General features: G+C 66.7%; 43 protein-coding genes and 1 tRNA gene (2 of these 44 cut by a window edge). 28 read left to right on the top strand and 16 right to left on the bottom strand.

The genetic code is table 11. The annotated features are described in order from the left end of the window. Window positions 1-74, bottom strand: partial view of a S1 family peptidase gene (locus V7778_RS00780; protein WP_335551457.1) — the 5' portion only. The gene continues 712 nt to the left of window position 1, outside the view; only the first 74 of its 786 coding nucleotides appear in the window; its start codon is at window positions 72-74; the stop codon falls past the left edge of the window. 398 nt (window positions 75-472) lie between these two features. On the opposite strand from V7778_RS00780, the gene V7778_RS00775 reads away from it, so the two are divergent. The 18 genes from V7778_RS00775 to V7778_RS00690 all read left to right on the top strand — a co-directional run bounded on the left by V7778_RS00775 (window position 473) and on the right by V7778_RS00690 (window position 23,572). Then, on the top strand, window positions 473-2,005 hold the full coding sequence (locus V7778_RS00775) for an XrtA system polysaccharide chain length determinant (protein ID WP_335551456.1): 1,533 nt from the start codon (window positions 473-475) through the stop codon (window positions 2,003-2,005). Between the two features lie 21 nt (window positions 2,006-2,026). Beyond that, complete coding sequence (locus V7778_RS00770; protein ID WP_335551455.1) at window positions 2,027-2,965, top strand: XrtA-associated tyrosine autokinase; 939 nt, start codon at window positions 2,027-2,029, stop codon at window positions 2,963-2,965. Next, the gene (locus V7778_RS00765) at window positions 2,946-4,532 is read left to right on the top strand and encodes a TIGR03016 family PEP-CTERM system-associated outer membrane protein (RefSeq protein ID WP_335551454.1); all 1,587 of its coding nucleotides are present in this window, start codon (window positions 2,946-2,948) and stop codon (window positions 4,530-4,532) included. The genes V7778_RS00770 and V7778_RS00765 overlap by 20 nt, the downstream gene beginning before the upstream one ends. A gap of 14 nt (window positions 4,533-4,546) precedes the next feature. Further along, window positions 4,547-5,578, top strand: a complete 1,032-nt coding sequence (locus tag V7778_RS00760; RefSeq protein ID WP_335551453.1) for an XrtA/PEP-CTERM system-associated ATPase — start codon at window positions 4,547-4,549, stop codon at window positions 5,576-5,578. Then, complete coding sequence (locus V7778_RS00755) at window positions 5,575-6,459, top strand: XrtA system polysaccharide deacetylase (protein WP_335551452.1); 885 nt, start codon at window positions 5,575-5,577, stop codon at window positions 6,457-6,459. The genes V7778_RS00760 and V7778_RS00755 overlap by 4 nt, the downstream gene beginning before the upstream one ends. A gap of 18 nt (window positions 6,460-6,477) precedes the next feature. After that, window positions 6,478-7,575 carry a FemAB family XrtA/PEP-CTERM system-associated protein gene (locus V7778_RS00750; protein ID WP_335551451.1) on the top strand — a complete coding sequence of 366 codons (1,098 nt, stop codon included), beginning with the start codon at window positions 6,478-6,480 and terminating at the stop codon, window positions 7,573-7,575. A gap of 4 nt (window positions 7,576-7,579) precedes the next feature. Beyond that, on the top strand, window positions 7,580-8,773 hold the full coding sequence (locus tag V7778_RS00745) for a TIGR03087 family PEP-CTERM/XrtA system glycosyltransferase (RefSeq protein ID WP_335551450.1): 1,194 nt from the start codon (window positions 7,580-7,582) through the stop codon (window positions 8,771-8,773). After that, a complete protein-coding gene (gene xrtA / locus V7778_RS00740; RefSeq protein WP_335551449.1) occupies window positions 8,764-10,320 on the top strand; it encodes an exosortase A in 1,557 nt (518 codons plus the stop codon). The genes V7778_RS00745 and xrtA overlap by 10 nt, the downstream gene beginning before the upstream one ends. A gap of 2 nt (window positions 10,321-10,322) precedes the next feature. After that, the gene (locus V7778_RS00735) at window positions 10,323-11,519 is read left to right on the top strand and encodes a TIGR03088 family PEP-CTERM/XrtA system glycosyltransferase (RefSeq protein ID WP_335551448.1); all 1,197 of its coding nucleotides are present in this window, start codon (window positions 10,323-10,325) and stop codon (window positions 11,517-11,519) included. After that, entirely contained in the window at window positions 11,507-13,411 is a 1,905-nt protein-coding gene (locus V7778_RS00730) for an XrtA/PEP-CTERM system amidotransferase (RefSeq protein ID WP_335551447.1), read from the top strand. Before V7778_RS00735 ends, V7778_RS00730 begins: the two co-directional genes overlap by 13 nt. 36 nt (window positions 13,412-13,447) lie before the next feature. Further along, window positions 13,448-14,662: a TIGR04063 family PEP-CTERM/XrtA system glycosyltransferase gene (locus tag V7778_RS00725; protein WP_335551446.1), complete on the top strand. Its 1,215-nt coding sequence runs from the start codon at window positions 13,448-13,450 to the stop codon at window positions 14,660-14,662. 135 nt (window positions 14,663-14,797) lie between these two features. After that, the gene (locus V7778_RS00720) at window positions 14,798-16,156 is read left to right on the top strand and encodes a putative O-glycosylation ligase, exosortase A system-associated (protein ID WP_335551445.1); all 1,359 of its coding nucleotides are present in this window, start codon (window positions 14,798-14,800) and stop codon (window positions 16,154-16,156) included. An 81-nt stretch (window positions 16,157-16,237) separates the two neighbouring features. Then, window positions 16,238-17,191: a polysaccharide deacetylase family protein gene (locus V7778_RS00715; protein WP_335551444.1), complete on the top strand. Its 954-nt coding sequence runs from the start codon at window positions 16,238-16,240 to the stop codon at window positions 17,189-17,191. Window positions 17,192-17,273: 82 nt separating this feature from the next. Then, on the top strand, window positions 17,274-18,539 hold the full coding sequence (locus V7778_RS00710) for a glycosyltransferase (protein ID WP_335551443.1): 1,266 nt from the start codon (window positions 17,274-17,276) through the stop codon (window positions 18,537-18,539). Further along, on the top strand, window positions 18,536-20,038 hold the full coding sequence (locus V7778_RS00705) for a lipopolysaccharide biosynthesis protein (protein WP_335551442.1): 1,503 nt from the start codon (window positions 18,536-18,538) through the stop codon (window positions 20,036-20,038). Before V7778_RS00710 ends, V7778_RS00705 begins: the two co-directional genes overlap by 4 nt. A gap of 9 nt (window positions 20,039-20,047) precedes the next feature. After that, a complete protein-coding gene (locus V7778_RS00700; protein WP_335551441.1) occupies window positions 20,048-21,217 on the top strand; it encodes a carboxylate--amine ligase in 1,170 nt (389 codons plus the stop codon). Beyond that, window positions 21,214-22,455, top strand: coding sequence for a DegT/DnrJ/EryC1/StrS family aminotransferase (locus V7778_RS00695; protein WP_335551440.1), 1,242 nt, complete (start codon window positions 21,214-21,216; stop codon window positions 22,453-22,455). The genes V7778_RS00700 and V7778_RS00695 overlap by 4 nt, the downstream gene beginning before the upstream one ends. Next, a complete protein-coding gene (locus tag V7778_RS00690) occupies window positions 22,424-23,572 on the top strand; it encodes a hypothetical protein (protein ID WP_335551439.1) in 1,149 nt (382 codons plus the stop codon). Before V7778_RS00695 ends, V7778_RS00690 begins: the two co-directional genes overlap by 32 nt. Before the next feature lie 12 nt (window positions 23,573-23,584). Here the strand turns inward: V7778_RS00690 and V7778_RS00685 are convergent, their stop codons facing one another. Together V7778_RS00685 and V7778_RS00680 are read right to left on the bottom strand one after the other, a co-directional pair. Beyond that, window positions 23,585-24,814: a pyridoxal-dependent decarboxylase, exosortase A system-associated gene (locus V7778_RS00685; protein ID WP_335551438.1), complete on the bottom strand. Its 1,230-nt coding sequence runs from the start codon at window positions 24,812-24,814 to the stop codon at window positions 23,585-23,587. Then, entirely contained in the window at window positions 24,811-26,400 is a 1,590-nt protein-coding gene (locus V7778_RS00680) for an acyl-CoA ligase (AMP-forming), exosortase A system-associated (protein ID WP_335551437.1), read from the bottom strand. The genes V7778_RS00685 and V7778_RS00680 overlap by 4 nt, the downstream gene beginning before the upstream one ends. A 136-nt stretch (window positions 26,401-26,536) precedes the next feature. Here V7778_RS00680 and V7778_RS00675 point away from each other — a divergent pair, with 136 nt between their 5' ends. Genes V7778_RS00675 through V7778_RS00655 form a run of 5 tightly spaced genes read left to right on the top strand, consistent with a single transcriptional unit; the run spans window position 26,537 to window position 30,756 of the window. Then, window positions 26,537-27,733, top strand: a complete 1,197-nt coding sequence (locus V7778_RS00675) for a DegT/DnrJ/EryC1/StrS family aminotransferase (RefSeq protein ID WP_335551436.1) — start codon at window positions 26,537-26,539, stop codon at window positions 27,731-27,733. Next, window positions 27,730-28,785 carry a GNAT family N-acetyltransferase gene (locus V7778_RS00670; RefSeq protein ID WP_335551435.1) on the top strand — a complete coding sequence of 352 codons (1,056 nt, stop codon included), beginning with the start codon at window positions 27,730-27,732 and terminating at the stop codon, window positions 28,783-28,785. The genes V7778_RS00675 and V7778_RS00670 overlap by 4 nt, the downstream gene beginning before the upstream one ends. Window positions 28,786-28,796: 11 nt before the next feature. Next, window positions 28,797-29,054, top strand: coding sequence for an acyl carrier protein (locus tag V7778_RS00665; RefSeq protein ID WP_335551434.1), 258 nt, complete (start codon window positions 28,797-28,799; stop codon window positions 29,052-29,054). After that, window positions 29,055-29,921, top strand: a complete 867-nt coding sequence (locus tag V7778_RS00660; protein WP_335551433.1) for a hydrolase 2, exosortase A system-associated — start codon at window positions 29,055-29,057, stop codon at window positions 29,919-29,921. Further along, window positions 29,911-30,756 (top strand): hydrolase 1, exosortase A system-associated, encoded by an 846-nt coding sequence (locus tag V7778_RS00655; protein ID WP_335551432.1) that lies wholly within the window; start codon window positions 29,911-29,913, stop codon window positions 30,754-30,756. Before V7778_RS00660 ends, V7778_RS00655 begins: the two co-directional genes overlap by 11 nt. A gap of 49 nt (window positions 30,757-30,805) precedes the next feature. Here the strand turns inward: V7778_RS00655 and V7778_RS00650 are convergent, their stop codons facing one another. The 8 genes from V7778_RS00650 to V7778_RS00615 form a co-directional block, all read right to left on the bottom strand. Further along, on the bottom strand, window positions 30,806-32,227 hold the full coding sequence (locus V7778_RS00650) for a chondroitinase-B domain-containing protein (protein ID WP_335551431.1): 1,422 nt from the start codon (window positions 32,225-32,227) through the stop codon (window positions 30,806-30,808). Next, window positions 32,227-33,585, bottom strand: a complete 1,359-nt coding sequence (gene prsR / locus V7778_RS00645; protein WP_335551430.1) for a PEP-CTERM-box response regulator transcription factor — start codon at window positions 33,583-33,585, stop codon at window positions 32,227-32,229. Before prsR ends, V7778_RS00650 begins: the two co-directional genes overlap by 1 nt. Before the next feature lie 67 nt (window positions 33,586-33,652). After that, complete coding sequence (gene prsK, locus V7778_RS00640) at window positions 33,653-35,746, bottom strand: XrtA/PEP-CTERM system histidine kinase PrsK (RefSeq protein WP_335551429.1); 2,094 nt, start codon at window positions 35,744-35,746, stop codon at window positions 33,653-33,655. A gap of 57 nt (window positions 35,747-35,803) precedes the next feature. Further along, window positions 35,804-37,207 carry a TIGR03013 family XrtA/PEP-CTERM system glycosyltransferase gene (locus tag V7778_RS00635; RefSeq protein WP_335551428.1) on the bottom strand — a complete coding sequence of 468 codons (1,404 nt, stop codon included), beginning with the start codon at window positions 37,205-37,207 and terminating at the stop codon, window positions 35,804-35,806. Window positions 37,208-37,258: 51 nt separating this feature from the next. After that, window positions 37,259-38,287 carry an SDR family oxidoreductase gene (locus V7778_RS00630; protein ID WP_335551427.1) on the bottom strand — a complete coding sequence of 343 codons (1,029 nt, stop codon included), beginning with the start codon at window positions 38,285-38,287 and terminating at the stop codon, window positions 37,259-37,261. A 104-nt stretch (window positions 38,288-38,391) separates the two neighbouring features. Further along, window positions 38,392-39,681 (bottom strand): nucleotide sugar dehydrogenase, encoded by a 1,290-nt coding sequence (locus V7778_RS00625; protein WP_335551426.1) that lies wholly within the window; start codon window positions 39,679-39,681, stop codon window positions 38,392-38,394. A 412-nt stretch (window positions 39,682-40,093) separates the two neighbouring features. Next, window positions 40,094-41,170: an acyltransferase family protein gene (locus tag V7778_RS00620; protein ID WP_335551425.1), complete on the bottom strand. Its 1,077-nt coding sequence runs from the start codon at window positions 41,168-41,170 to the stop codon at window positions 40,094-40,096. An 84-nt stretch (window positions 41,171-41,254) separates the two neighbouring features. Continuing rightward, a tRNA-Arg gene (locus tag V7778_RS00615) sits at window positions 41,255-41,330 on the bottom strand. A gap of 306 nt (window positions 41,331-41,636) precedes the next feature. On the opposite strand from V7778_RS00615, the gene V7778_RS00610 reads away from it, so the two are divergent. From V7778_RS00610 to V7778_RS00595, 4 genes are all read left to right on the top strand, one after another. Next, window positions 41,637-42,548, top strand: a complete 912-nt coding sequence (locus V7778_RS00610) for a c-type cytochrome (RefSeq protein ID WP_335551424.1) — start codon at window positions 41,637-41,639, stop codon at window positions 42,546-42,548. Window positions 42,549-42,808: 260 nt separating this feature from the next. Beyond that, on the top strand, window positions 42,809-45,040 hold the full coding sequence (locus V7778_RS00605; RefSeq protein ID WP_335551423.1) for a hypothetical protein: 2,232 nt from the start codon (window positions 42,809-42,811) through the stop codon (window positions 45,038-45,040). A gap of 501 nt (window positions 45,041-45,541) precedes the next feature. Beyond that, entirely contained in the window at window positions 45,542-47,731 is a 2,190-nt protein-coding gene (locus V7778_RS00600) for a hypothetical protein (RefSeq protein WP_335551422.1), read from the top strand. A 392-nt stretch (window positions 47,732-48,123) separates the two neighbouring features. After that, on the top strand, window positions 48,124-49,299 hold the full coding sequence (locus V7778_RS00595; protein ID WP_335551421.1) for a hypothetical protein: 1,176 nt from the start codon (window positions 48,124-48,126) through the stop codon (window positions 49,297-49,299). Between the two features lie 76 nt (window positions 49,300-49,375). Here the strand turns inward: V7778_RS00595 and V7778_RS00590 are convergent, their stop codons facing one another. Then, window positions 49,376-50,359 carry an NAD-dependent epimerase/dehydratase family protein gene (locus tag V7778_RS00590; RefSeq protein WP_335551420.1) on the bottom strand — a complete coding sequence of 328 codons (984 nt, stop codon included), beginning with the start codon at window positions 50,357-50,359 and terminating at the stop codon, window positions 49,376-49,378. Beyond that, entirely contained in the window at window positions 50,356-51,723 is a 1,368-nt protein-coding gene (locus tag V7778_RS00585) for a UDP-glucose dehydrogenase family protein (protein WP_335551419.1), read from the bottom strand. Before V7778_RS00585 ends, V7778_RS00590 begins: the two co-directional genes overlap by 4 nt. Window positions 51,724-51,996: 273 nt before the next feature. Between V7778_RS00585 and V7778_RS00580 the strand changes: the two genes are divergently transcribed. Further along, window positions 51,997-53,202 (top strand): glycosyltransferase family 4 protein, encoded by a 1,206-nt coding sequence (locus V7778_RS00580; protein ID WP_335551418.1) that lies wholly within the window; start codon window positions 51,997-51,999, stop codon window positions 53,200-53,202. An 85-nt stretch (window positions 53,203-53,287) separates the two neighbouring features. Here V7778_RS00580 and V7778_RS00575 read toward each other — a convergent pair whose 3' ends face one another. The 3 genes from V7778_RS00575 to V7778_RS00565 form a co-directional block, all read right to left on the bottom strand. Further along, window positions 53,288-55,345, bottom strand: coding sequence for a M13 family metallopeptidase (locus tag V7778_RS00575; protein ID WP_335551417.1), 2,058 nt, complete (start codon window positions 55,343-55,345; stop codon window positions 53,288-53,290). Window positions 55,346-55,423: 78 nt separating this feature from the next. Next, window positions 55,424-57,493: a M13 family metallopeptidase gene (locus tag V7778_RS00570; RefSeq protein ID WP_335551416.1), complete on the bottom strand. Its 2,070-nt coding sequence runs from the start codon at window positions 57,491-57,493 to the stop codon at window positions 55,424-55,426. A 72-nt stretch (window positions 57,494-57,565) separates the two neighbouring features. After that, on the bottom strand, window positions 57,566-57,671 hold the 3' end of the coding sequence (locus V7778_RS00565; RefSeq protein WP_335551415.1) for a TonB-dependent receptor plug domain-containing protein. 2,138 nt of this gene lie beyond the right edge of the window; only the last 106 of its 2,244 coding nucleotides appear in the window; the start codon falls outside the window, past its right edge — the gene reads right to left on this strand; the stop codon is at window positions 57,566-57,568.

Genomic DNA, 57,671 nt, shown 5'->3' with positions numbered 1-57,671 from the left:
TATACCGGCGCGGCGCCCAGGGTAGCTGCCAGCGCCAGGGCGGCGCCAGCCGAGGTGGATAAAAATCTTGTCATACGCATATCACAATGCTCCGGTACATCTGTCGTTCGGGCTGCCAATTGTGCAGGCCCTTTCCTATTTTAAACATTACAATAAGCATGTTTTACTGAAAGCAACAAAATTATTGACTTGCTACGACATCATCGTATCCCGGCATCAAAATGTTTAGAAAAATACAATCACCCCTGCAAGCAAATGTTTGCGATAATGCAACAGAAAAGGGGGTGTAAACCGCAAGAAGCACGTCGATTTTGTTGCAGTGCAGAAGTTCTGTTGCAAACAGTTTGCACTCTTGGTACCGAAAAGCGCAATTTCCAAATACGTAATTGCAATTGCTCAGGGTACAAGCGATCATGCGAGATGTTTATTTGTTGAGCCCTGTCGAGGGCTCCTACCTGGCGAGACTGACAAGATGGCCGAGATTACAGCCCTGATCCTTACTTTCCTGAAAGCCATCGGTAAATACCGCTGGCATGCCGTCGTCATCACCTGGGTCGTGGCCCTGGCCGGATGGGCGGTGGTGTTCAAGCTGCCGAACCAGTACGAGGCTTCGGCCCGTGTCTACGTCGACACCCAGAGCATCCTCAAGCCCCTGCTGTCGAACATGACCACGGTGCCCAACCTGGACCAGCAGGTCCTGTTCATGCGCCGCACCCTGATCAGCCGTCCGAACGTCGAGCGCGTGCTGCGCATGGTCGACCTCGACGTCAAGGCGCGCGACACCAAGGAACAGGACAAGATGGTCGACGACATGATCTCGCGCATCAAGATGGCGGGTACCGAGCGCGACGACATCTACACCATCAGCTATACCGCCCCCAACGCCAAGCAGGGCCGCGACGTGGTCCAGGCCTTCCTGACCATCTTCGTCGAGGGCAGCTTCGGCGGCAAGAAACAGGATTCCGAGAAGGCGGTGCAGTTCATCGACGACCAGATCAAGAGCTACGAAGAGAAGCTGGCCAACGCCGAGAACACGCTCAAGGAGTTCAAGATCAAGCACGTCGGCATGCTGCCGCGCGAAGGCGCCGACTTCGGTTCGCGCATGATCACCGCCAATGAAGCGCTGAGCCAGGCGCGGCTGGAGCTGGCCGAAGCCGAGCAGGCCCGCAACGCGATCCGCCGCAAGATCTCGGGCGGCAGCAGCACGCCGGGCAAGGGTCCCGACGTGCCGTTCACCGATCCGGCCCTGGAAGAGCGCATCGCCACCGTCACCAAGACCCTGGATACCTTGCGCACCCAGTTCACCGAACAGCACCCGGACATCGTCGCCAACCGCCGCCTGCTCGAGCAGCTGCAGGCGCGCAAGGCGGACGAAGCCAAGAACCGCAAGCCGAGCGCCGATCCGGGCGCCAGCTACAGCCCGATGCTGCAGCAGCTCACCGTCTCGCTGTCCGAGGCGGAAGCGCGCGTGGCCTCGCTGCAGGCGCGCGTGGCCGAGTACGGCGCGCGCGTGGCCCAGCTGCGCGTCCAGAGCGCCCAGGCGCCGGAGATCGAGGCCCAGCTGGCCCAGCTCAACCGCGACTACGAAGTCAACCGCGAAAACTACCAGAAGCTGGTCGAGCGCCGCGAATCGGCCAAGCTGTCGGGCGACCTGTCCTCGGCCACCGACATGCTGACCTTCCGCGTGATCGAACCGCCGACCGCCCCGCCGGTGCCGTCCGGCCCCAACCGCCTGCAGCTGTTCTCGCTCGTGTTCGTGGCCGCCCTGGCCGCCGGCCTGGCCGGCGCCTTCCTGATGAGCCAGCTGCGCCCGACCTTCCTCAGCCAGTCGACGCTGCGCGAGGTCACCGGGATACCGATCCTGGGCTCGATCAGCATGAACTGGACCGCCGAGCAGACCGTGCGCCGCAAGCGCCGCCTGGTGGCCCTGGCCGTCTCGGTACTGGTGCTGTTCGGCACCTACGGGGCCGGCGTCGCCGCCATCCTCATCCGTCCCAACATGTAAGGCCGTAGCCAAGGAGCGAATGTGAGCATTATCGAAAAAGCGGCCAGCCGCATCGACAAGCAGCGCCAGGCCGCTGCTCCCGTCACCCCCGCCGCCGGCGCCCCGGCGGGTGTTTCCGCTGCACCGGTCCCGGAGACCGCCGTGGCCGTGGCCCCGGCCGCCATCGAAGCGGCCGCGTTCGCGCCGGCCGCCGCGCCCGTCGCCGCCGAAGCGCCGGCGCAGCCCCGTTCCACCCCGCGCAAGGTCGAACTGGACCTGGGCCGCATGCGCGACCTGGGCATGGTGACCGCCGCCGGCGGCCGCACCAACCTGCTGGAAGAATTCCGCATCATCAAGCGCCCGCTGCTCAAGCGCGCCTTCGCCGAACGCAGCCCGGGCGCCAACCCGGCCAACCTGATGATGGTGACCAGCTCGCTGCCGGGCGAAGGCAAGACCTATTGCGCGATCAACCTGGCGATGAGCATCGCCATGGAACTCGACCACACCGTGCTGCTGGTCGACGCCGACGTGGCGCGCCCTTCGGTGCTGCGCACCCTCGGCCTGCCGGCCCATCGCGGCCTGATGGATATCTTGCTGGACGACAAGCTCGACCTGTCCGACGTCATGCTGCGTACCAACGTCGACACCCTGTCGATCCTGCCGGCCGGTACCAGCACCTCGCGCGCCACCGAGCTGCTGGCCAGCTCGAGCATGAGTTCCATGGTGCTCGAGCTCGCCAACCGCTATCCGGACCGCGTCATCATCTTCGATTCGCCGCCGCTGCTGCTGACCAGCGAATCGCGCGTACTGGCCAGCCACATGGGCCAGATCGTGGTGGTGGTGGAAGCCCAGACCACGACCCAGCACGCGGTCAAGGAAGCGCTGCAGCAGCTGGACGGCATGAACAACGTAAACCTCATCTATAACAAGACCAGGGACATCCCCGGCATCGAAGAGACGTATGACTATCACTACGGCTAAGCAGCAGCCGCGCCCGTCGCGCCGGCTGTTACGCTTGACCCCGCTGGCCGCCATGGTCCTGGCGCTGCCGGCGCACGCCGACTGGCGCGTGGTCCCGACGCTCAGCACGACCGCCACCTATACCGACAACGTCGACCTGCGCGACGACACGCTCAAGCGCAGCGACCTGGTGACCCAGGTGGCCCCCGGCGTGACCGTGGTCGGCAAGGGCCGGCGCCTGAGCGTCTCGGCCAGCGCCGCCTGGCACCAGTATGCCTTCCTGCACGGCACCGGCCGGCGCACCGTCGACAACCAGCGCCAGTACAACGGCGCCCTGCGCGGCGAGCTGGCCGAGGACCTCCTGTTCATCGACGCCTCGGCCTCGCGCGGACAGCGCAGCGCCTCGGCCTTCGGCCCGCAGCTGAGCAATGACCTGTATGCGCTCGGCAACCGCGCCGAGATCGAGACCTGGAGCATCAGCCCCTACCTGGTCCAGCGTTTCGGCAACACCGCCAGCATGCAGCTGCGCTACACGCGCGACGGCGTCGATGCCAGCGGCCGCGACGCGCTCGACGGCATCACGCGGCGCGGTTTCAACAAGTCGCATGGCGAGAGCGTCAATGCCACCCTGGCCAGCGGCAGCGCCTTCGACGCGCTCGGCTGGGGCCTGAGCTATTATCGCCAGGACCTGGAGAGCGAGCGCATCGGCGACTCCTCGACCCAGTCGCTGTCGGCCAACCTGAGCTACCGCGTCACGCCGCGCCTGTCGCTGACCGCCAATGCCGGCTACGACCGCTACGACTTCGGTCTGGGCAGCGGCGACGCGGGCCGCAACTGGTCGGGCGGCTTCGTCTGGAAGCCAAGCACCCGCACCAGCCTGCAGGCCTCGCTCGGCCGCCACTACTACGGCCAGACCGGTTCGCTGCTGGCCAGCCACCGCAGCCGCCATACCGTGTGGAGCGTCAACTACAGCGACGCGGTCACGAACTCGCGCCAGCAATTCCTGCTGCCGTCGACGATCGACACCGCGGCCCTGCTCGACCGCCTGTTCGCGGCGTCCTTCCCCGATCCGGTCGAACGCCAGCGCATGGTGGCCGCCTACATCCAGGCTTCCGGCCTGCCGCCCAGCCTGGCCGACAGCGTGAACTTCCTGAGCAACCGCTACATGCGCCAGAAGCTGCTGCAGGCCTCGAGCGCCTACCGGCGCGGACGCAGCAGCGCGGTGCTGAGCCTGTATGCCAGCGAGCGTATCGCGCTCACGGATTCGCAGAGCGACAGCGAGCTGCTGGGCAGCCAGCTGTCCAGCCTGAACGACAACGTGCGCCAGCGCGGCGTGGACGCCAGCTACACCTACCAGCTGAACCGCCGTTCGAGCGTGATCGCCAGCTGGGACCTGCGGCGCAGTCATTCGATCACCACCGGCCTGGTGGACCACCAGCGCACCTTGCGCCTGGGCCTGACGCGCCGCTACGGCGACAAGGTGCTGGGCGCGCTCGAGCTGCGCCGCCGCAGCGGCGACCTCGGCCTGGGCGCGGGCGCGACCTACCAGGAAAACGCCGTCACGGCGAGCCTGTCGATGCAGCTTTAAGCGGAAGAACAGCGATGTACGAAACCTACTACGGATTGTCCGCCAAGCCCTTCCAGTTGCGGCCGGACCCCCATTTCTTCTTCGGCTCCAAGGGCCACAAGCGCGCCATGGCCTACCTCGAGTACGGCCTGTCGCAGGGCGAGGGCTTCATCGTCATCACGGGCGATGTCGGGGCCGGCAAGACCACCCTGGTGCGCAACCTGCTGAACAAGATCCCGACCGACCAGATCGTCGCCGCCCACATCGTCAACACCAGCCTCGATCCCGAGGATACGCTGCGCATGGTGGTGTCGAGCTTCGGCCTGCCCTACGAAGGGGCCAGCAAGGCCGAGCTGCTGAACCGCCTGGAGCAGTTCCTGCGCACGGTCGACCGCCAGGGCAAGCGCGCCCTGCTGGTGATCGACGAGGCCCAGAACCTGAACGCGCGCACGGTGGAAGAACTGCGCATGCTGTCGAACTTCCAGACCGACGACCGCTCGCTGCTGCAGACCTTCCTGCTCGGCCAGCCGGAATTCCGCGCCACCCTGCACAGCCCCGGCATGCAGCAGCTGCGCCAGCGCGTGATCGCCAGCTACCACCTGGGCCCGATGGATGCCCAGGAGACCCGCGCCTACGTCGAGCACCGCCTGGCCACGGTCGGCTGGAACGGCGACCCGTCCTTCGACGACGGCGCCTACGCGGCGGTGTTCGCCTACAGCGGCGGCATCCCGCGCAAGACCAATACCCTGATGGACCGCGTCCTCCTGATGGGCTACCTGGAGGAGCTGCATGCCTTCGGCGAAGCCGACGTCAAGGAAGTGGTGCGCGACATCTCGGAGGAATACCAGCTGCCGGACACGGAACTCCCGGGCGCGTCCGGCGCCGTCGGCGACGCCCTGGACGGCGAGCTGCGCCTGAGCGAGCGCCGCACCGGCGCCAGCGTGGAAGTGCTGGACGAACGCATGATGCGCCTCGAGAAATCGATCGTCTCCGTACTGTCGATCCTGAAGAAAATCGTCGCCGCGCCTCCGGGCCAGGCGGCCCAACACATGGACAACCAGGAATGAAGATGCAAGCCCCCAGCGCCCGGCCGCGTCCCGCTCCCGGCCAGCGCATCCGCAACGCCATGACCTGCGACGTCGAGGACTACTTCCAGGTCTCGGCCTTTGCACCCTACATCGCGCGCGACAGCTGGGACACGCGCGAATGCCGGGTCGAGGCGAATGTCGAGCGCATCCTGGCGCTGTACGAGCGCCACGGCGTGCGCGCCACCTTCTTCACCCTGGGCTGGATCGCCGAGCGCTATCCGAACGTGGTGCGCCGCATCGTGGCAAGCGGCCACGAGCTGGCCAGCCACGGGTACGGCCACCTGCGCGCCTCCGACCAGAGCCGCGCCGAGTTCGACAACGACATCCGTTCCAGCAAGGCCCTGCTCGAAGACCTCGGCGGCCAGGAGGTGCTCGGCTACCGCGCGCCCAGCTTCTCGATCGGCGCCCAGAACCTGTGGGCCCTGGACGCGCTGCGCGAGGCGGGCTACCGCTACAGCTCGAGCATCTACCCGATCGCCCACGACCACTACGGCATGCCGGACGCCCCGCGCTTCGCCTTCTACCCGAACGGCCCGGACGGCCTGCTGGAAGTGCCGGTCACGACCATCCGCATGGGCGGGCGCAACCTGCCGGCCGGCGGCGGCGGCTACTTCCGCCTGCTGCCCTACGCGCTGTCGCGCTGGATGATGGAAAAGGTCAACCGCGAGGATGGCGAGCCGGCCCTGTTCTACTTCCACCCCTGGGAGATCGATCCGGGCCAGCCGCGCCCTGCTGGCCTGGACGCCAAGTCGCGCTTCCGCCATTACGTCAACATCGGCCGCATGGAAAAGCGCCTCGAGCAGCTGGCGCGCGACTTCGCATGGGACCGCATGGACCGCATCTTCCTGGACAAGCAATAAGAAAGAAACACGCACGGCATGAACTCGATCATCGAAGCCGCACAGGCCCAACGCGCCGCCCCGGTCATGGCGACCGGGCCGCTGACCCTGCACCTGATGCAGCCGCAGGACGCCTCCCGCTGGGACGCCTTCGTGCGCGCCTGCCCGGAAGCGACCTTCTTCCACCTGTCGGGCTGGCAGAAGGTCATCCAGCAATCCTTCGGCATCAAGACCTGGTTCTATTATGTCGAGCAGGGCGGCCAGATCCAGGGCGTGCTGCCGCTGGCCGAGATCAAGAGCCGCCTGTTCGGCCACGCGCTGGGCGCCATGCCCTTCTGCGTCTACGGCGGCGTGGCCGCGCTCGGCGACGAGGCGCGCCGCATGCTGGACGACGCCGCGCACGCGCTGGCGACAAAGCTCGGCGTGGGCCACCTGGAATACCGCGGCATGCGGCGCGCCCACCCGGACGATCCCAGCTGGCACACCAAGGAACTCTACGTCACCTTCCGCAAGGAGATCTCGGGCGACGACGAGACCAACCTGAACGCCATCCCGCGCAAGCAGCGCGCCATGGTGCGCAAGGGGATCAAGCTGGGCCTGAAGGCCGTGGTCGAAGACAACGTCGAGCGCATGTTCGCCGCCTACGCACACAGCGTGCTGCGCCTGGGCACCCCGGTGTTCCCGAAAAAATACTTCGCCCTGCTGCAGCAGACCTTCGGCGACGAGTGCGAAGTGCGCACCATCCTGACCGAGGACGGCCGCCTGGTGGCCTCGGTGCTGTCCTTCTACTGGCGCGACGAGGTCGTGCCCTACTACGGCGGCGGCACCGACCTGGCGCGCGAAGTGGCGGGCAACGACTACATGTACTGGAGCCTGATGCAGGCCGCCGCCGCGCGCGGCTGCCGCATCTTCGACTTCGGCCGAAGCAAGCTGGGCACCGGCGCCTACGACTTCAAGAAGAACTGGGGCTTCAGCGCCGAGCCGCTGCCTTACGAATACAAGCTGTACACCTCGAGCAAGCTGCCGGACAACAATCCGCTGAACCCGAAATACCAGCTGTTCATCAAGATGTGGAAGAAGCTGCCGCTGCCGGTGGCGAACTTCCTTGGACCGTACATCGTGCGCAACCTGGGATAATGCCGTGGAAGACCTGCTGCTGCTGATCCACCGGATCCCGTATCCGCCCAACAAGGGCGACAAGATCCGCTCCTACCACCTGCTCAAGCACCTGGCGCGCGACTACCGGGTGCACCTGGCGACCTTCGTGGACGACGCCGACGACTGGCAGCATGTGCCGACCGTCGAGCGCCTGTGCGCGAGCAGCCACTTCGCCAGCCTGAATCCCACCCTGGCGCGCGTGCGCAGCCTGGGTGCGCTGGTCAAGGGCCGCTCGCTCTCGCTCGACTACTACCGCGACGCCGGCCTGGCGCGCTGGGTCGACGAGACTGTCGCCGCGCACAAGATCGAACGGGTGCTGGTGTTCTCCTCGGCGATGGCGCAGTACGCCGACAAGTTCCCGGGGGCGCGCCGCGTGGTCGACTTCTGCGACGTCGACTCGGACAAATGGCGCCAGTACGCCGACAAGAAGCCCTGGCCGATGAGCTGGCTGTACCGCCACGAGGCGCGCCAGCTGCTGGCCTACGAGCGCCGCGTGGCGCGCGACTACGACGCCTCGCTGTTCGTGTCCGGCCCCGAAGCCGACCTGTTCCGCCAGCTGGCGCCGGAAAGCGACGCCAAGATCGGCTACTTCAGCAACGGCGTCGACACCGACTACTTCACGCCGGACAGCAACTACGCCAGTCCCTACGCGGCCGGCGAGCAGGCCATCGTGTTCACCGGCGCCATGGACTACTGGCCCAACGTCGACGCGGTCCAGTGGTTCGCCTCGGAGGCGATGCCAATCCTGCGCGCGCGCCACCCCGACCTGCACTTCTACATCGTCGGCGCCCGTCCCGCGCCCGCGGTGCAGGAACTGGCGCGCCAGCCGGGCATCCGCGTCACCGGCACCGTGCCCGACGTGCGCCCCTACATCGCCCACGCGCGCGCCGCGGTGGCGCCGCTGCGCATCGCGCGCGGCATCCAGAACAAGGTGCTCGAAGCGATGGCGATGGCCACCCCGGTGGTGGTCTCGCCGCAGGCGCTGGAAGGCATCCACGCCGAACCGGGCCGCGAACTGATCGTGGCCGAGGACGGCGCCGGCTTCGCCGACGCCGTCGCGCAGCTGCTTGCACGCGACAGCAACGACATGGGCCTGGCGGCACGCGCCAGGGTAGAACGCCAATACAGCTGGCCCAGCAACCTGGCCTGCATCGGGGAGCGACTCGAATGTTCCTGAAACCACCGCCGGGCGTCGCGCACGCTCATGTTCCGATCGCGCCCACGCCGCTGACGCCGGTCCAGGTCGCCGTGCTGGCGCTGGCCATGCTGGCGCCCTTCCTGCTCTACTTCGCCACGGCGGAGTCGATGGTCTCGATCTGGAACAGTTCCGACACCTTCGCCCACGGCTATGTGATCCTGCCGATCAGCCTGGCCCTGATCTGGCGCCGGCGCGAGAACTTCAGCCTGATCCCGACCCGTCCCTATCCGCCGGCCCTGCTGCTGCTGGCCCTGCTGGGCGCCGGCTGGCTGGCCGCGCGCATGGGCGACGTGCAGGTGGTGATGCAATACAGCTTCGTGGCCATGTTCCCGGTGGCGGCGGTGGCCCTGTTCGGCCCGCGCCTGGCCGGCTCGCTCGCCTTCCCGCTGCTGTTCCTGCTGTTCGCGGTGCCCTTCGGCGAAATCTTCGTCGAGCCCCTGATCCAGTTCACCGCCGACTTCACCATCTGGGCAGTGCAGGCCACCGGCATCCCGGTGCTGCGCAACGGCACCCGCTTCGAGCTGCCCACCGGCAGCTGGTCGGTGGTAGAAGCCTGCAGCGGCATCCGCTACCTGATCTCCTCGATCACCCTGGGCTGCCTGTATGCCTACCTGACCTACCACTCGACCCTGCGCCGCGCGGTGTTCATCGGCCTGTCGATCCTGGTGCCGATCGTGGCCAACGGCCTGCGCGCCTTCATGATCGTGATGATCGGCCACTCGAGCGGCATGGAGCTGGCCACCGGCGTCGACCACATCATCTACGGCTGGCTGTTCTTCGGCCTGATCATGTTCATCATGTTCTGGGTCGGCAGCTACTGGCGCGAGGACGAGCTGGCGGCCGCGCAGCGCGCCGCCGCCCATACGGTGGTGCCTTCGCTGCCGGGGCGCATCGTGCCGGTCGCCGCGGGCGTGGTGCTGGTGGCCGCGCTGTGGCCGGCCTTCGCCGCCTTCAACGACCGCGCCAACCACAACCCGGTGCCGGTGCGCCTGGCCGAGCCGGGCCTGGCCTGGCAGGTCGCCGCCGGCTTCCCCGACTGGCGCGTCGACTACATGGAGCCGGATGCACGCCTGGAGCGCACCTATACCCGCACCGGCGTCGACCGCCCGGTGCGCCTTCAGGTGCTGTACTACCGCAACCAGACCAAGCAGAAAGGCCTGATCAGCTCCGTCAACCGCCTGACCGGCGAAAAAGATCCCTACCATCCGATCGCGAGCGCCGGCCGCAGCGAGCAGGTGGACGGCCGCAGCCTGGCGCTGCGCGAGACGGTGCTGAACAGCGATGGCGGCAAGCTGCTGGTGTGGCAGGTGCTGTGGATCGGCGGCCAGTACACCCCGAGCAACGTGGTGGGCAAGCTGCGCCAGGCCGAAAGCCGCCTGCGCTTCCAGGGCGACGACGGCGCCATGATCGCCCTCGCCGCCCCGTTCACGGAAAGCCAGGACAAGGCGCGCAGCGCCCTGCGCGCCTTCCTGGGCGATAACTTCAAGGCGCTCGACACCGCGCTGGCGGCAACCCAGGGACGCTGAGCATGACCGACGTCTCCGTTTCCGCCGCCAGGCCCGCACCGCCCCTGGTAGTGCACCTGATCTACCGCCTCGACATCGGCGGCCTGGAAACCCTGCTGGTGGACATCATCAACCGCATGCCGGCGCACAGCTACCGGCATGCCATCGTGTGCCTGACCGATTACACCGATTTCGCCCAGCGCATCACGCGCCCCGGCGTCGAGCTGATCGCGCTGCACAAGCAGCCGGGCCTGGGCCTGGGAATCCACCTCGTGCTGTGGCGCCTGCTGCGCCGCCTGCGCCCGGCCATCCTGCACACCTATAACTTCGGCACCATGGAATACGCCGCCACCGGCTTCGCCGCCGGCGTCCCGGTGCGGGTGCACGCCGAGCACGGCCGCGACGCGCGCGATCCCGAGGGCCTGAACCCCAAGCACAACCTGCTGCGCCGCTGCGCCGCGCCCTTCATCGACCGCATCGTGCCGGTCTCGCAGGACCTGCGGCGCTGGCTGGGCGAGGTGGTCGGCATCGCCGAGCGCAAGCTGGTCCTGATCGACAACGGCGTCGATACCGAACGCTTCCATCCGGCCCTGGCCGGCGAAGCCGGCATCGAGACCTGGCACGAGGACCCGGACGCCTTCGTGATCGGCACCGTCGGCCGCCTGCAGGACGTCAAGGACCAGGCAACCCTGATCCTGGCCTTCGCCGAACTGCGCCGCCTGCTGCCGCGGGAAGCCCTGCGCCTGGTGCTGGTCGGCGACGGCCCGCTGCGCGCCGCGCTCGAGGCCCAGGCGCGCGACGCCGGCCTGGGCGACAGCGTGTGCTTCGCCGGCGCGCGTGCCGACGTGGCCCCGGCCATGCGCGGCTTCTCGCTGTTCGCGCTGTCCTCGATCGCCGAGGGTACCCCGGTCACCCTGCTGGAAGCGATGGCCAGCGGCCTGCCGGTGGTCGCCACCGCGGTTGGCGGCATCCCCGATCTGGTCGCCGACGGCACCGCGGGCACCCTGGTGCCGGCGCGCGACCCGCAAGCGATGGCGCGCGCCTTCGCCGCCTACGTGGGCGAGCGCGCGCTGGCGCGCCGCCACGGCGCCGCCGGCCGCGCCCATGTCGAGCGCCGCTACAGCATGCAGGCCATGCTGGCCACCTATGTCGGCCTGTACGACAGCCTGTGCAACACCAAGATGAAACCCGAAAAAGCGATCACACCATGTGCGGAATAGTTGGAATTTTTGACATGCAGGGCGGCGCGCGCGCGATCGACCGCGAGCTCCTGCACCGGATGAACGAGAGCCAGTTCCACCGCGGTCCGGTGGAAGGCGACCTGCACCTGGAACCTGGCCTGGGCTTCGGCCACCGCCGCCTGTCCATCATCGCCCTGGAAGCGGGGCTGCAGCCGCTGTTCAACGAGGACGAGAGCATCGCCCTGGTGTTCAACGGCGAGATCTACAACTTCCGCGAACTGCGCACCGAGCTGCAGGGCCTGGGCCACGAATTCCGCACCCCGTCCGACAGCGAGACGATCGTGCACGCCTACGAGCAGTGGGGCGAGGACTGCGTGAACCACCTGCGCGGCATGTTCGCGTTCGCGATCTGGGACCGTCCGCGCCAAACCCTGTTCATGGCGCGCGACCGCCTCGGCATCAAGCCGATGCACTACGCCGCCCTGCCGGACGGCACCTTCGCCTTCGGCTCCGAGCTCAAGTCGCTGCTGACCCTCCCGAGCTTCCGGCGCGAGATCGACCCGCTGGCGGTCGAGGATTATTTCGCCTACGGCTACGTGCCGGAGCCGCGCACCATCTTCACCGGCGCGCGCAAGCTGCTGCCGGGCCACACCCTGACCGTACGCGCCGGCCAGCCCCTGCCGGCCTCGAAGCAGTACTGGGACGTGCCTTTCGTGCCGCACGTGGGCATGACCGACCGCGACATCGAGGGCGAGCTGGTCGTGCGCCTGCGCGAAGCGGTCGAGAGCCACCTGATCGCCGACGTGCCGCTGGGCGCCTTCCTGTCGGGCGGCGTCGATTCGAGCGCGGTGGTGGCCATGATGGCCGGGATCAACCAGGAGCCCGTGAACACCTGCTCGATCGCCTTCGACGACCCGGCCTTCGACGAGTCCGAATACGCGCGCCAGGTGGCCGAGCAATACAAGACCAACCACCAGTGCGAGACCGTCGGCACCGACGACTACGGCCTGCTCGACACCCTGGCCGCCCTGTACGACGAACCATATGCCGACAGCTCGGCGATCCCGACCTACCGCGTCTGCCAGCTGGCCCGCAAGCGCGTCACCGTGGCCCTGTCGGGCGACGGCGGCGACGAGAACTTCGCCGGCTACCGCCGCCACCGCATGGCGATGGGCGAGGAGCGCGTGCGTTCGCTGCTGCCGCTGACGGTGCGCAAACCCGTGTTCGGCCTGCTCGGCAAGGCTTATCCGAAGGCCGACTGGGCGCCGCGCATGTTCCGCGCCAAGACCACCTTCGAGGCGCTTGCGCGCGACCTCACCGAAGGCTACTTCCACGGCGTCTCGGTCAACAACGACCGCGTGCGCAAGCAGCTGTTCTCGCAATCCTTCCAGCAGCGCCTGCAGGGCTACCGCGCGGTCGAGGTGATGCGCGGCTATGCGGAGCAGGCGCCGACCGACGATCCGCTCTCCTTGATCCAGTACCTGGACATGAAGACCTACCTGCCGGGCGACATCCTGACCAAGGTCGACCGCGCCAGCATGGCGCACGCGCTCGAAGTGCGGGTGCCGCTGCTGGACCACCAGTTCGTGGAATGGGTGTCGGGCCTGCCCTCGACCTCCAAGCTGCGCAACGGCGAAGGCAAGCACATTTTCAAGAAGGCACTCGAGCCCTACCTGTCGCAGGACATCCTGTACCGCAAGAAGCAGGGCTTCTCGATCCCGCTGGCGGCCTGGCTGCGCGGTCCGCTGCGCGAGGCGATGCGGCGCGCGGTGCTGAACCCGGCCCTGCTCGACACCGGCATCTTCAACCCCGCCTACCTGAAGCAGATCGTCGACGAGCACCAGGCCGGCACCAAGGACCACGCCGTCACCCTGTGGTCGGTGCTGATGTTCGACGCCTTCCTGCGCAAGAACGGCGCCAGCGCCGCGTAACGAATAATAGAGAGAAACAACGGAGTCATCAGAATCATGCGCGTCCTTCACATCCTCGATCACTCGATTCCGCTGCACAGCGGCTATACCTTCCGTACCCGCTCGATCCTGCGCGAACAGCGCGCGCTCGGCTGGGAGACCTTCCACGTCACCGGCTCGAAGCAGCATTCCGGCGACATGCTGGAAGAAACCGTCGACGGCCTGCACTTCTACCGCACGCCGGAATCGAAGAGCGCCCTCTCCAAGCTGCCGGTGCTGAACCAGAAGGAAGTCATCGACGGCCTGACCCGCCGCCTGGCCGAGATCATCCCGCAGATCAAGCCCGACGTGCTGCACGCCCACTCGCCCAGCCTGAACGCGGTCGCCGCCCTGCGCGCCGGCAAGAGGTTCGGCATCCCGGTGGTCTACGAAGTGCGCGCCTTCTGGGAAGACGCGGCCGTCGACCACGGCACCAGCAGCGAGAACGGCCTGCGCTACCGCGCCACCCGCGCCCTGGAAACCTATGCGCTCAAGCGCGCCGACGCCGTCACCACCATCTGCGAAGGCCTGCGCAAGGACATCGTCGCGCGCGGCATCCCGGCCGACAAGGTCACGGTGATCCCGAACGCGGTCGACATCGACAAGTTCTCGGTGGGCGGCAGCGCCGACCAGGACCTGAAGGCCAAGCTGGGCCTGCAGGGCTCGCGCCTGATCGGCTTCATCGGCTCCTTCTATGCCTACGAAGGCCTGGACATCCTGCTGCGCGCGGTGCCGGACCTGAGCCGCCGCCTGCCCGACCTGCGCGTGCTGCTGGTCGGCGGCGGCCCCCAGGACGCCCAGCTGCGCCAGATGGCGAAAGACCTCGGCATCGCCGACAAGGTCGTATTTACCGGCCGCGTGCCGCACGACCAGGTGCAAAAGTACTACGATCTGCTCGACGTGCTGGTCTATCCGCGCCTGTCGATGCGCCTGACCGACCTGGTCACCCCGCTCAAGCCGCTCGAAGCCATGGCCCAGGGCCGCATCCTGGCCGCCTCCGATGTCGGGGGCCACCTCGAGCTGATCGCGGACGGCAAGACCGGCGTGCTGTTCAAGGCCGACGATCCGGCCTCGCTGGCGACCAAGGTGGGCGCCCTGCTGGAGCAGCAGGAACAGTGGCCGGCGCTGCGCGCGGCCGGCCGCCAGTACGTGGAAGTCGAACGCAACTGGTCGGTCAGCGTCTCGCGCTACAAGCAGATCTACGGCCGCCTGACCGCCGCGCAGGCGGCATGATGCGCGGCGCATAAAGGGACGACGATGGAATCCATCTTGTGGGTGATCAATCTGGTGTTCCTCGCCTTCCTGTGCTTCTGGGCCGTGCGCGAAGACAAGGAGCAGGACAAGAACGAACGCGGGAGAAAATGAAGCATGCGTGACCTGTTCCTGCTCGCCCTGCTGCCGGTGCTGCTGTACGCGATGGCCAAGCGGCCCTTCGTCGCGGTCGGCATGTGGCTGTGGACCTCGCTGTTCTACCCCAACGCCTGGGTCTACGGCATGGCGTCCGGCGTGCGCTACAACCTGCTGTTCGCGGGCCTGGCCATCCTGGGCTACCTGGCCTGGAAGCCCAAGCCGAAGGTCCATTTCGGCGTTCTGGGCGGGCTGGTGATCACCTTCTTCGTGTGGACCACGATCAGTTCGATCTTCACGGTCGGCCTGCCGGTGGTGGTCTGGGACATCTGGGGCCGCCTGGCCAAGATCGTGCTGCTGTTCGTGTTCGTGCTGCTGGTGCTCGAGAAGAAGCTCCATGTCGACTTCATGCTGTGGTGCGTGGTGCTGTCGGTCGGCTTCTACGCCAATGTCGAAGGGCTGAAGTTCATCGCCAGCGGCGGCCACCACAAGATCGCCGGCATGTGGGGCCACGTCCTCAGCGACCGCAACGAACTGGCGATCTCCTTCGTCATGACCCTGCCGATCTGCTACTACCTGCTGCACGAATACGGGTCACGCTGGCGGCTCGCCCGCCTCGGCCTGCTCGGCACCATCGCCCTGCTGGTGATCGCCGTGATCGGCACCCAGTCGCGCGGCGGCTTCATCGCGCTGACCGTGCTGGGCGGCTACATGTTCGTCAAGAGCGAGCGCAAGATCGTGATGGGCCTGATGATCGCCGTGCTGGTGATCGCCGTGACGCAACTGGCCTCGAACGAATGGGTGGCGCGCATCAATACCATCGAGGCGGCCGACGAGGACAAGTCCTTCATGGGCCGCGTCGTGGCCTGGAAAATGAGCTTCATGATGGCGGTCAACCACCCGATCTTCGGCGGCGGATTCAAGTCGATGGAATACGTGCCCAACTGGATCGCGCTGGCGAACAACTTCTCGTCCTATTCCTGGTTCTATACCGGCGAAGCACTGCCCAACCCGACCCACCCGCGCGCCGCCCACAGCCTCTATTTCCAGGTGCTGGGCGAACACGGTTTCGTCGGCCTGGGGCTGTACATCTCGATGCTGGTGGTCGGCTTCTTCAAGGCGTCCCGGATCGGCAAGCGCGCCCGCGCGCTGGGCGCGGCGCCCTGGCTGCCGCTGCTGGCGACCATGCTACAGTTGAGCATCTTCGCGTTCGCGCTGGGCGCGGCGGCGCTGAGCTTCGCCTACTTCGACCTGATCTTCGCCTTGTTCGGCCTGGTCCTGGTGGTCGAGCAACGCCTCCTGCCGCAAGCCGTCTCACGGATTGGAAGCCATGAACCTGCCGTGCCCGCATCCAGCCGTGCCGCGACATCCTTTGTCTGACGTCCTTCCTGTGAACCCCCGGACAGGCAAGCTCTCCATCCAATGACGACGATCCTCACTCACTCGCTACCGGTTCAATGCATGCTGCAGACGGCCGGCAACCTGCTGGCGCGCAGCCGCGCCGCCGGCAGGATATGCGTTATCAACTACCACCGGGTGCTCCAGACCCCGCATCCGCTGCTGCCTTCGGAGCCGGACGTCGCCACCTTCCGCTGGCAGATGGAACTGCTGGCACGCTGTTTCAACGTGCTGCCCCTGCGCCAGGCGCTGGCCCTGATGGATGCGGGCACCCTGCCGCCGCGTTCGGTCTGCATCACCTTCGACGACGGCTACAGCGCGGTGCACGAGCTGGCGCTGCCCGTCCTGCAGCGCTTCAAGCTGCCCGCCACCGTGTTCGTGACCAGCGGCCACCTGGGGCAGAACACGATGTGGAACGACCGCATCATCGAAGCGGTCCAGTCGCTGCGCTCGGAACGCCTGGACCTGCGCAGCCTGGGCCTGGCCAGTTATTCACTGCGCAACACCGACGAGCGCCTGGCCACCATCGGCGTCCTGACCGAGCATTCGAAGTACCTGCCGCCGTCCAAGCGCCACGCGCTGATCCGCCAGCTCGAGGAAATGGCCGGCGAAAACCTGGTGCCGGGCCAGATGCTGACGCCGGACATGGTGCGCGCCCTCGACCGCAACGGTATCGAGATCGGCGCGCATACGGTGACCCATCCCATCCTGACCAGCATGGACGACGAGAGCGCCCAGTCGGAAATCACCTCCAGCAAGGAGCAGCTGGAAGCGCTGCTCGACAAGCCGGTCCAGCTGTTCGCCTACCCGAACGGCAAGGTCGGGAAGGACTACGATGCGCGCCATGTCGAGATGGTGCGCCGCGCGGGATTCGCCGCCGCGTTCACCACGGCGGTCGGCGCCATCACGAAGGAACAGGACCGCTTCCAGCTGCCGCGCAGCCGGCCCTGGGACCGCACCCCCTTCATGTTCGGCCTGAGGTTGCTGAGCTGGATGGCGCAGGGTCCGCCGCGCTGACACCGCGCGCACCAACCAGCCTTGCCGCGTCAGCGCAGCGCTGCCCTTGAATTTGAAAGAAACAACGATGAAACGAGTATTAATGATCGCATTCCACTTCCCGCCGCAAGCGGCGAGCAGTGGAATCCAGCGGACCCTGAATTTTTCCAAGCACCTCGGCAAGCACGGTTGGGAACCGATCGTCATTTCCGCCCACCCCCGGGCCTACGATGCCCAGAATCCGTCCCAGCTCGCCAGCATTCCGCCGGAACTCCAGGTCCGCCGCGTGTTCGCACTCGACGCCAAGCACCACCTCGGCGTCAAGGGCCGCTACTCGGAATTGCTGGCCCTGCCCGACCGCTGGGGCACCTGGTGGCTGGGCGCCGTGCCGGCCGCCTTGTCGCTGGTGCGCAAGCACCGCCCGCAGGTGATCTGGTCGACCTTCCCGATCGCCACCGCCCACCTGATCGGCCTCACCCTGCATCGCCTGACCGGCCTGCCCTGGATCGCCGATTTCCGCGACCCCATGCTGCAGCCCGCCTACCCGGCCTCCGGCCTGCAGCGCCGGATCTGGGGCTGGATCGAGCGCCAGACCATCCAGCGCTGCCACACCGCCGTGTTCACCACGCACAGCGCCATGCAGGTCTACCGTGCGCGCTTCCCCGAGGTGGCGGCCGACAAGTTCGCCGTCATCGAGAACGGCTACGACGAGGAAAGCTTCGGCCAGGCCAGGCCGGACACGGCGGCCCAGCCCTCCGGCCGGCTGACCCTGGTCCACAGCGGCGTGCTGTACCAGACCGGGCGCGATCCTTCGCGCTTCCTGCAGGCGATCGCCGAACTCAAGCAACAGGGCAAGGTCGATGCGGGCTCCCTGCGCGTCATCCTGCGCGCACCAGGCGACATGGAGCGGATGGAAGCGCTGGTGCGCGAGTCCGGCGTCGAGGACATCGTCGAGGTGGCGGCCTCGGTCCCCTACCGCGAAGCGCTCCAGGAAATGCTCAATGCCGACGGCCTGCTGATCTTCCAGGGCACACAGTTCAACAACCAGATTCCCGCGAAGGTGTATGAATACTTCCGCGCGCGCAAGCCGATCCTGGCCCTGGTCGATCCGGCCGGCGAAACCGCGCAAGTCCTGCGCGCCGCCGGCTTCGCCAGCCTGGCGGCCATGGACGACCGCGCCCAGATCGCCACGGTGCTGGATGAATTCGTCGGCCAGGTCCGCGCGGGCCAGGCACATGTCGCCAGCGAGGCGCTGATCGCGTCCTCCTCGCGCGTCGGCCGCACCCGCGAGCTGGCCAGCGTGTTCGAACGTACCAGCGCCAAGCCCAGCGCCGTGCTGGTCTCCGATGTCGAGATCAACAAGCCATGAACCAGGATCTGCGTTCGAAAACCGTCAAGGCCATCGGCCACCTCGGCCTCGGGGGCGCCCTCGGCAAGGTGATCTCGCTCGCCTCGACCCTGGTGATGGCGCGCCTGCTGAGCCCCGCCGACTATGGCCTGATGTCGATGGCGATGGTGCTGGTCGGCTTCATCGGCTTTTTCAATGAAGTCGGCATCGGCGCCGCCATCGTCCAGAAGACCGACCTGAGCGAAACCGAAGTCAATGGCTGCTTCAGCTTCTCCATCCTGGCCAGCCTGGTCCTGTTCGCGCTCACCGCGCTCCTGAGCGGCCCGGCCGCGGACTTCTTCAACAATCCGGCGCTGCAGCCGATGATCGCGGTGCTGGCATCGAATTTCGTGTTCGGCGCCATCGGCACGGTGCCGCTGGCCTTCCTGCGCAAGGAGATGCATTTCAAGGCGGTCGCGGGCATCAACATCTCCGGCCTGTTCCTGCAAAGCGCGCTCGCGCTGGTGCTGGCCTGGAACGGCTTCGGCGCCTGGTCGCTGGTGTGGGCCTTCGTCGCCTCGTCGCTGTTCCAGTCCATCGGCGCCTTCTACCTGTCGAGCTGGCGCCCCACCTCCCTGCGCGGCCTGCGCGCCGCGCTCGGCCTGGTGCGCTACGGCCTGCAGGTGACCATGACGCGCATCTTCTGGTACCTGTACAACAATGCCGACAAGGTGGTCATCGGCAAGGTGCTCGGCAACCGGCCGCTGGGCATCTACGACATGGCGCTGTCGCTGGCGACCCTGCCCACCAGCCAGATCACCTCGCTGGCCACGAATGTGTCCTCGCCGCTGTTCTCGCGCCTGCAGAACGACCGGCCCCAGCTCCAGGCCTTCATCCTGCACTTCACGCGCGGCATCGCCTACGTCACCTATCCCGCCGTGATCGGCATGCTGATGTGCGCGAACGAGCTGATCGGCGTCCTGCTGGGCAAGGAGTGGATGCCGATGCTGGTGCCCTTCGGCGCCCTGTGCCTGATGGGCCTGGTGCGCTCGGTCGATCCGCTGCTGTCGCAGGTCCTGATCTCGACCGGCCGCGCCAATCAGCTGAGCGGCTACACCCTCACCTGCGGCATCGTCATGACCGCCGCGATCATCGCCGGCGCCCTGCTCGACGGCCTGCATGGCGTCTCGGTGGCCTGGGTCGTGGTCTACCCGCTGCTGTCGGTGCGCCTGCTGTACCTGGTGTCGGCCGCCACCGGCCTGTCGATGCGCGCCTACTACGAGTGCCTGCTGCCGGTGGCGACCGCCACCGCCGCCATGGCCGCCGCCGTGTTTGCCGTGCGCATGGCCCTGCTCGCGCTGGGCATGCCGGCGCTGCCGCTCCTGGTCGCCGAGATCCTGACCGGCGCCATCGTCTATGTCGGCTGGATCATCCAGTTCGACCGCCGCGGCCTCGGTGAAATCCGCCAGGTCATGCTGGATCTCGGCATTTCCAAGCAGCGCCTCGAACGCTGGCCGTTCAACCGCGCAGTCCATCCGTAAGCGAAGTGAATGATGAATAACCAGAAAAGCAATTCCTTGCCGGCCGTCGTCGCCGGCGGCGGCCTGAATGCCCTCGGCGTGGTACGCAGCCTGGGCACCGCGGGCATCCCGGTCATCGTGGTCGATACCGATCCCAAGTCGCCCGCCATGCGCTCGCGCTATGGCCGCAAACTGCTCTGCGCTTCGCTCGAAGGCAAGAGCTTCGTCGATTTCGTGCTCGACATGGCGCGGCGCTATCCGGAACCGCTGGTGCTGTTCGCGACCGAAGAAAAGACCGTCGAGACGGTGTCCGAGTTCCGCGACCAGCTGGCGCCCGCCTTCCGCCTGCGCCAGCCCGGCCACGAGCGCCTGATGGCCCTGATGCACAAGCAGGGCTTCCAGGAACTGGCCGAGTCGGTCGGCGCACCGGTGCCGCGCACGGTCAGGCTGGAAAGCAAGGCCGACCTGGCGCGCATCGGCGACCTGAAATACCCGTGCGTGCTCAAGCCCTCGAAGAAGGACTACGGCTACGGGGCGCGCTTCAAGAAGGCCTACAAGGTGAGCTCGCCGGACGAGGCGGCCGCGCTGTACGAAGAGATTTTCCCGGTGCTGGCCGACATGGTGGTGCAGGAGTGGATCGAAGGCAGCGACGGCGACGTGTACTTCTGCCTCCAGTACCTGGGCAAGGACGGCGAGGTGGTCAGCTCCTTCAGCGGCCGCAAGATCCGCTCCTGGCCGCCCCGCATCGGCGGCACCGCCAGCTGCACGGCGGCCTGGGAAGTGGCGGACGAGCTGGCGGAAACCACCGCCGCCTTCTTCCGGCAGGTCGGCTTCGTCGGCATGGGCAGCATGGAATACAAGCGCGATGCGCGCGACGGCCGCTTCTACATGGTCGAGCCGACCGTGGCGCGCACCGACTTCCAGGAAGAAGTGGCGTCGCTCAATGGCGTGAACATCCCGGCCGCGGCCTACCGCTACGAGATGGGCATGCCGGCCCTGCCGGTGCAACCCGTCGCCACGCCGCAGATCTGGCGCGAGCCGATCACCGACCGCTGGTCCTTCCAGGAAAACGGCGGCCAGCTCGACGCCCGCTCGCAGGGCCATGCGGTGCGCGACGCCTACTGGCGCTGGAACGACCCGCAGCCCTGGATCGACATGGTGGCGCGCCGCCTCGGCGCCAAACTCGGACGCTCCGCATGAAACGCTTCCGCCTGCGCTACGCCGACTGGTCCTGGCGCGAGTACGCGGCCGCCGCAGTCTGCGTCGTGCGCGGACGGGTCGCGGCGGGACCGCATGCGCAGGTCCTGGCGCGGCGCCTGAACGACTACTATGCGCCGTCCACGGCCTATGCGCTCGACTTCGGACATACGGCCCTGCGCATCGCGCTGGACGTGTTCCAGGCGCGCCGGCCGGGCCGCAAGACCGTGATCGTCCCGGGCTATATCTGTCCCAGCGTGGTGGACACCGTGCGCGCCGCAGGACTGGTGCCGAAAGCCGCCGAGGTCGGGCGCGACCTGAACATCGACGCCGGCGCCGTGCGCGCCGCCATCGGGCCCGACACCCTGGCGGTGGTGGCGCCGCACATGTTCGGCTGCCCGGCCGCCGTGGACGAGCTCGAGCAATTGTGCCGCGAGGCCGGGGTCTTCCTGGTCGACGATGCCGCCCAGGTCGTCGGAGAGCGGCGCCACGGGCGCCTGCTCGGCAGCTTCGGCGACGCCGGGATCGTCAGCTTCGCGCAATCGAAGGCGGTGGTGACCGGCATCCGCGGCTCGGGCGGCGTCCTGCTGGTCAACAATCCGGAGCTGGACCCGGCAGTCAAGGCGATCTGCGCGGCCCTGCCGCCCGCCGCCGGACGCTTCGGCGCCCTGCTGGACTTCGTGTGGAACTACCAGTGGAAGGCGCTGACGGGGAACAGCGGCTATTACCTGTCGCGCCTGCGCGGGCTGTTCGGCCGCACGCGCCGCGCGGCGCCGTCCATGGCCGCCATCGGCAACCTCGATGCGGCGATCGCGCTGGAGCAGTTCGCGCGGCTCGACACCTTGCGGCGCGAGAAAGTGCGCGTGGCCGAGGCCTACCAGCAAGCCCTGGCCGGCGTGCCGGGCGTCAGCCTGCCCCAGTACGCGCCCGGCCGCTACCTGTCGCGCATCATGGTGGCGCTGCCGCCGCATGCCGACCTGGCGCGGCTGCGCGCCGAGCTGGGCCAGGCCGGGGTGGACACGCGCATGGGCTACCTGAACGCGGTCGTCCCCGGCGAGCCGGACAGCCCGCAGGTCGCCGCCGCCAGGAAGCTGATCGGTCTGCCTTTCTCTTCAGCACTACAGAACGATGCCATAAATAAAATTTGCAGTATATTAACGAAATGCTTGCCAGCACAGGCACTGCCCGTCTACCAGAACGCGAACAGCAATGAACCACATCAAACAGCTCATCAAAGATAAAATCGGCTCCACCGTCTCCAAGCCGCGCGATATCGACACCCACCTGAAAAGCGCAGCCGACTGGCTGCTGGTGGCGCAAAAGGCGACGCCGGACGACGGCGTGGCGCACAGCTACGACATCAAGACCAAGTCCTGGAACGCCTCGTATCCGGAAACCACCGGCTACGTGATCCCGACGCTCTACGATTACGCGCGCCTGTACGACGCGCCCCAGTACGCCGAAGCGGCGCGCCGCATGACCATCTGGGAAAGCGACATCCAGCTCGAGGATGGCGGCGTGCGCGCCGGCACCATGTCGGCCGAGGTCGTGGCGCCGACCATCTTCAATACCGGCCAGGTCCTGTTCGGCTGGGCCAAGGCCTATCTCGAGACCAAGGAAGAACGCTTCCACACCTCGCTGGTGCGCGCCTCGGACTGGCTGGTCGACGCCATGGACGAAGACGGCGCCTGGCGCCGCTTCGCCTCGCCCTTCACCACCTCGAAGCTGAACAGCTACAACACGCGCTCGGCCTTCGGCCTGGTGCGCGCCTACGAGGCGACCGGCATCGAGCGCTACCTGGCGGCGGCGGTGAAGAATGCCGACTGGGCGGTGAGCCGCGCGGAAGCCAACGGCTGGCTGCCGGACAACTGCCTGCTGCAGCTGCCGAACAACAGCGCGCTGACCCACACGATCGCCTATTCGATCCGCGGCCTGCTCGAGATCGGCGCCGCCTCGGGCCGCGCCGACCTGGTCGAGCACGCGCTGAAGATGTCGCGCCACGTGGCCAAGCACCAGCGCGAGGACGGCGCCCTGCCGGCCCGCTACATCCCGGACTGGACCACGGTGACCGACTGGACCTGCGTCACGGGCAATTCGCAGATGGCGATCAACTGGCTGCGCCTGGTGCAGATCACGGGCGACCGCGAGCTCAAGCACCACGCCGTGCGCGCCAACCGCTTCAACATGAGCATCCAGGACCTCGAGACCGGCGACCTCAACGTGCGCGGCGCGCTCAAGGGTTCGCATCCGATCAACGGCGGCTACATGACCTACCGCTATCCGAACTGGGCCACCAAGTTCTTCATGGACGGCCTGATGCTGGAACAGCATCTCGAAACCGCCAAGAACATTGGCTGACCTAAAGAAGGACTAGACCAGGACTTCGATGGCGTCCGGGTGGCTGAGGAAGCCGCCCGGGCTGGCCGACAGGCCATAGGCGCCGGACTGGAACACGACCACCAGGTCGCCCACCTCGGCGCGCGGCAAGTCCATGCGTTCGGCCAGCAGGTCGAGCGGCGTGCACAGCGGTCCCACCACCGACACCGCTTCGCGTTCTCCTTCTACCCGGTTGCCGATCGCGACCGGGTAGTTCTTGCGGATCACCTGGCCGAAGTTGCCGGACGCCGCCAGGTGGTGGTGCAGCCCGCCGTCCGTCACCAGGAACACCTGGCCGCGCGAGACCTTGCGGTCGATGACCCGCGCCACGTACACCCCCGCCTCGCCCACCAGGTAGCGTCCCAGCTCGATCGACACGCGGGCCTGCGGCAGGGCGTCCTTCACGCGCGGCAGCAGCGCCGCCAGGTTGGCCCCGATCGGCGCCAGGTCCAGGCGCGCTTCGCCCGGGAAATAGGGAATGCCGAAGCCGCCGCCGATGTTCAGCATGCGCACCGGGCTTGGGCTGGCCGCCGCCAGCGCGATCGCCAGCTCCACGGTGCGGGACTGGGTCTCGGCGATCGCCTCCGCCTTCAGGCTTTGCGAGCCGCTGAAGATATGGAAGCCCAGCACGTCCAGTTCCAGCTCACCCGCCAGCGCCAGCAGGCGCGGCGCATCCTCGGCGTCAATGCCGAACTGCTTGGCGCCGCCGCCCATGCGCATGCCCGACCCCTTCAGCTCGAAGTCCGGGTTGATGCGCAGGACCAGCAGCGGCGCGATCCCGAGTTCTCCCTTGATGCGCGCCAGGGCGCGGATCTCGCGTTCGGATTCGGCATGCACGCACACGCCGGCGGCCACCGCCTGCGCCAGCTCGGCATCGCCCTTGCCGGGACCGGCGAAGCTGATGTCGGCGGGACGCATGCCGGCGTCCAGCGCCACCTTCATTTCGCCGCTCGAGGCCACGTCCAGGCCGTCGACCAGGCCGGCCAGCTGCTGCACCAGGGCCGGCATCGGGTTGGCCTTGATCGAGTAATGCAGCTCGACTTCCACAGGAAGCGCGGCGCGCAGCTGGCGCACGCGCTCGGCCACCAGGGCGCGGTCGTAGGCATAGAAAGGCGTGCGGCCGACCCGCTGCGCCAGGCGCGGCAAGGGCATGCCGCCGACCTGCAGGCAGTTGTCGACGACGGGGAACAGGATCTGGTCGGCGTGGACGGGCTTGCTGCTCATGGGGTGGTGCTTTCAAACAGGGAGGAATAGGACTGGCGCAGCAGATTGCGGTCGAACTTGCCGTTCGGGTTGCGCGGGAAAGCTTCGCTGCGCAGCGCGATGTGGGCCGGGACCATGTAGGCCGGCAGGCGGCGCTGGCATTCCTTCAGCAGCAGGGCCGGTGTCGCCTCGGCGTCGCGCGCCACGGCCAGCAGGACGATGGCCTGGCCCAGGGTGGGATGGGGCACGCCGAAGGCCGCGGCTTCGCGCACCAGGCCGGAGGCATGCGCCGCTTCCTCGACCTCGCTGGGGCTGATGCGGTAGCCCGAGACCTTGATCATGTCGTCGCTGCGGCCGATGAAGTACAGGAAGCCTTCCTCGTCCATGCGCACCGTGTCGCCCGACCACACCGCCATCTCGGTCAGCGGCAGGGCCGGATCCTGGCCGGGCGCCGGGCGGAAGCGCTCGGCGGTCTTGGCCGGATCGTTCCAGTAGCCGAGCGACACCAGGGCGCCGCGGTGCACCAGCTCGCCCGGCTCGCCCGGCGCACAGGGCGTGCCGTCGGGACGCACCACCATCACCTGGGCGTTCGGGATCGCGCGGCCCATCGAGTCGGGACGGCGGTCGAGCTCCGCGGGCGGCAGGTAGGTGGAGCGGAAGGCCTCGGTCAGGCCGTACATCAGGAACAGCTGCGCGCCGGGAAGCGCGGCGCGCAGGGCGGCCACGGCCGGTACCGGCATGGCGCCGCCGGAATTGGTCAGGTAGCGCAGGCTGCAGTCGCGCGGCCAGTCGAGCGCGGCAAGCTGGATCCACAGGGGCGGCACCGCCGCCAGGCCGGTGATGCGCTCTTCAAGCACCGCCTTCAGGATGTCCTTCGGGAACAGGTGGTTGATCAGGACCGCGGTGGCGCCGGTCAGGAAGGCCGTGGTCAGCTGGCTCAGGCCGTAGTCGAAGCTGAGCGGCAGCACCGCCAGGATGCGGTCCTGTGGCGTGTTCTCCAGGTAGCCCGCGACGCTGCGCGCGCCCGCGACCATGTTCCGGTGCGACAGCACCACGCCCTTCGGCTTGCCGGTGCTGCCCGAGGTGTAGAGGATGGCCGCCATGTCGGCGTCGATGGCGCGGCGCGCGGCCAGTACGCCCTCAGCGGGGGCCTGGCGCGCCGCGTCCCACAGCGCCAGGGCCGGGCCGGCCGGCCGCTGTTCGGGAAGCTTGTCGCCGGTGACGAACACGGTGCGCAGGTCGGGGCAGGCTGTGATCGCATCGGCCAGCGGGGCCAGGCGTTCCGGGGAGGTCAGCAGCACGCGCACGTTGCAGTCGGCCAGGATGTAGGCCACCTGCTCTGCCTTGAGCAGCGGGTTGACCGGCACGAACACGGCGCCGATGGCGGCGGCGCCGAACATCGCGGCCACGTTCTCGATGCGCTTCTCGAGGTAGACCGCGACCCGTTCGCCCGGCTGCACGCCGGCCGCGAGCAGCGCGCCGCCGGCCTCCTCGACCTCCAGGGCCAGGGCGGCATAGTCGAGGCGGCGCGCGCCGTACGCCAGCGCGCTGGCGCCCGGAGTGCGGCGCGCGGAATCGAAAATGAAGTCGTGGATCAGCTCTAGCATGGGTTCTCTCGAGGGCGCCGGCTGGCCTGCCGCGCAGGGCGCAATCTTATCAGTTTGCGCGCGCACCTAGTCTGGAAGCCCTCCTCGGATTAAGGATTCGTGGCAAAAATTGCACGGCACGGGATATACTCGTTCCATGCCGTCCGCCCTCCTTCCCATGCGTCCCCGGGTTCCCATCGCACCGATCCTGTCGGCTTCCTCCTTCCGCCGCGCCGGCGCCAAGGCGGACGGTGCGCGCCTGCCCTCGGTGCTCGACGCCGGCAGCGCGCGCTTCGTCACCAGCGGGCGCGTGGCGATCGCGCTGGCGCTGCGCGAGATGGCGGTCGGCCCGGGCGACACGGTGCTGGTGCCGGCCTGGCATAGTCCGTCGATGATCCCGCCGGTGCTGTGGCGCGGCGCCACGCCCGTGTTCTACCGCCTGGGCCCGGATGGCGCGGCCGACCTGGACGATATCGCCGCCAAGGCGGCGGGGGCCAAGGTCCTGATGGTCACCCATTTTTTCGGCTTCCACCAGGACCTGCCCGCGCTGCGCGCCTTGTGCGACCGCCTCGGCCTGGGACTGCTGGAGGATTGCGCCCATGCCTTCATCGGCGAGCATGCGGGACGGCCCCTCGGCGCCTGGGGCGACTACGCGATCGCCAGCAGCATGAAGTTCTTTCCGATCTACGAAGGCGGGGTGCTGGTATCGCGCCGCCACGACCTGCGCACGGTGCGGCTGCACTCGGCCGGACCCGCCTTCGAGGCCAAGATCGCCCTCAATTCGCTCGAGCGCGGCTTCGACTACGGCCGCCTGCCGGCGCTGCGCGCCGCCCTGTGGCTGCCGATGGCCCTGAAGAACGCCGTCCGGCAGCTGCGCGCGCGCCCCGCCGGCGCCCCGGCGCCGGCCCTGGCGCCATCGTCCTCGGACAGCAGCTTCGATTTCGATCCGCGCTGGGTCGACAAGCGCTCTTCGCTGTTCGCGCGCGCCATGCTGCGCCTGGCCTCGTCCGGGCGCATCGCGGCGCTGCGCCGCGCCAACTGGCTGCGCCTGGACGCGGCGCTGCGCGGCCTGCCCGGCGTACGGCCGATGTTCGACAGCCTGCCGGACGGCGTTTGCCCCTGGGTCTATCCGCTGCTGGCCGACGATGCGCCGCAGCTGGCCGCACGCCTGAGCGCCGCCGGGGTGCCGGTGGTCGGCTTCGGCCGTCCGCTGTGGCAGGGCGTGGACGCGAGCGTGTGCCCGAACGCGGCGCGCCTGTCGGCCAGCGTGCTGTCCCTGCCCTGCCACCAGGAGCTGAGCGCACAGGAGCTGGACTGGATGATCGCCACCGTGAGCGGGGCGCTGCGCGCATGAAGTGGCACCTCGTCCCCGCGCGCTGTTTTCTCGAGCAGGCCGAACACGCCGCGCGCTGGCAGGCCCTGCATGCGCAAGGCGCGGCTTCCTGCCTGCTGGCGGCCGACTTCGTCGCGCCCCTGGTCGCGCAGTTCGCCGGCGGCGCGGAGCTGCTGGCCTGGTGCGACCGCGGCGGCGAAACGGTCGCGATGGCGATCGTCGCACCCGCCGGACGCGGTTCCTGGGCCACCTTCCAGCCGGCCCAGGCGCCGCTCGGCCTGTGGCTGCAGCGCCCGGGCGAACACCCCGAGCGGCTGCTGGGCGGCCTGCTGCGCGCACTGCCCGGCTTTCCCCTGGTGGTCGGCCTGACGCAGATGGACCCGATGCTGCTGCCGCGTCCCCTCGACGGCCCCGGCCTGCGCACCCTCGACTACATCGATACCGCGCGCGTGACCCTGGCCGGCAGTTTCGCCGACTACTGGAACGGGCGCGGCAAGAACCTGCGCGCCAACCTCAAGAAGCAGCGCGCGCGCCTCGAGCGCGACGGCGTGGCCACGCGCCTGGACGTCCTGCGCCGGCCGGCGGACATGGCGCAGGCGGTGCAGGATTACGGCCGCCTGGAGAGCTCGGGGTGGAAAGGCAAGGAAGGCACCGCCGTCCATGCCGACAACGCCCAGGGCCGCTACTACCGCGCCATGCTGGAAAACCTGGCCGCCCGCAACGCCGCCAGCGTCTACCGGTATCATGTGGGCGAACAGCTGGCCGCGATGGACTTGTGCGTCGAGGACGGCGACAGCATCGTGGTGCTCAAGACCAGCTATGACGAAAGCATCCCGTCCAGCCTGTCGCCTACCTTGCTGATGCGCGAGGAAGCCGTGCAGCGCCTGTTCGACGAGGGACGTTTCAAGCGTCTCGAATTCTACGGCCGCGTGATGGAATGGCACCTGCGCTGGACGGACGAGGTGCGCACTATGTACCATATTAACTATTACCGTTGGCCAGGATTGCGGCGACTGCATGCGATGCTGGAAGCGCGCGGCAAGCGCGCGGAAAGCGGCCCGGCGACGCAATGAAGGAAGCAAGCATGAATCCCGAGCAAACCCTCGACCAAGTACGAACCCTCCTGACCGATGTGCTCAACCTCGGTCCCGCCGGCGCGGCGCTGAACGCCGATTCCCCGCTGCTGGGCAGCCTGCCCGAGCTGGATTCGATGGCCGTGGTCACCCTCATCGGCGCGCTGGAAGAGCATTTCGGCATCGCCATCGACGACGACGACATCAGCGCCAGCACCTTCGCCACCCTGGGCAGCCTGGCCGCCTTCGTCGAGCAAAAAGCCGCGTAAATGACAACGCCCCGGGCCGAGCCGTTTTTCCTGAAGACGTCCGGCGGCCCCGGCGGGTCGCGTTTCTGCCTGTTCCATCCTCCCGAGGGGACGGCGCGCGCCGCCCTGCTCTACCTGCACCCCTTTGCCGAAGAAATGAACAAGTCGCGCCGCATAGCCGCCCTGGCGGCGCGCCGGCTGGCGGCCCAGGGCGTGGGCGTGCTCCAGCTCGACCTGCACGGCTGCGGCGACAGCGGCGGCGAATTCGGCGACGCCCGCTGGGACGGCTGGAAGGACGACGTGCGGGCCGGCCTGGACTGGCTGCGCGCGCGCCTGCACGTCGAACCGGGACTGTGGGGATTGCGCCTGGGCGCCCTGCTGGCGCTCGACTACGCGGCAGCGGCCGCCGCGCCGCCGGCGCGCCTGCTGCTGTGGCAGCCCACGCTCGGCGGCGCCGCCTGCCTGACCCAGTTCCTGCGCCTGCGCCTGGCCGGCGAGCTGCTGCGGGACGGTTCACCGGACGGCGCCGACAGCATCGGCAAGAGCGGCACTGAAGCCTTGCGCGCGCGCCTGCGCGCCGGCGAGCCCCTCGACATCGCCGGCTACGAACTGCATCCGGCGCTGGCGCTGGCGCTCGACGGCGTCGATGCCGCCAAGCTGCCCGCGCCGCGCTGTCCGGTCGACTGGTTCGAAGTGGTCGCGGAAAGCGGCCGCGCCGCGCCGCCGGCCGCCGCGCGCCTGGCCGCCGGCTGGACCAGCCAGGGTGCGGATTTGCGTCAGCAGGCCATCCCCGGCCCGCAATTCTGGACCGCCCAGGAAATCGAGGAAGCACCCCTGCTGCTCGACGCCACCGCCGCCCTGTTCCTGGAGAGCGCCCATGCACTATGAGGAACGCGCGATCGGCTTCGATTGCGGTGGCGACGCCCTGTTCGGCATCCTGAGCCTGCCCGCGGCGCCATCGGACTCGAAGCGCGGCGTGCTGATCGTGGTCGGCGGGCCGCAGGTGCGCACGGGCAGCCACCGCCAGTTCACCCTGCTCGCGCGGGCGCTGGCCGCCGCCGGCACCCCGGTGCTGCGCTTCGACTACCGCGGCATGGGCGACAGCGAAGGCGCGGTGCGCGGCTTCGACAGCGTGGACCAGGACGTGCGCGCCGCCATCGACTGCTTCCAGCAGGAAGTGCCCGGCCTGGAGGAGATCGTGCTGTGGGGCTTGTGCGACGGCGCCGCCGCCGGCGCCCTGTACGCGCCGCGCGACGCGCGGGTGCGCGGGCTGGTGCTGCTCAACCCCTGGGTGCGCACGGATGAAGGCGCGGCGCGCGCCACCCTCAAGCATTACTACCGTGGCCGCCTGCTCGACGCCGGGCTGTGGAAGAAGATCGCCAGCGGCCGTTTCGACCTGCTGGGCGCCGCCCGCTCTTTCGTCGGCGTGGCGCGCTCGGCCCTGCGCCCATCCCAGGACGCCGCGCAGTGCGGCGCGGCCCTGCCCGAGCGCATGCATGCCTCGCTGGCGCGCTTCCCCGGCAAGGTGCTGGTGCTGCTGAGCGGAGCCGACCTGACGGCTCAGGAATTCTCGGTGGTGGCCGAGGCGCCGCACTGGCGCACCCTGCTGGAGACGCCGCGCTTCGCGCGCCGCACCCTGCCCAAGGCCGACCACACCTGTTCGCGCCGCGAATGGCACGAGCAGATGACGGCCTGGACGGCCGAGTGGCTGGCGGCCTGGTAGGGTTGGGCGGGGCCCGCAGCCAAGCGCGTCGGCGGCAAAGCCGCCAACCCTATGGCGCCACGCAGGCCGCGAAGTCCTCGAAGGCGCCGTAGGCCGGCTGGGCCGCGCGCTTGGCGCCGCACAGGTCCGGTCCCGGCATGCCTGGACCGTCGCGGCGCGGCGCCTCGTCTTTCCAGCGCAAGTCGAGGGTGTCCGGATCCGCGAACAGGCCGCGCTGCGCATGCAGTCCGGCGTACAGCGCCGCGATGGCGCTGCTGCGGTTGTCCAGTATGGCCGCCCGCCCGCCATTGCGTTCGGTCACCGCGCCATCGATCAGGTTGCCGTCCAGTTCCGCCCCGCTTTCCGGGAAGCGCACCTGCACGCCCGCCGTGTCGAGCAGGGTGTTGTCGGCGATCTTCGTGGTGGCGCCGCTGTTGACGTAGATGCCGGCATCCGAGCAGGAGGCGATCAGGTTGGCGCGCATCACGCCGGCCTCGTGCTCGGTGATGCAGCGCTTGTCGCGGCAATAAGGCTTGCCGGTGCCGCCGCCGCCGAAGGACAGCCCGACGCGCTCGCCCGGCAGGCCGCGCAGCTTGTGCTCGCACAGCACCACGTTGCGTTCGAACAGGGTGCGCGCGGCTCCGCCCTTGGCGAAGGCGCCGTAGCTGATGCGGTCGCCCGTCGCCTTGACGAAGTCGGTGATCAGGTTGGCGCGGATGATCCAGTCGTTGGCCGCCACCAGGTCGAAAGGCGTGACCGGCCTGGCCGTGCGGCGCGCGCTGGTGTTGGTCAGGGTGTTGTGCTCGACCAGGCCGCCATCCGGGAAACCATGGGCGTCGCCATTGACCTTGATGTGGGCGTTGAAGTCGGTGATGGTGTTGTTCACGGCCGCGAAGCCCTTGGCCAGCCCGGTCACGTGGAAGGCATGCTCGCAGCTTCCGGCGGAAGCGCAGGCGCCGCGGATGTCCAGGTTCTCGAAGCGCCAGTACGGCCCGAGCACCTTGATGCCCTCGCTGCTGGCGACCTCGATGACCACGGTGCCGGGACGCTCGGCGCGCACCGTTACCGGCACGCCCTGCACGCCCGGCCGGCGCGCTTCCAGCGCCCGCGTGAGGCGGTAGACGCCCGGCGCGAACACGATCACGTCGCCCGCCAGGGCCCCGGCGAAAGCCTCGCGCGCCTCGTCCACCGAATGCACAGGCTTGCGCGCGCCCGCGCCGTCGCCGGCGGGTTCAGGCCTGGCGCCGATCGCCAGCGGCGGCAGCGGATACGGTCCGGCGTCGGCGCCGCGGTCGAGCCGGCGCAGGGTGGCGCCGGCTTCCAGCGCGACACCGGTAATGACATCGTTGTGGCCGGCCGCGCGCCGTTCCAGGTAGGGCGCGAGCGCGCGCGGCGTCACGCCCTGGCCCTGCAGCCAGAACACGGCGCCCGCCACAGTGGCGAAGCCGAGCAGCGCCGTGGCGGCGCCGGCGCGCAGCAGCAGGCGCCGCATCAGGATGCCTTGATGCCGTGCCGTCCCATCAGGTCGTACAGCGTGGGCCGGCTGATGCCGAGCAGCTCGGAAGCCTTGACGATGTTGCCGTCGACCCGGGCCAGCGCCTTGACGATGGCCTTGTACTCGGCTTCGTCCCGCACCTGGCGCAGGTTGATCGGTTCCTCCACCGCGCCTTCGCCCGGCAGGCCGAGGTCGTCGGCGACGATGGTGTTCCCGTCGGCCATGATGACGGCGCGCTTGATGCAGTTTTCCATCTCGCGCACATTGCCCGGCCAGGGGTGGGATTCGATCGCGGCGATCGCATCCGGCGCGAAGTGCAGCGAGGAGCGCGACTCCTGGGCGCAGAACTTGTTCTTGAAGTGGTGGGCCAGCAGCGCGGCGTCGCCTTCGCGCGCGCGCAGCGGCGGAATGGTGACCACGATCTCGGACAGGCGGTAGTACAAGTCCTCGCGGAAGCGTCCCGTGGCGCACAGTTCCTTGAGCTTCTGGTGGGTCGCGCAGACGATGCGCACGTCGACCGGGATCTCCTCGTGGCCGCCGATGCGCTCGATCACGCGCTCTTGCAGGAAGCGCAGCAGCTTGGCCTGCAGCGCCATCGGCAGGTCGCCCACTTCGTCCAGGAAGAAGGTGCCGCCGTGGGCCAGTTCGACCTTGCCCTTGGTCTGCTTGGCGGCGCCGGTAAAGGCGCCCTTCTCGTAGCCGAACAGTTCGCTCTCGAGCAGGTTCTCGGGGATCGCGGCGCAGTTGATCGCCATGAAGCGCTCCTTGGCGCGCGGCGATAGCTGGTGCACGGCGCGCGCCAGCACTTCCTTGCCGGTGCCCGATTCGCCCAGCAGCATCACCGAGGCCGAGGTCGGGGCGACCTTCTCGATGTTGCGGCAGACCTTGAGCATGCCGGGGTCGCGCGAGATCACGCCGCCCAGCGGCGAATCGGCCTGGTTCTGCTGCATGCGGCGGTTTTCCTGCTGCAGGTTGTGCAGGAAGAAGGCGCGCTGGATCACCAGGTTCAGCACCTCGGGGTCGACCGGCTTCTGGTGGAAGTCGTAGGCGCCCAGGCCGATCGCCTTGACCGCGTTGCTGTGGTCCTGGTTGCCGGTCAGGACGATCACGCGCGTGTCCGGCGCCAGCGCCAGGATCTGCTGCAGGGTCGCCAGGCCTTCGGTGGAGCCGTCCGGATCGGGCGGCAGGCCCAGGTCCATGGTCACCACCGCCGGTTCGTGGCGGCGGATCTGGGCCAGGGCGGCCTCGCGGTCGCCGGCGACCGCCACGTCATAGGCGTCCAGGCTCCACTTGAGCTGCTTCTGCAGCCCGGGGTCGTCTTCGATGATGAGCAGTTTCGGTTTGTTTTGTGTCACATTGTCCTCGGTGGTCTCGCCGGGCTGTTTTTCGTGATGCGTTCGGTATGCGTTGCTTGTGCGTTGCCTATGCGGCCGAGCGTGCGGCCTGGGCCTGCTGCGCTTCCTGGCGGTACAGCGGCAGCAGCACGCGGAAAGTGGTGCCGTGGCCCGGCCTGCTGCTCACCTCCAGGCTGCCGCCCAGTTCATTGATGTATTCGCGGCTCTCGAACACGCCGATGCCCATGCCGGCCGACTTGGTCGAGTCGAAAGGCTTGAACAGGCGCTCGCGGATGAATTCCTCGCTCATGCCTTCGCCGGTGTCGACGATCTCGACCAGGCCGCCGTCCGCGGTCTCGGTCACGCGCACCGTCACGCTGCCGGTGCGCGGCGTGGCCTCGATCGCGTTCTGGACCAGGTGGCCGACCACGCGCTCCAGGCGCTCGCGCTCGGCCAGCACGCGCAGGCCCCTGGCCTCGATGCGCAGCTGCGGATGGGGCTCGAAGGCGCCCTTCAGCGCCACCGCCTGGCGCACCACCTCGTCGATCGCCAGCAGCACCGGCTTTTCCTGGTTGGTGGTGCGGCTCAGCTTTTGCAGCAGCAGCTTCATCTTCTGCACCGACAGGTCGATGGTCTCCAGCATGTCGGCCTGGAATTCGGGATTGTCCTTGTGGCGCGCGGCGTTGGCGTTCATCAGCGACAGCTGGGCCACCAGGTTCTTCAGGTCGTGCACCACGAAGGTCGACATGCGGTTGAATGATTCGAACTGGCGCGCCACCGTGAGGGCGTCCGCCGCTTCCTGCTGGGCCAGCTGGCTGGCGGCCTGGCTGCCGGCGATCTCGAGCAGGTCGATGATTTCCCAGTTCAGCTTGATCGGGCTGCGCGAGGTCTGCAGCAGCACGAAGCCGAACAGGCGCGCATGCAGGATCAGCGGCACCACCAGCCAGGCGCGCGGATAGGAGGCCACCCACTCCGGCAGCACCAGGGCATCGTACTTGTCGGGGGTATGGGCGAATTCCTGGACGTCGATCACCCACTGGCTCGATTCGAGGAACTGGCAAAAGGCCGAATCGGCGGGCTCGCTGCTGCTCGCCGCCGGCGCCTGCCAGTGCGCGGCCGGCTCGAAGCGGCCCGAGTCGCGGCGCAGCCACAGGACGCCGCCCGGGCTTTCCACCAGGGCCGCGACCGCCTCGATCGCGCGCTCGCCCAGGCCGGGGCCCGGCTCGGACAGGGTGCGCGTGAAGCGCAGCCACTCTTCGCGGTAGTCGTAGTTGTAGCTGTAGAAGTGCTTGCTGATGAAGACTTTCAGGCGCGCGCGGAAGGAACCCGAGAACAGCACGCCGGCCAGCACGATCAGGGCGCCGAACAGGAAGGCCACCTGCATCACCGCGCCCCAGCTGCCGCCGAAGAAGCGCAGGTAGTAGCCGGCCGAGCCCATCGCCAGCAGGTAGATGGCCGAACCGAACAGCGCGGCCGAGTGGAACATGGCGCGGCGCGATACCGCCAGCGGCGATTCCCACAGCTTGCTGCGGCCCAGGGCCACCGCCAGCAGCGGCACCGCGATCGCGTTGACGATCCCGCGCGCGGCCCAGATGTCGGGATCGATCTCGCGGAACAGCATCGCGTGGCTGTACAGGTAGAAGTCGTAGGCGAAGATGGCGCCGATGCCCAGGCAAGCGAACTTCACCGCCCAGCGCTCCTGCAGCGAGCGGCTGCGGTAGACCTGCTCGACCAGCAGCATGCCGCCGATCGCCAGGCCCACGCGCAGGGTCACCGGGGCCAGGCCCAGGCCGGTGTACGCCAGGTCCCACCAGCCCAGCAGGGCCAGCGCCAGCAGCACGCCGAAGCCGAGCGCCGCGGCGGCGGCGGGCGGGCGCAGGCGCAGCGGCAGGCGGCTGTGCTGGCTGGTCACGCGGCCGGCCAGCAGGCCCAGGAACAGCATCCAGGCGGCGTTGCGCAGCAGGCCCAGCATGTCGGACGCCACCGACCACAGCGCGCCGCCGTGGGCGGCCCAGGCCAGCAGCGCCATCCACACGCTGGTCAGCAGGCAGGCCGCGGCCAGGGCCGCGCCGTGCGGGCGCGTGCGCCATCCGGCCAGCATGGGCAGGCCGAGCACGAGGAAGCACACCGCCGCCAGGGCGTGGCTATAGACCGCGATGCTGGTCAGGGAAGTGGCGTCCATCTGGAAGCGTCGGCGCTCGGGAAGGTGGATCCGGCGGCTGGACGCCGCCGGACGGGATCAACGGCCGCTGCGGAACAGCACGACCTTGAGCGTATTGATCAGGATCAGGATGTCCAGGAACAGGCTGTTGTTCTTGACATAGTACAGGTCGTACTGGAGCTTTTGCAATGCATCCTCGGCCGAGGAGCCGTAGCCGTAGCGCACCTGGGCCCAGCCGGTGATGCCCGGCTTGACGCTGTGGCGCACGTTGTAGTACGGGACCACTTCGATCAGCTGCTCGACGAAATACGGACGCTCGGGACGCGGGCCGACGAAGGACATCTCGCCGGTGAACACGTTCAGGATCTGGGGCAGCTCGTCGATGCGGGTCTTGCGCATGAAGTTGCCGACGCGGGTGACGCGCGGGTCGTTCTGGGCGGCCCACTGCGGCTTGCCGTTCTTTTCGGCGTCGGCGCGCATCGAGCGGAACTTGTGCACGCGGAAGGTCTTGCCGTCCTTGCCGACCCGCTCCTGCGAGTAGAACACCGGGCCGCGGTCTTCCATCCACACGGCCAGGGCCGCGGCCAGCATCAGCGGGAAGGTCATCACCAGGATCAGGATGCTGCACACCAGGTCGAAGCTGCGCTTCATGAAGGTGCGCACGAAGCTCTGGTCGAAGCCGCCGCCGAACACCAGCCAGGAAGGCTGGAGCGAGTCGACGCGGATCTGGCAGGTCTCGCGCTCGAAGAACGTGGCGGCGTCGGTGACCTTGATGCCCTGCAGCTTGCAGTCGAGCAGCTCCTTGATCGGGAAGCCGCCGCGGCGGTTCTGCACCGAGACCACGATTTCCTCGACGTTGTGCTGGCGCGCCAGCTTGACCAGGGAGTCGCCGTCGCGCATCTTGAGCAGGCTGTTCGAAGGCACGCACAGTTCCTCGCTCGGGGCCGACAGGAAGCCGGCGATGTCGTACTTGTGGTAGCGCGACTTGCTGGTAGCCAGGTCGCTGCATTCCTTGGCCAGCGGGCCGCTGCCGAGGAACATGATGCGCGACTGCAGGAAGCGCGCTTCCGAGGTCTTGAAGAACACCATGCGCGCCAGGAAGATGCCGATGCCCGAGAGGGCGAACACCAGCACCATGGTGCCGCGGCCGAGATAGAGCTCGGGCGCCACGTAGAACACCAGGGCCAGGATCATGAAGCCCATCACGAAGGACGGCATCAGCTTCATGAAGAAGGGATGGCGCAGGCCTTCGTCGTAGTCGAGCTGGTACATGCCCATCGCGCTCATGCTGAAGATGATGGCGGCGGTGAAGGCGACCGCGGAAGTGAAGAAGTGGTCGAAATGGGCCGCCGCGACGGCGTCCCCGTACTCGAGCATGCGGACCGCGGCCCCGACGTAGGCGGCGCCCAGCACCACCAGGACCTCGACGAACAACAAGAGGAAAACGATCTTCGACACGTAGTGATTAGAGATCCTAAACACGGTAGCCTCCGAAATTGTTATTACTTTTCTGGATATGCATGGGTGTCCCGGTTACTGCGGCAGGTTGCGGACATACCAGTCCATGGCCTGCTTCAAGCCTTCGCCGATGCGGTGCGTGGGCTGGTAGCCCAGCAGGGTGGCGGCCTTCGAAATATCCGCCTGCGAGTGGCGCACGTCGCCTCGGCGGAACTCGCCGTACTGCGGCTGGTGCGCGGCCACGTGCGCGTAGCGGTCGGCCAGCAGCGCGCGCATCATCCCGTACAGCTCGTTCAGGCTGGTGCGTTCGCCGAGGGCCACGTTATATACCTGGTTGGCCGCGTCCTTGGCCGCCAGGGCGGACAGGATGTTGGCCTGGACCACGTTCTCGATGAAGCAGAAATCGCGGCTGGTCTCGCCGTCGCCGTTGATGTGCAGCGCCTGGTTGCGGATCAGGGCCGCCACCCACTGCGGAATCACGGCGGCGTAGGCGCCGTTCGGGTCCTGGCGCGGACCGAACACGTTGAAGTAGCGCAGGCCGACCGCCTCAGTGCCATAGGTGCGGCCAAACACGTCGGCGTACAGCTCGTTGACGTACTTGGTAACCGCATAGGGCGAGAGCGGATTGCCGATGCGCGCCTCGGTCTTCGGCAGGTCCGGGTGGTCGCCGTAGGTCGAGCTGGAAGCGGCGTACACGAAGCGCTTGACGCCGGCGTCGCGCGCCGCCACCAGCATGTTCAGGAAGCCGTCGATGTTGACCGCGTTGGTGGTCAAGGGATCGTTGATCGAGCGCGGCACCGAACCGAGCGCGGCCTGGTGCAGCACGTAATCCACGCCGGCGACGGCACGCGCGCAGGCGGCGCTGTCGCGGATGTCGCCTTCGATGAAGTCGAACCGTTCCCACTTGCCGGCGCCGACCGCTTCGCGCACCTGTTCCAGGTTGTGGCGGTGCCCGGTCGCGAAATTGTCGAGACCGGTGACACGCTGGTTCAGCTTGAGCAGGGCCTCGACCAGGTTCGAACCGATGAAGCCGGCCGCACCGGTGACTAACCAGTGGTGGCTGTGCTGGGCGAGGTGCTGCTGAACTTCCTGAAACTTATTCACGTTTTGGGACACTTTCTGATTGACGCCTGGATCACAGGCGGCAGGACCGGCATGGCGGCCGCCAGTGCGGCCCTGGGCCGCGCTGGCGACACGCCTTGCGCCAATTACATGCGCCAGACGCAGTAGCCGGCTTCGCGCAGCGCCTTCGGATCGAATTGCGCCTTGACGTCGATGAAGCAACCGCCTTCGTTCAGCTTGGACTGGAAGTCGGTCAGCGACAGGGCCAGGACTTCCTTGTGCGGCACCGCGACGATCACGGCGTCGGCCTGCGGCAGGCTGTCCCAGCTTTCCAGCTTGATGCCGTATTCGTGCTCGGACTCGGCGGCATCGGCCACCGGGTCGTAGACGTGCACATCCACGCCGTAGCTCTCCAGTTCGTGGACGATGTCGGCGACCTTCGAGTTGCGCAGGTCGGGGCAGTTTTCCTTGAAGGTCAGGCCGATCACGTTGACCTTCGAGCCCTTCACGTGGAAGCCCGAGGAAATCATCGACTTGACGGTCTTCTCGGCCACGAACTTGGCCATGCCGTCGTTGATGCGGCGCCCCGCCAGGATCACCTGCGGGTGGTAGCCGATCATCTCGGCCTTGTGGGTCAGGTAGTAGGGATCGACGCCGATGCAGTGGCCACCCACCAGACCCGGACGGAAGGGCAGGAAGTTCCACTTGGTGCCGGCGGCCTTCAGCACGTCCAGCGTGTCGATGCCGATCTTGTCGAAGATGATCGCCAGTTCGTTCATCAGGGCGATGTTCAGGTCGCGCTGGGTGTTCTCGATCACCTTGGCGGCTTCGGCCACCTTGATGCTGGAGGCGCGGTACACGCCGGCGGTCACCACCGATTCGTACAGCTTGGCGATGCGGTCGAGCGAATCCTCGTCGTCGCCCGAGACCACCTTCAGGATGGTGGTCAGGGTATGTTCCTTGTCGCCCGGATTGATACGCTCCGGCGAGAAGCCGACGTGGAAGTCCTGCTTCCACTTCAGGCCCGATTCCTTCTCCAGGATCGGGATGCAGACCTCTTCGGTCGCGCCCGGGTAGACGGTCGATTCGTAGACCACGGTGGCGCCGCGCTTCATGTGCTTGCCGACCGACTTGCTGGCGCCGATCAGGGGCGTGAAGTCGGGGTTGTGGGCGATGTCGACCGGGGTCGGAACCGCGACGACGATGTAGTCGGCCTGGGCCAGCACGCTGGCATCGGTGCTCAGTTCCAGGTGGCGCGAGGCCTGCAGCTGCTCGACGGAGACCTCGCCGGCCGGGTCGATGAATTTCTTGTAGCTCTCGATCTTGGCGGTCGAGAGGTCGAAGCCGATGGTTCGTCCTTTTTTGCCGAACTCTACTGCCAGCGGCAAACCGACATACCCCAGTCCTACTACCGCGACGACTTCATCTGCTTTCATTATCGGGTTCCGTTCAAGAATTGAATTTTGCTATTATGCTAACTTTACTATAGCACGGATGGTCTATCGAGCTCAACCAAAGGCATCCATTTGTAGAAAAGTAACAACAATACACAAAATTTGTTACCAAAATTTTACGTATTTCATTGGCTCAGAAACAATGTTTCATGAGCTCATGGTGACTGTGGAGCAAACCGTGCCATGCGGCCTGAGGACGCGCAGCGGCAGCATCCGTGCCCCTTTGCGGCGATAAGCTGCTCATCAGTAATTGTCATGTCATATTAGCATTTTCTAAAAATCAAGTTCATCTCGGAACTCAATCGTGCTGGCCCTCCACGCCCATAACTGATGTAGTTTGAATAACAGTCGGATAAGGAGACTTGGGCTTGAACGCCCTGGCAGGCGAGGCGCCCTAGGCGCGCCCCGCCCGTTGACGGAACAGGGCGTTGGACAGCATGTCCGCGGCGCGCCCGACCAGTACCGACGCAAGCATGATCAGGCTCAGCGACAGCAGGAAGTTCAATCCCCAGTTGGTGGTGGGACGCATGAACAGGTAGGTGTGGATCAGGAAGATCTCGAGCAGGTATTTTTCCAGCCCCGCGATCTTGCGCGTGAGCGGCCAGTCCGGCACGCGGCCGACCACCAGCCACAGCGCCAGCGACAGGCTGGTGGCGGTGATCAGGGCGATGTTCCACTCCTTGATCCCCTGCTGGTTCAGCAGGACCATGGCGCCACTGAAGGCGGCCGCCGCCAGCATGGCCAGCCAGGCCGGCAGGCGCACGCCCTGGGCGCCGAACACCACACCCGCGATGAAGGCATAGGCGGTCGGCCACAGCATGTGGCCGACGTGGACCGTGTGCTGCAAATAGGCGGCCAGCACGAAGCCGATCGCCAGCATGCCCACCGCCAGCGCCTTACGGGCAGCCATCCGCGCCAGGTAAGGATAGGCAATATAGAACAGCAGGAGCAGCGTGAAGAACCACAGCCCGGCGCCCAGCCCGCTGTGATTACGGATCCCAAACCAGTTAAGCACGCCGGACATGCCGGCGGCATGCACCAGGCTGTGCCAGTGCAGCACGGTCTTGCCCTTGAAGGCGACGATCGCGGCGATCACGGCCAGGATCACCCAGTAGCGAACCGCCAGGCGTTCGAGTTTCTTGCGCCAGAACTTGGCGCGGTTCACCTGCTCGCCGTACAGCAGGCGGGTGAAATAGCCGGACGAAAAGGCGAACAGGAACAGGCCGAAGGTCACGGGAACCCAGACCGACAGGCCGAAGTCGCGCACCCCGAAATGACCCAGGACCACGGTAAAGATCGCCACGACCTTGGCGAAGGAAAAGTTCAGGCTGACGCGCGCGCCGATCGGCCCCGCGGGCTTGGCGGACTCGGCGGAAGCGGGCGTGGAAGCGCTGGAGGGAAAACTGGTGGGACGTGCATGGCCCATGATGACGTAAGGCGCCGAGCGCCCGCTGGGTTGGGGTGCCGTCACGCTAACATACGAGTGTCAGAAAAACAATTATTTACTAGCACCGATGACGATTCGTGGCGCCGATGAAACTGGACGGGGAATGCATGGCGCGGCTGGCGGGGATCGAACCCACGACCCTTGGCTTCGGAGGCCAATACTCTATCCACTGAGCTACAGCCGCATTGGGAAAACTGCGAGTGCGAAGGATACAGTCTTTCGCCGCGCGCGTCCATGAGTACTGTCGCGCTACGACTTGATTTTTAATTACAGCGAGCAAGCTTTGAGACTATAATCGGCCGTTTGGCATTGTTTGCAATAAAGCACGTAGTGAAGCCCGGAATGCAAGCCTCCAGGCAAGTCCTGAGGCAGGCCGCCAGGCCGGCAAGGAAGCGCGCTCGAAAGCAGGCATTGGAAGTGAAGCGGCAAGCGCCGGAAACGCGGCAGGCGCCGGAGATTGGCAGGTTTTTTTAATAGCATTAAGGAAATCATGAGCGACGCACACAACGAACACCAATCGATGATCCGGACGCCGAAGCAACTTATCGTCGCCGTCACGGCATTTTTCCTCGTCATCGTTATCGGCATCATCCTGCTGGTCATCTTCGCCACCAACGACCGCCTGGTCGGCGCCGGCACCGACAGCCAGAGCGCCGAAGCGGTCGCCGCCCGGGTGCGTCCGGTGGCGGAAGAAGGCTATACCCTGGTCGACGCCAATGCGCCGAAGGTGCTGCAAGCCGGCGCCGCCGTCTACGCCGCGGTGTGCGCGGCCTGCCATGACAGCGGCGCCGCAGGCGCGCCCAAGACCGGCGACACCGGCGCCTGGGGCGCCCGTCTTGCCCAGGGCTACGACACCCTGCTCAAGCATGCGATCGAAGGCATCCGTGCCATGCCCGCCAAGGGCGGCAACCCCGACCTCGACAACGTGGAAGTGGCGCGCGCCGTGGTTTTCATGACGAACAAGAGCGGCGCCAGCTTTAAGGAGCCGGCCGTGCCCGCACCTGCATCTGCGCCCACCCCTGCCGCCGAAGCCGCCGCGGTCCCTGCCGCCGCCAACGCTGCCACCGCTGCCCCGATCGCCACCGCACCGGCAGCTGCGGCGCCTGCCGCCGCGCCTGCGCCGGCGGCGGCCGCCCCGGCAGTCGCCAGCGCCGACACCGGCAAGAACACCTACAATGCCGCTTGCGTCGCCTGCCATGGCACCGGCATCGCCGGTGCGCCGAAGCTCGGCGACAAGGCTGCCTGGGCCGCGCGCATCAAGCAGGGCGACGCCGTGCTGTACGAGCATGCGATCAAGGGCTTCCAGGGCAAGGCCGGCATGATGCCGCCGAAAGGCGGATCGACCGCTCCGGACGCGGACGTCAAGGCCGCCGTCGACTACATGGTTGCCGCAGTCAAATAATTTAACAATCTCCGAAAAAGGCCCGCCACACCCCGGCGGGTCTTTTTTCTTGCATCTAGTCAATCTTCAAGACAAAACTGGCAAGCAAACGATTTACCTGCAAACAATATTCGTTAAAACTCGCGTAATGTTGTGTTGCATTTGGGCGAAATATTGAACACAAATGTGAATTCCGCTGGGAATCTGTTTTGCTTTGCCGTAACCTTCAGGTTCTTGAGTGACGGAAAGTAAGTCGTCACAGCAACTACTGGAAGGTTGAAATGAAATCCCGACTGAATACCCTGGCAGCACGTACTCTCACCACCACTCTCTGCGGCGCTGTCCTCGTGGCATGCGGAGGCGGCGACGCGACCGCCGGTACCACCTCGGGCCGCTCGGCGACCACCTCCCCGACCGCGCCGACGACTACCACCCCGACCCCGGTTCCGACTGCGCCGACCACCACCGCGCCGACCGCCCCCACGACGACTGCGCCGACCACCGCTGGCGCGATCACGAATGTGCGCCTGGAAAACACCAGCGCCACCGTTGCACAGAACAATGTCCCGGTCACCTTCGGCCAAGTCTTCGCCGTCGGTCACCTGGCCAAGGGCACGGGCCTGGTTGGCCGTCTCGACGATGGCAGCAGCCTGCCGCTGCAGGTCAACGTGAAAGCCACTCACCCGGACGGTTCGGTGCGCCACGCCGTGATCTCGGCCGTGCTGCCGACCCTGGGCGCCGGCCAGACCCGCACCATGGACCTGGTGCGCAGCGGCACCGCCGCTGCGGCCACCACCCCGTCGGCAAGCTCGATGCTGTCGAACGGCGTCACCGCCTCCGTCAGCGCCACCATCGGCGGCGTGCGCTATACCGCCTCGGCCGACGAACTGATCAAGGCCGGCAAGGCCACCACCTGGCTGGCTGGCCCGACCACCAGCGAATGGCTGGTCACCGCCCCGCTGAAAACCAGCAGCGGCGTGGCCCACCCGCACCTGAGCGCGCGCTTCGCCGTGCGCTGGTACGAAGCGGCCAAGAAGGCCCGTGTCGACGTGACCCTGGAAAACAGCTGGGCGTACGAAGCCAATCCGAAGAACTTCACCTATGACGCCCAGGTCATGGTGAGCGGCAAGGCCGTGTTCACCAAGCCGGCCCTGACCCACCTGCACCATGCCCGCTGGCGCCAGACCTTCTGGTCGACCGGCGCCGCGCCGACCCTGAACGTCAAGCAGAACGTCGCCTACCTGGTCGGTTCGCGCGCCCTGCCGAACTTCGACACCTCGCTGAAAGTTCCTGAAACCGCCATCGTGGCCCAGGAAAAGCGCTGGCTCGCATCGAACCGTGCACCGATGGGCCTTGGCATGGCGATCGCTTACATGCCGACCACCGGCGGCCGCGGCGATATCGGCCTGCTGCCGAACTGGGGCGCGATGTACCTGCTGAGCATGGACCGCCGCATGCGTGAAGCCACGCTGGGCACCGCCGACCTGGCGGGCAGCTGGTCGACCCACTACCGCGACAAGAACACCGGCCAGCCGATCAGCCTGATCGACTATCCGTACATGACCATCATGGCCCGTCCGACCGACACCAAGAACCCGGCGACCGGCAAGTACGAAGCCTTCCCGCTCTGCGACAAGACGACCGTGTGCAAGACCCCGTACACCCACGACGTGTCGCACCAGCCGGCTTTCGCCTACCTGCCTTACCTGGTGACTGGCGACCATTACTACCTGGAAGAGCTGCAGTTCTGGAGCATGTACAACGTGTTCCAGTCGCATCCGAGCTACCGCCAGAACATCAAGGGCCTGGTCCAGCCGGAACAGGTGCGTGGCCAGGCATGGTCGCTGCGTACCCTGGCGGAAGCGGCTTACATCACGCCGGACAACGATCGCCTGAAGTCGCACTTCAACCGTATCCTGGACAGCAACCTGGACTGGTACAACGCGACCTACAGCAACAACGCCTCGGCCAACAAGCTGGGCGCGATCGTCAACGGTTACGCGATCACCTATTACAGCAAGACTTCGCTGGCTCCGTGGATGGACGACTTCTTCACCTCGGCCATCGGTCACACCGCTGAACTCGGCTATACCAAGGCAGTCCCGCTGCTGAAGTGGAAAGTGGGCTTCCCGGTCCAGCGCCTGACCGGCGCCGGCGCCTGCTACATCCGCGCCGCGATGTACACCATGGTGGTGCGCGATAGCGCAACCTCGCCGGTCTACGGCACCATCGGCCAGGCCTTCGCCAAGAGCGATACCAAGGACTTCAACGCGGACTTCCTGAAGCTGCAATGCGGCAGCACCGCGATGGGCACCGTGCTGGGCCTGAAGGCCGGCGAAATGACGGGCTACTCGTCGAACCCGACCGGATATCCGTCGAACATGCAGCCGGCCGTGGCTTACGCCCAGGACGCCGGCGGCACCGCGGGCGCGGCAGCATGGACCAAGTTCATGTCGCGTACCGTCAAGCCGGACTACGCGAAAGAGCCGCAGTTCGCCATCATCCCGCGCTAATCCGCAAGTGATTGCACCAAAGCCGCCCTCCGGGCGGCTTTTTTTTTGCGCTGCCGCTGCTGCCGTGGGAACCGGCATGCCTGGTCACGCCCCCTTCCGCATGCAGCAAGGATCGAAGAGTGCGCGCCATGGCCTGCCTGCTGCAGGTTTCCGAGCGACCACGCGCCGGCGTCCAGCTGCCGCGGACGAGCAAGTCGCAGCCTAGCCGGGCATGCAGCGCGCATGCCCAGGGCAGGGGAATAGTTGAACTGTATCAACAAACTGGCCGCTCGATGGTGCCGTTTGGGTCCTACCCCTAATAAATATTCAAGAGAAAAATGTCAAGCAAACGATTTACATGCAAATAATATTCGTTAAAAGCAGGATAATGTTGTGTTGTATTTGGGCGAAAGTTTGCAGACAAATGTGAATTCCAGTGGGAATCTCTTTTGCTTTGGCGTAACCTTCAGATTCTTTCGTGACGGAAAATAATTCGTCATGGCAACTTCTGGAAGGTTCGAAATGAAATCCCGACTGAATACTCTGGCAGCACGCACTCTCTCCACCACCCTGTGCGGCGCCGTCCTCGTTGCCTTTGGAGGCAGCAACGCTACCGCTGGTAGCATCTATTCGGGCCGCTCGGTGACCACCACCCCGACCGCGCCGACCACCAGCACCGCCACCACGACCCCGGCGCCTACCGCCGCCGCGATCACCAACGTGCGCCTGGAAAACACCAGCGCCACCGTTGCACAGAACAATGTCCCGGTCACCTTCGGCCAAGTCTTCGCCGTCGGTCACCTGGCCAAGGGCACGGCCCTGGCCGGCCGTCTCGACGATGGCAGCGCACTGCCCCTGCAGGTCGACGTGAAAGCCACCCACCCGGACGGTTCGGTGCGCCACGCCGTGATCTCGGCCGTGCTGCCGACCCTGGGCGCCGGCCAGACCCGCACCATGGAACTGGTGCCCAACGGTACCGCCGCTGCCGCGACCACCCCGTCGGCAAGCTCGATGCTGTCGAACGGCGTCACCGCCTCCGTCAGCGCCACCATCGGCGGCGTGCGCTATACCGCCTCGGCCGACGAACTGATCAAGGCCGGCAAGGCCACCACCTGGCTGGCTGGCCCGACCACCAGCGAATGGCTGGTCACCGCCCCGCTGAAAACCAGCAGCGGCGTGGCCCACCCGCACCTGAGCGCGCGCTTCGCCGTGCGCTGGTACGAAGCGGCCAAGAAGGCCCGTGTCGACGTGACCCTGGAAAACAGCTGGGCGTACGAAGCCAATCCGCAGAACTTCACCTATGACGCCGAAGTCATGGTGAGCGGCAAGGCCGTGTTCACCAAGCCGGCCCTGACCCACCTGCACCATGCCCGCTGGCGCCAGACCTTCTGGTCGACCGGCGCCGCGCCGACCCTGAACGTCAAGCAGAACATCGCCTACCTGGTCGGTTCGCGCGCCCTGCCGAACTTCGACACCTCGCTGAAAGTTCCTGAAACCGCCATCGTGGCCCAGGAAAAGCGCTGGCTCGCATCGAACCGTGCACCGATGGGCCTTGGCATGGCGATCGCTTACATGCCGACCACCGGCGGCCGCGGCGATATCGGCCTGCTGCCGAACTGGGGCGCGATGTACCTGCTGAGCATGGACCGCCGCATGCGTGAAGCCACGCTGGGCACCGCCGACCTGGCGGGCAGCTGGTCGACCCACTACCGCGACAAGAACACCGGCCAGCCGATCAGCCTGATCGACTATCCGTACATGACCATCATGGCCCGTCCGACCGACACCAAGAACCCGGCGACCGGCAAGTACGAAGCCTTCCCGCTCTGCGACAAGACGACCGTGTGCAAGACCCCGTACACCCACGACGTGTCGCACCAGCCGGCTTTCGCCTACCTGCCTTACCTGGTGACTGGCGACCATTACTACCTGGAAGAGCTGCAGTTCTGGAGCATGTACAACGTGTTCCAGTCGCATCCGAGCTACCGCCAGAACATCAAGGGCCTGGTCCAGCCGGAACAGGTGCGTGGCCAGGCATGGTCGCTGCGTACCCTGGCGGAAGCGGCTTACATCACGCCGGACAACGATCGCCTGAAGTCGCACTTCAACCGTATCCTGGACAGCAACCTGGACTGGTACAACGCGACCTACAGCAACAACGCCTCGGCCAACAAGCTGGGCGCGATCGTCAACGGTTACGCGATCACCTATTACAGCAAGACTTCGCTGGCTCCGTGGATGGACGACTTCTTCACCTCGGCCATCGGTCACACCGCTGAACTCGGCTATACCAAGGCAGTCCCGCTGCTGAAGTGGAAAGTGGGCTTCCCGGTCCAGCGCCTGACCGGCGCCGGCGCCTGCTACATCCGCGCCGCGATGTACACGATGGTGCTGCGCGATAGCGCAACCTCGCCGGTGTACAGCACCATCGGTGAAGCCTTCGCCAAGAGCGACACCAAGGACTTCAACGCGGACTTCCTGAAGCTGCAATGCGGTAGCGCCGCGATGGCAACCGTGCTGAAGTTGAAGACCGGCGAAATGACGGGCTACTCGTCGATCCCGACCGGATATCCGTCGAACATGCAGCCGGCCGTAGCTTACGCCCAGGACGCCGGCGGCACCGCGGGCGCGGCAGCATGGACCAAGTTCATGTCGCGTACCGTCAAGCCGGACTACGCGAAAGAGCCGCAGTTCGCCATCATCCCGCGCTAATCCGCGAATGATTGCCCCAAAGCCGCCCCTCCGGGCGGCTTTTTTTATGGACGAGTCCGGGCTGTCGAACCATTGTCCGAACCAGCGCTTGGGATGCCTCCAGCTGATTGCACGAGCAAGATCGAACTTGCAATTAGAAACTTTTGGTTATAGGCAAGGCAATGTTGAGCAGCGATGTTGCATGCAAAATGACGCGAATTAGCGACACGATGCGCACTATTTGAAAAATTTTTCCTATCGCCACTTCCCTATGGAAACGACCGAATTTACGTAGACCAAGCATTTTCCTGTTACAACTCGTTACGTATTTTCCGCCGAGCAGGAGTTATGCTGGTCAAATGTTTCGCAGGAAATTTCCTCAAGACACATTCATTCAGCTCAAAGGAAACCCCATGCACGTCGCTCTCCGCTCCACCCTCGTCCTCCTGTCCGCCGCCGCCGTCCTGCCCGCCCACGCCGCCACCCGTGAAGTCGGCCCCGGCAAGACCTACGCGACCCCGTGCCGCGCCTTCGCGGCAGCGGCAGCAGGCGACCTGATCCAGATTACCGGCAACACCACCTACAGCGGCGACGTCTGCGCCATCACCAAGACCCTGACCATCCGTGGTGTGAACGGCCGTCCGAAGATCGACGCCGCCGGCAAGAACGCTCTCGGCAAGGGCACCTGGGTCGTCCAGGCGAACAATGTCGTGGTTGAAAACGTCGAGATGCTGGGCGCGAAAGTGCCGGACGCCAACGGTGCGGCCCTGCGCCTGGAGGGCACCAACTTCACCCTGCGCTCAAGCTTCATCCACGACAACCAGAACGGCATCCTGAGCGGGGCCAACACCAGCAGCAAGATCTTGATCGAGAAGAGCGAGTTCGGCCACAACGGCGGCGGCACCGGCCAGACCCACAATGTCTACATCGGCAAGGTCGCCAGCCTGACCTTCCGCTACAACTACTCGCATGACGCCAACGTCGGCCACAACCTGAAGTCGCGCGCCCTGGTCAATACCATCGTCTACAACCGCTTCTCGAGCACCGCGGCGGGCCAGACCGGCACCACCGCCAGCGGCAAGCCGAGCTACGAGATCGACCTGCCGAACGCCGGCACGTCCTACATCATCGGCAACGTGATCCACCAGCCGGCTGCGCACAGCAACCCGAACATGGTGGCCTACGGCGAGGAAGGCGCGAGCAACCCTGGCCACGACCTGTACGTGATCAACAATACCTTCCTGAACGACGACAGCGTACGCGGCAACTTCGTGATGGTCGGTTCGGGCGTGACCAAGAAGGTCCTGCTGCAGAACAACATCCTGGGCGGCACCGGCACCATCACCAACCAGGTCGGCGCCGTGCAGAAGACCAACTACCGTTCGCTCGCTCCGGGTTTCGTCAACCGCGCCGCCTGGGACCTGCGTCCGACCGCCAATGCAATGGTGGTGAATGCGGCCTCCACCCCGGGCACCTCGCCGAGCGGCGTCTCGCTCAAGCCTGTCGCCCAGTACCTGCACAGCGCCAACGGCAACACCCGTCCGCTGGTGAAGGTCCTCGACGTCGGCGCCTACGAGTCCGCGCTCTAATAGAAGAAGCACGCCGACATGAAAAAAGCGTTGCCGCAACTGCGGCAACGCTTTTTTTTGCCCGGCTGCCGCTAACTCAGCCGCGCCAGCCGCGGTACCAGTCGCGGTAGCGCGTCAAGCCCGTCTCCAGCGGCGTGGCCGGCTTGTAGCCCACCCATTCCTGCAGGCGGCTGGTGTCGGCGTGGGTGGCCGGCACGTCGCCGGCCTGCATCGGCTGGAAGTCGAGCACGGCCTGGGTCTCCAGCACGCGCTCGAGGGTACGCACGAAGTCCAGCACCATCACCGGCTGGTTGTTGCCAATGTTGAACACCGCATGGCGCACCTTGCCCGCCGCTTCCGGTTGCGGCTTGAACAGCAGCCGCACCACACCTTCCACGATGTCGTCGATGTAGGTGAAGTCGCGCGTGAGCTTGCCTTCCGCGAATACCGGGATTTTCTCGCCGCGCAGGATCTTCTCGGTGAAACTGAAATACGCCATGTCCGGCCGGCCCCAGGGGCCGTACACCGTGAAGAAGCGCAGGCCGGTGGCCGGGAAGCCGTACAAATGGCTGTACGAGTGGGCCATCAGCTCATTGGCCTTCTTGGTGGCGGCATACAGCGAGACCGGCTCGTCGACCCGGTCGTCCTCGCTGAACGGCACCTTGGCGTTGCTGCCGTAGACGCTGCTGCTGCTCGCGTACAGCAGGTGCTCCACCTTGTGATGGCGGCAGGCTTCGAGGATGTTGCCGAAGCCGACCAGGTTCGACTGGATATAGGCCTCCGGGTTCTGCAGCGAATAGCGCACGCCGGCCTGGGCCGCCAGATGCACCACCAGCTGCGGGCGCACGCGCTCGAACAGCGCGCGCAGCTGTGCGCCGTCGGCAATGTCGATGCGCTCGCATTCGACCCCGGCCGGCGCCAGCAGCGCCGCCACGCGGTCGGTCTTGAGCTGCGGATCGTAGTAATCGTTGAAATTGTCGCAACCGACCACCCGGTGTCCCATCGCGGCCAGGCGCGCGGCGACATGGCTGCCGACGAAGCCGGCGGCGCCGGTCACCAGGATCGTCTGCGGAGCGCTCACGCCGCCTCCGCCTTGACGGCGCGGCCGATGCCTTCGTAGGCCAGGCCGGCGCCCGCCACGGTGAGCGGATCGTAGATGTTGCGGCCGTCAAACACGGCGCGCGCGGACAGGTTCTCGGCCAGGAAGCGCCAGTCCGGCGAACGGAATTCCTTCCATTCGGTGACCAGGACCAGGGCGTCGGCGCCGCGCACCGCATCCTCGGCCGAGTTCACCAGGCTCAGGAGTTCGCCGCAGGCGCGCTCGCCATGCTCGGCCAGCAGGACCCGCTGGGCTTCCTTGCTCGCCACCGGATCGTAGGCGGCGACCTTGCAGCCGGCTTCGAACAAGGCGCGGATCAGCACCAGGCTCGGCGCTTCGCGCATGTCGTCGGTGTTCGGCTTGAACGACAGGCCCCACAGGGCGATGGTCTTGCCGCGCAGGTTTTCCGCGCCGCCGAAGAAACGGCAGACCTTGCGGTACAGGACGTTCTTCTGCAGGTCATTGACGCGCTCGGTCGCTTCCAGGATGTGCAGGCGCTGGTCGTGGTCGCCCGCGGTCTTGATCAAAGCCTTGACGTCCTTGGGGAAGCAGGAGCCGCCGTAGCCCATGCCGGCGTACAGGAACTGGGAACCGATGCGCGGGTCCATGCCGATGCCCTGGCGCACGGCTTCGATGTCGGCGCCCAGCAGCTCGGCCAGGTTGGCCAGCTCGTTCATGAAACTGATGCGGGTGGCCAGCATGGCGTTGGCCGCGTACTTGGTCAGCTCGGCGCTGCGCACGTCCATCACCACCAGCTTCTCGTGGTTGCGGCTGAACGGGCCGTACAGCTGGCGCATCAGGGCGGTGGCGTCCTGGTCGTCGCTGCCGACCACGATGCGGTCCGGGCGCATGAAGTCGCCGATGGCGGCGCCCTCTTTCAGGAATTCCGGGTTGCTGACCACGTTGAAGGCGACCTGCACGCCGCGCTTGTCCACTTCGCCGGCGATCGCCTGGCGCACCAGTTCGGCGGTACCGACCGGCACGGTCGACTTGTCGACGATCACCACCGGCTTGACGATGCGCTGGCCGATGTTGCGCGCCGCTTCCAGGATGTGGGTCAGGTCGGCGCTGCCGTCCTCGTCCGGTGGGGTGCCCACCGCCAGGAAGATCACCTCGGCATGGGTGACGGCGTCGTCGTAGCTGGTCGAGAAGCGCAGGCGGCCGGCCGCGGCGTTGCTGGTCACCATGCTGTCCAGGCCCGGCTCATGGATCGGGATGATGCCGTCGTTGAGCATCGCGATCTTCGATGCGTTGATATCGACGCACAGGACATGGTTGCCGACGTCGGCGAAGCATGCCCCGGAAACCAAGCCGACGTAACCGGTACCGATGACTGAAATTTTCATGAGAGTGTTCTGAGTGTTGGCGCCCGGGGGCGGGAGACGAAAGTAAGCGGACCGATGCTCATGCTTTTAAGAAACACAACGATTCCGTCGGGTTCCAGGATCATCGTGATGATGTCCGTTAGCAAGTGTTGTAACGAATAGAAATTATTATATTGCAAATTTCCTACGATTCGGTTGAGTATTGCGGAGAAATGAAATATCGTGCAACACCTATCTTTTGTTTGACTACAAGCAGTTGCGCTCGTACTACACCCCGCCTTTGACGATTTCCCCATGAAACTTCTGACCTTCAGCACGCTTTTCCCGAACACCGTCCGGCCCAACCACGGGATTTTCGTCGAGACGCGGCTCAGGTACTTGCTGGCCAGCGGCAAGGTGGAGTCGCGGGTGGTGGCCCCGGTGCCCTGGTTCCCCTCGGCCAATCCGCGCTTCGGCGACTACGCGGCCTTCGCCCAGGTGCCGGCCGAGGAAGAACGCTACGGCATCCATGTGCAGCACCCGCGCTACCTCCTGATCCCGAAGGTCGGCATGAGCCTGGCGCCGTCGATGATGGCGGCCGCCGTCAAGCCGGTGATCGGGCGCATCATCGACGAGGGCTACGATTTCGACCTCATCGACGCCCACTACTTCTATCCGGACGGCGTGGCGGCGGTCAAGCTGGGCAAGTATTTCAACAAGCCGGTGGTGATCACCGCGCGCGGCACCGACATCAACCTGATCCCGCAGTTCAAGCGTCCGCGCGACCAGATCCTGTGGGCCGCAGCCAACGCGGACGGCATGATCACCGTCTGCAATGCGCTGAAGGACGAAATGGTCGGCCTGGGCGTGGCCCCGGAGCTGATCACCCCGCTGCGCAACGGGGTCGACCTGCAGCGCTTCGCGCCCCTCGACCGCGCCCAGGCGCGCGCGGAGCTGGGCATCGAGGGCTTCACCCTGATCTCGGTCGGCGCGCTGGACCCGCGCAAGGCGCACGACCTGACCATCCGCGCTCTCACCATGCTGCCCGGCGTGAAGCTCCTGATCGCCGGCCGCGGCCCGGAACTCAAGTACTTGCAGGGCGTGGCCCAGGAAGCCGGCGTGCAGGACCGCGTGACCTTCCTCGGCCCGGTGGCCCAGCCCGAGCTGAAGCGCTACTACAACGCCTGCGACGCCATGGTGCTGGCCTCGAGCCGCGAAGGCTGGGCCAACGTGCTGCTCGAGTCGATGGCCTGCGGCACCCCGGTAGTCGCCAGCAACGTCTGGGGCACGCCGGAAGTGGTGGCCGCCCCCGAGGCGGGCGTGCTGATGGAAGACCGCACCCCCGAGAAGCTGGCCAAGGCCGTGATGGCGCTGCGCGCCAGCTACCCGGACCACGCGGCGACCCGCCGCTACGCCGAGCGCTTCAGCTGGGACGACACCACCAACGGCCAGCTCGAGCTGTTCTCGCGCCTGCTCGCGCGCAAGCGCGGCACGGCGGTGGGCGCGCGCCAGGCGGCGTGACGCGCCAGGGTTGGCGGCTTCGCCGCCGGCGCGGGAACAAAAAAGGGCCGCTTGCGCGGCCCTTTTCACGTCCGGAGATTCCGGATTACCAGATGATCACGCGGTCCTTCGGCGCCAGGTACATCTTGTCGCCTTCCTTCACGCCGAAGGCTTCGTAGAAGCCCGGCTGGTTCTTCAAGGTGCCGTTGGCGCGGTACTGGCCCGGCGAGTGCGGGTCGGTCTTGATCTGGGCGATCTGCGCCGGCTCGCGCATCTTGGTGCGCCATACCTGGCCCCAGCCCATGTAGAAGCGCTGGTCGCCGCTCAAGCCGTTGATCACCGGGGCCTTCTTGCCCTTCAGCGACAGCTTGTAGGCCTTATAGGCGATCGCCAGGCCCGAGTTGTCGCCGATGTTCTCGCCCAGGGTCAGTTCGCCGTTGACGTTATAGCCAGGCAGCGGGCTGTAGCCAGCGTACTGGCTGATCAGGACCTTGGTCTTCTCGGCGAACTTCTTGCCGTCTTCCTCGGTCCACCAGTTGCGCATGTTGCCGTCGCCGTCGTACTGCGAACCCTGGTCGTCGAAGCCGTGGCTGATCTCGTGGCCGATCACGGCGCCGATGCCGCCATAGTTGACCGCGTCGTCGGCCTTGGCGTCGAAGAACGGCGGCTGCAGGATCGCGGCCGGGAACACGATCTCGTTCAGTTCCGGGTTGTAGTAGGCGTTGATGGTCTGCGGCGTCATGCCCCATTCGTCGCGGTCGATGGGCTTGCCCAGCTTGTTCAGCTCGCGGTTGTATTCCACTTCGCGCGAACGCATCACGTTGCCGACCAGGTCCTCGCGCTTGACGCTGAGGGCCGAGTAGTCCTTCCACTTGTTCGGGTAGCCGATCTTCGGGGTGAACTTGGCCAGCTTGGCCTGGGCTTCCTTCTTGGTCGCCGGGCTCATCCAGTCGAGGGTGTCGATCGAGGACTTGTAGGCGGCCAGCAGGTTCTTGACCAGGACTTCCATGCGCGCCTTGCGCTCGGCCGGGAAGTGCTCCTTCACGTACAGCTTGCCGACCGCTTCGCCCAGGCTGCCTTCCAGGGTCGAGACGCCGCGCTTCCAGCGCGCTTCCAGCTGCGGGGTGCCCGACAGGGTGGTGCCGTTGAAGGCGAAGCGCTCGTCGACGAAGGCCTTCGACAGGTAGTTGGCATAGCTTTCCACCAGGTGCAGCTGGAGGTAGGTCTTCCAGGTCTCGAGCGGCATGCGGTTCAGGACCTCGGCGAAGCCCTTCACATAGCTCGGCTGGCTGACGATCAGGTAGTCGGCCTTGCCCTTCAGGCCGGAGGCGGCCAGCCAGGACTGCCAGTCGTAGCCCGGCGCCAGCTCGGCCAGCTTGGCCAGTTCGACCTTGTTATAGGTCTTGACCGGGTCGCGGTTCTCGACCTTGGTCCACTGGACCTTGGCCAGTTCGGTTTCCAGCTCGACGATGGCTTTGGCGTTGGCGGCGGCGTTCTTGTCGCCGGCCAGGGCCAGCATCTTCTCGGCGTGCTGCTGGTACTTGGCGCGGATGTCGGCCAGCTTGGCGTCGTCCTGCTTCAGGTAGTAGTCGCGGTCCGGCATGCCGAGGCCGGCCTGGTACAGGTCGGCCACGTACTTGGTCGAATCCTTGGCGTCCTGGTGGATGTAGAAGACGAAGGGGGTATTCACGCCCAGGCGGCCCAGGCGGGCGAACAGGGCCGGCAGCTCGGCCTTGTCCTTGACGGCGGCGATCTTCGCCAGCTCGCCGTTCAACGGGGTGATGCCCAGCTGCTCGAGGCGCGCCTCGTCCATGTAGCTGGCGTAGAAGTCGCCGATCTTCTGCACTTCGGAGCCGTTCGCGCCCTTGGTGGCGGCGGCTTTCTCGATGATGGCGCGCAGCTGCGGCAGGGTGTCCTCGCGCAGCTGGTGGAAGGCGCCCCAGCTCGACTTGTCGGCCGGGATCTCGACGGTCTTGAGCCACTTGCCGTTCAGGTGTTCGAAGAAATCGTCCTGCGGGCGCACCGAAGGCTCGACGTATTGCAGGGCGATGCCCGATGCCAGGGTACTGGCCTTGGCGCCGCTCTTGGCCGCGCCGCCCGATTCGGCCTGGGCCAGCGAGGCTACCAGAACCAGCGCCGCGGCGCTCAGGATGTGTCGTTTCATGCGTCTCTCCGTGTTGAGGTTGTTGTTATATGCAAAAGGCCGGAACTTGTGGTCCCGGCCCTGTCCTGCTGCGCTAGCTTACCAGATCGTCACGCGATCCTTCGGCGCCAGGTACATCTTGTCGCCTTCCTTCACGCCGAAGGCTTCGTAGAAGCCCGGCATGTTCATCACCGTGCCGTTGGCGCGGAACTGGCCCGGCGAGTGCGGGTCGGTCTTGACCTGGTTGATCTGCTGGGCTTCGCGCATCTTCGAGCGCCACACCTGGCCGAAGCCCATGAAGAAGCGCTGGTCGCCGGTGAGGCCGTCGATGACCGGCGCAGGCTGGCCCTTGAGCGAGATCTTGTAAGCCTTGTGCGCGATCGACAGGCCGGCGTTGTCGCCGATGTTTTCGCCCAGGGTCAGTTCGCCGTTGACGTGATAGCCCGGCAGCGGCGAGAAGCCGTTGTACTGGCTCACCAGCTTGTCGGTGCGCGCCTTGAAGGCGGCGCGGTCCTGCTCGGTCCACCAGTTGCGCAGGTTGCCGTCGCCGTCCGACTGGCTGCCCTTGTCGTCGAAGCCGTGGCCGATCTCGTGGCCGATCACGGCCCCGATCGCGCCGTAGTTGACGGCGTCGTCGGCGCGCATGTCGAAGAACGGCGGCTGCAGGATCGCGGCCGGGAACACGATCTCGTTGGTCGTGCTGCGGTAGTAGGCGTTCACGGTCTGCGGCGTCATGCCCCATTCGGTGCGGTCGATCGGCTTGCCCAGCTTGTTGATGTTGCGGTTGTACGAATAGGTCGAGGCGCGCATCACGTTGCCGACCAGGTCGTCGCCGCGCACCGACAGCGCCGAGTAGTCGCGCCACTTGTCCGGATAGCCGATCTTCGGGGTGAACTTGGCCAGCTTGGCCTGGGCTTCCTTCTTGGTCTCGGGGCTCATCCACTCGAGAGTGTCGATCGATTCCTTGTAGGCCAGCAGCAGGTTCTTCACCAGCTCTTCCATGCGCGCCTTGCGCTCGGCCGGGAAGTGCTCCTTGACGTACAGCTTGCCGAGCGCCTCGCCCAGCGCGCCCTCGACGGTCGAGACGCCGATCTTCCAGGTCGGGCGCTGCTCGGTCACGCCGGTCAGGGCGGTGCCGTAGAAGGCGAAGTTCTCGTCCACGAAGGCCTTCGACAGGTAGGGCGCGTACTCGCGCAGCAGCTGCCATTCGAAGTAGGACTTGACGGTGGCCAGCTCGGTCTTGGCCAGCACGGCGTCGAAGCCGGCCAGGTAGCTCGGCTGGGACACGATCACGTAGTCGGCCTTGCCGGCCACGCCGGCGGCCGCCAGCGCCGCCTTCCAGTCGTAGCCGGGCGCCAGCTTGGCCAGCTCGGCGACCGTCATCTTGTTGTAGCGCTTGACCGGGTCGCGGTTCTCGACCTTGGTCCACTGCACCTTGGCCAGCTCGGTCTCGAAGTCGACGATGGCCTTGGCCTGGGCTGCGGCGTTCTTCTCGCCGGCCAGCGCCAGGATCTTGCCGACGTGCTCCTCGTAGGCGGCGCGGGTGGCGGCCATGCGCTTGTCGTCCAGCTTCAGGTAGTAGTCGCGGTCCGGCATGCCCAGGCCGCTCTGGCCGATATAGGTGGCGTACTTGGTGGACGCGCGCGCATCCTGGCTGACGAACACGCCGTAGGGCGAAGCCACGCCGATCTTCGCCAGGTGGGCGACCAGGCCCGGCAGGGCCTTCTTGTCCTTCAGCGCGCGGATGCGGGCCAGCTCGCCGGTGAGCGGCTTGTAGCCCAGGGTCTCGCGCCTGGCTTCATCCATGAAGCTCGCGTACAGGTCGGCGATCTTCTGGGTCTCGCTGCCTTGCTTCTTCGCCTGCGGGTCCTTCTGCGCGGCCTCGATGATGGCGCGCAGCTGCGGCGTGGTGTCGTCGCGCAGCTTCATGAAGGTGCCCCAGCTCGCCTTGTCGCCCGGGATCTCGGTGCTCTTCAGCCACTTGCCGTTCAGGTAAGTGAAGAAGTCGTCCTGCGGACGCACGCTGGCGTCGATGAACTGGGTGTCGATGCCGGAGATCGCTGCTGCCGCCGCCGGTTTTGCCGGCGCGTTGTCCGCCGCGACCGCCGCCGTGGTGGCGAAGGCGGTCAGGATGGACAGGGTCAGGGTGCTCAGAAGGTGTCGCTTCACGGGGTGGTCCTCACTTGCTGGGGGTAGTCGGCTGGTGCAGCCGGAAAATGTAGCATACGGCCATGGACTGGATCACAGTTTCGTCTCCAGGCGCAGGCCGACTGTTGCATAAGTGCGCGATCGGGTGCTCGTCAATACTTCCGGCAGGCTCACGCTGCGCGCCGTGTCGTAGTCCTGC

It is taken from the genome of Massilia sp. DD77, assembly GCF_036961685.1.
Classification (GTDB): domain Bacteria; phylum Pseudomonadota; class Gammaproteobacteria; order Burkholderiales; family Burkholderiaceae_D; genus Telluria.
This window is presented reverse-complemented; position numbering and strand designations above follow the sequence as displayed.

Coding starts and splice junctions, on each gene's coding strand:
- V7778_RS00655 (WP_335551432.1), top strand. CDS start 29,911: ATGCACTATGAGGAACGCGCGATCGGCTTCGATTGCGGTGGCGACGCC.
- V7778_RS00685 (WP_335551438.1), bottom strand. CDS start 24,814: ATGAGCAGCAAGCCCGTCCACGCCGACCAGATCCTGTTCCCCGTCGTC.
- V7778_RS00675 (WP_335551436.1), top strand. CDS start 26,537: ATGCCGTCCGCCCTCCTTCCCATGCGTCCCCGGGTTCCCATCGCACCG.
- prsK (WP_335551429.1), bottom strand. CDS start 35,746: ATGGACGCCACTTCCCTGACCAGCATCGCGGTCTATAGCCACGCCCTG.
- V7778_RS00710 (WP_335551443.1), top strand. CDS start 17,274: ATGATCGCATTCCACTTCCCGCCGCAAGCGGCGAGCAGTGGAATCCAG.
- V7778_RS00600 (WP_335551422.1), top strand. CDS start 45,542: ATGAAATCCCGACTGAATACTCTGGCAGCACGCACTCTCTCCACCACC.
- V7778_RS00755 (WP_335551452.1), top strand. CDS start 5,575: ATGAAGATGCAAGCCCCCAGCGCCCGGCCGCGTCCCGCTCCCGGCCAG.
- V7778_RS00660 (WP_335551433.1), top strand. CDS start 29,055: ATGACAACGCCCCGGGCCGAGCCGTTTTTCCTGAAGACGTCCGGCGGC.
- V7778_RS00575 (WP_335551417.1), bottom strand. CDS start 55,345: ATGAAACGACACATCCTGAGCGCCGCGGCGCTGGTTCTGGTAGCCTCG.
- V7778_RS00700 (WP_335551441.1), top strand. CDS start 20,048: ATGATGAATAACCAGAAAAGCAATTCCTTGCCGGCCGTCGTCGCCGGC.
- V7778_RS00595 (WP_335551421.1), top strand. CDS start 48,124: ATGCACGTCGCTCTCCGCTCCACCCTCGTCCTCCTGTCCGCCGCCGCC.
- V7778_RS00670 (WP_335551435.1), top strand. CDS start 27,730: ATGAAGTGGCACCTCGTCCCCGCGCGCTGTTTTCTCGAGCAGGCCGAA.
- V7778_RS00690 (WP_335551439.1), top strand. CDS start 22,424: ATGAACCACATCAAACAGCTCATCAAAGATAAAATCGGCTCCACCGTC.
- V7778_RS00680 (WP_335551437.1), bottom strand. CDS start 26,400: ATGCTAGAGCTGATCCACGACTTCATTTTCGATTCCGCGCGCCGCACT.
- V7778_RS00705 (WP_335551442.1), top strand. CDS start 18,536: ATGAACCAGGATCTGCGTTCGAAAACCGTCAAGGCCATCGGCCACCTC.
- V7778_RS00725 (WP_335551446.1), top strand. CDS start 13,448: ATGCGCGTCCTTCACATCCTCGATCACTCGATTCCGCTGCACAGCGGC.
- V7778_RS00585 (WP_335551419.1), bottom strand. CDS start 51,723: ATGAAAATTTCAGTCATCGGTACCGGTTACGTCGGCTTGGTTTCCGGG.
- V7778_RS00650 (WP_335551431.1), bottom strand. CDS start 32,227: ATGCGGCGCCTGCTGCTGCGCGCCGGCGCCGCCACGGCGCTGCTCGGC.
- V7778_RS00610 (WP_335551424.1), top strand. CDS start 41,637: ATGAGCGACGCACACAACGAACACCAATCGATGATCCGGACGCCGAAG.
- V7778_RS00665 (WP_335551434.1), top strand. CDS start 28,797: ATGAATCCCGAGCAAACCCTCGACCAAGTACGAACCCTCCTGACCGAT.
- xrtA (WP_335551449.1), top strand. CDS start 8,764: ATGTTCCTGAAACCACCGCCGGGCGTCGCGCACGCTCATGTTCCGATC.
- V7778_RS00715 (WP_335551444.1), top strand. CDS start 16,238: ATGCTGCAGACGGCCGGCAACCTGCTGGCGCGCAGCCGCGCCGCCGGC.
- V7778_RS00695 (WP_335551440.1), top strand. CDS start 21,214: ATGAAACGCTTCCGCCTGCGCTACGCCGACTGGTCCTGGCGCGAGTAC.
- V7778_RS00750 (WP_335551451.1), top strand. CDS start 6,478: ATGAACTCGATCATCGAAGCCGCACAGGCCCAACGCGCCGCCCCGGTC.
- V7778_RS00625 (WP_335551426.1), bottom strand. CDS start 39,681: ATGAAAGCAGATGAAGTCGTCGCGGTAGTAGGACTGGGGTATGTCGGT.
- V7778_RS00720 (WP_335551445.1), top strand. CDS start 14,798: ATGCGTGACCTGTTCCTGCTCGCCCTGCTGCCGGTGCTGCTGTACGCG.
- V7778_RS00760 (WP_335551453.1), top strand. CDS start 4,547: ATGTACGAAACCTACTACGGATTGTCCGCCAAGCCCTTCCAGTTGCGG.
- V7778_RS00580 (WP_335551418.1), top strand. CDS start 51,997: ATGAAACTTCTGACCTTCAGCACGCTTTTCCCGAACACCGTCCGGCCC.
- V7778_RS00765 (WP_335551454.1), top strand. CDS start 2,946: ATGACTATCACTACGGCTAAGCAGCAGCCGCGCCCGTCGCGCCGGCTG.
- V7778_RS00605 (WP_335551423.1), top strand. CDS start 42,809: ATGAAATCCCGACTGAATACCCTGGCAGCACGTACTCTCACCACCACT.
- V7778_RS00730 (WP_335551447.1), top strand. CDS start 11,507: ATGTGCGGAATAGTTGGAATTTTTGACATGCAGGGCGGCGCGCGCGCG.
- V7778_RS00735 (WP_335551448.1), top strand. CDS start 10,323: ATGACCGACGTCTCCGTTTCCGCCGCCAGGCCCGCACCGCCCCTGGTA.
- V7778_RS00775 (WP_335551456.1), top strand. CDS start 473: ATGGCCGAGATTACAGCCCTGATCCTTACTTTCCTGAAAGCCATCGGT.